A 56581-nucleotide genomic window follows, 5' to 3' on the forward strand; every position below is an offset into this window, starting at 1 on the left:
ACGAGGAGCTGGACATTCAAGCCGAAGACCTGATCCGTCTGGCCAACGGCCACGACAAGATCGTGGCGATCGGCGAAGCCGGGCTCGATTATTTCTACGATACGCAGACACCGGAAGACCAGAAAACCGGTCTGTTGCGCCATATCGAAGCTGCCCGCGTCACGGGACTGCCGCTCGTCATTCACAGCCGCAGCGCCGATGAGGACATGATTTCGATCCTGACGGATGAAAGCGGCAAGGGGGCTTTCCCCTTCATCCTGCATTGCTTCTCGGCCGGGCCCGAACTTGCCCGGGTGGGCGTGGAGCTGGGCGGCTACGTCTCCTTCTCCGGCATTCTGACCTTCCCGAAATCGCAGGATATCCGCGATATCGCCGCGACCGTGCCGCTTGACCGACTGCTGGTGGAAACCGATGCGCCGTACCTTGCGCCGAAGCGCTGGCGCGGCAAGCGCAACGAGCCGTCCTATGTCGTCAACACGGCAGAGGTTCTGGCCGAGGTGCATGGCGTTTCCTATGAGCGCATGGCCGAAATCACCACGGAAAATGCGTTTCGCTGCTTTTCCAAGATGACAAGGGTGTGAGGCGTGGCAGGCTATCGGCGCCGTTTTACCGTGCTCGGATGCGCTTCGTCGCCCGGCGTACCGCGTATCAACGGTGACTGGGGCGCCTGCAACCCCGACAACCCGAAGAACCGCAGAACGCGCGCCGCCTTCATGGTGGAGCAGATTGCCCCCAATGGCGGCAAGACCACTGTTGTCATCGACACCGGACCGGATTTTCGCCAGCAGATGATTGCCGCGAAGGTGGAGGCCGTGGATGCCGTGCTCTACACGCACGCCCATGCCGACCATCTGCACGGCATCGATGACCTGCGCATCTATTTCGCCATGCAGAAGAACCGCATTCCGATCCTGGCCGACCCGGTGACGATGAAGCGCATTCATCAGGGTTTTGCCTATTGCCTGGAAACACCGCCGGGCAGCAACTATCCACCGATCGTCGAGCCACGGCTGATCGAGGACATTGCAAAGCCTGTTGTGGTCAAGGGGGCAGGTGGGCCGATCACCTTCCACGCCCACATGCAGCAGCATGGCGATGTGCATTCGCTGGGGTTTCGCATCGGCAACGTCGCCTATTGCACCGATGTCAGCGATTTTCCGGCTGAATCTCTGCCGAAGCTTGCAGGTCTCGATGTGCTGGTGATCGATGCGCTGCAGTATCGTTATCACCCGAGCCACCTGTCGCTGGAGCAGTCCCTCGACTGGATTGAACGGATCGGCCCGAAAAGAGCCATCCTGACCCACATGCATATTCCGCTCGATTACGATACGGTGATGCGTGAAACGCCTGATCATGTTGAACCGGCTTACGACCAAATGCGTTTCGAGGTCGAGATCGAAGCCCTCTGATACCGCCTGCAAAGGAACATCATGTCGACCAAGCCTTTCCGTGCACCGAGTATGGCAAGCTTTTTCGACAATCTGCGCGCCAGTCGCCTGCGCGCCATGTTCCGGCGCGGCGAACTGGGGCTTGTGGCGCTTGCGGTTGTCATCGGCATTGCTGCCGGTCTTCTGGTGTCACTGATCGGTGCCTTGAGCACGGCGCTGCATGTTCTGGTCTTCGGCGTCGAGCGTTTAAGCAGCAGCGATCTCTCCGGGCGGGTGGTGCTTTTGGGGCCGATGATCGGCGGCGTCATTCTCGGCATCATCCTCTTCATCCTGTCGCGAACCCGCAAGAAACCGATGATCGACCCCATCGAGGCCAATGCGCTGCATGGCGGGCGTCTGTCGCTGACGGACAGCATTCTCGTTTGCGTGCAGAACATCGTGTCCAACGGTTTTGGCGCGTCCGTGGGGCTGGAGGCCGGTTACACGCAGATCGCCAGCGGCGTTGCGTCGAAGCTTGGCATCAAGCTGAAACTGCGGCGAGGGGACATGCGTATTCTCGTCGGCTGCGGGGCGGCGGGTGCGATCGCGTCGGCCTTCAATGCGCCGCTGACCGGGGCGTTCTACGCCATTGAACTCATCATCGGCACCTATACCGTCGTCACACTGGCACCGCTCATCGTGTCCGCGCTGGTTGCCACTGTCGTCACCGGCCTGATCGGCGGGCATGGGCTGACCATCGATGTCTTCGACGCCAACCGGGTGACAGCGCCCGATTACGTGCCAACGATCATTCTCGGCATTCTCTGCGCGGTGATTGGTATCGGCCTCATGCAGGCAGTGTCCTTCATCGAGGAAACGGCGCGCAAAAGCGCCATTCCAAGCTGGCTGCGTCCCGCAATCGGCGGCACGGCGGTCGGTGCGCTGGCGCTGATTTCGCCACAGGTTCTGTCCAGCGGCCACGGCGCGCTGCACCTCAACATCGATGCCGACCTGCCGTTTTACGCGCTGGCGGGCCTGTTCCTGCTGAAAGCCGCAGCCAGCGCCATCTCCATCGGTTCGAACTTCCGTGGCGGCCTGTTCTTCGCATCGCTGTTCATGGGGGCGCTACTGGGCAAGATCTTCGCGATCTGCGCGCCCTATATCGGTTACGGTTCGACATCGCCGATCGTCTACGCCGTGATCGGCATGAGCGCCTTTGCAGCCGCCATCATCGGCGGGCCGCTGACCATGACGTTTCTGGCGCTGGAACTGACCGGAGACTTCCAGATTTCGGTTCTGGTGCTGGCTGCCGTCATCACCACCTCGCTCGTGGTGCGCACCACCTTTGGCTACTCGTTTGCCACATGGCGTTTCCACCTGCGCGGCGAAAGCATTCGCAGCGCCCATGATATCGGCTGGATACGCGACCTGACGGTTGGCAAGATGATGCGTGCCGACATTCGCAAGGCCAATGTCAGCATGGGGCTTCCGGCCTTCAAGGAGAAGTTTCCGCTGGGTTCGACGCAGCGTGTCATCATGACCCACGATGACGGACGTTATGCGGGCATCGTGCTGGTGCCGGAAATCTACGCCGACCCGATGGACCGCGACCCTGAAACCATCAGCCTTGAAACCTATCTGCAATACAAGAACGACGTGCTGCTGCCGACCATGAACGCCCGCCAGGCCGCAGCCGCCTTCGATGCTTCCGAAAGCGAAGCGCTGGTCGTCGTCAACGACAAGATCGAAAACCGGCCCGTTGGCCTGCTGACCGAAAGCCACACGCTGCGCCGCTACAGCGAAGAACTGGAACAGCGACGCCGCGAGGCATCCGGCGAACTCTAGGACCGGTGGCCATTCAACAGCGCATCCAGCGCGATCCTGCCTCCACCATAGACCACCAGCGTCAGCGCCATGGCGGCCCAGGGCAGGTGGAAATTGGCCCAGCCGTCTGGAACGGTAAGCTGGATCACCGCCGTCATGACCAGCAGACCCAAGGCGGCGTAACGGGTGAAAAGGCCGAGAACCAGCAGCACGGGCAGAACGAGTTCGGCAATGCCGGATGCTGCCGCCATGACCAGCGGCATGGGGTAGGGGATAAGGCTGCCGAAGATATGCAACCTGAATTCCTGTTCGAACAGATATCTGGCGCCGGTTGATAACGTCAGAAATCCGTCCCACTTGGTCAGTCCCGATTTGAAGAACGGAACTGCAAGGCCGAGCCGCAGCGCCAATAGCGGCAATGATTGCGGAATGGAGGCAAGCAGGCATTCGGCGTGGCGATGAAGTGCTGTAAGCGCGCCACCGAGGCTGCGTGTGGAGGCAAGGTCTGTGGTCATGGAAGGTCCCCTTCACGGTGTTCAACGGCGCTGAAGGCGCCAAGGCCGATCAGGCCGATCAAGGCCGATCCGAAATCAAACGACGATGTTTCCGCCAAGGCGGTCTCGGCTGCTTCGCCAAGGCTTGCGCCTGCAAGCAGGCGCGCTGCGAAGGCGGCATCTGCCGGTGGCAGGACGCTGATTTCGACCTGCATGGCCGGCCGCACGACAAGCACGGTTTCCGCCCGCCAGTTTTCAACCGGTGTCACCGTTTCGCCCTGGTGGGCGCTCCAGATGCTTCCGGCTGGAAACGGCGACTGCACGAGCTGGGCGGAGGGATGTGGGACAAGCGCCCTGTCGAGCAGGTGTTCGGGCGAAATGACGGCGAGCCGGGCGACCTCGAGCGGCACTCGGTCTGCCGCGTGATAAGCCTTCGTCCACGCCACCTCGATCCGCGCCACATCCGCGAGATAGGCAAGAGACGCCGCAGGCGGAAAGGCCGCGATAAAATCCGGGAAATCATCGCCATAATGCATGATGAGCGGTGAGGGCGGCTTGTGATCGGCAGCATAGGCACGCGCCATGCCGGCAAAAAAGTCAGCGCCGACAAGCCGTTTTGTCACCGGAAAGCGCTGCGCCATCGCCGTTGTCAGCCCGACATAGACATTGTTGCGATAGACGGCAAACCGTGCGGGATCGGCAGCCCCCCGCGCTGTGGTAATGCCGTGCGGAAGCGGCTTTTCCGGATGGAGGAGGGCGGCGGCAAAGGCGTTCTGGCTTTGAAAAAATCCCATGGTCATGCCGCCCGGCTGGCGCGGCGCTTCAGGGCCGCTTCGTTCAACATGGCATCGGCGCGCACCGCTTCTGCCTGAAGCGTGGCAAAGTCCGGCACGTCGTTGTCCCATTCGATCAGGGTCGGCAAGGCGCCGCTGCGAGAGAGCGTATGTCGGTAAAGCTCGACAACGTCGGACCTGACTTCGCTGCCGTGGGCATCGATCAGCAGCCGGTCTCCGACGCCATCGACGGTCTCGTCATAACCGGCAAGGTGGATTTCACCCACCAGCTCGACCGGGAAACGGTCGATATAGGCAACGGGATCGAGGCGGTGGTTCACAGCAGAGACCATCACATTGTTCACATCAAGCAACAGCCCGCATCCGGTTCGGCTGGCGATGGCGGTGAGGAAATCCACCTCGTCGATGGTGCTTTCGGAAAACAGCACGTAGGTCGAAGGATTTTCGAGCAGCAGTTGCCTGCCCAGCCATTGCTGGATCTCATCGACATGGGCGATGACCCGCGACAGCGTTTCGACCGTGTAGGGCAAGGGCAGGAGATCGTTCAGGAAGCCGGTGTCATGGGTCGACCAGGCCAGATGCTCCGAAAAGCTCTGCGGCCGGTAGCGATCAACAAGTCCGCGAAGCCGTTTCAGATGCTCGGTGTCGAGATCGCGGGCCGCACCGATCGACAGGCCGACGCCATGCAGCGACAGCGGATAAAGCGCTGCAACGGCTTCAAGATACCGGTGCGGCGGGCCACCGGCCCCCATGTAGTTTTCGGCGTGGACTTCGAAAAAGCCGATATCCGGCCTCGTCTCCAGAATTGTTTCATAATGCTCCGGCTTGAGGCCGAGGCCGGCGCGAGGTGGCAGGACGGTGGCGCGGTCTGCTGAAACGGTCATTGCTGGTCTCCCGGTTTTGACGGATGAGGGGGAGGCCCGGCAAGCGGGCCTCCAGTGTCGCAGCTCAGCTTTTGGATGGTTCCAGCATGCCCTTGTGGCCATCCACGTTCATCGTGGTGCAGGTGCCGGCGGGAACGGCCTTCCAGGCGTTGCCCTGGTAATCCATGGTGGAGGTTCCGGCGCAGGTGGTGCCGGCGCCGGCAGCGCAATCATTCTGACCCTTGAGGGCAATACCGTAGCATTTCTCGTTTCCGGCCATCTGTTCCGGTGTCAGCGGTGCAGCAAAGGACACGGATGCGACGGCGCTGGCGAGCGAGCCTGCCAAAGCGAGGGTGAGCGTGGAACGGTTCATAAGTGATCTCCTCTTCAACGTCCGCAGGCCGTTCATCGGCTGCGTATGTCTGTATTCGGGTGATCACGGCCAGATGTTTCACCGGTTGCAGACACGAGTTCGTGAAGGCGATGTGTCCTACGCACAGGCGCCACCAGCCGCGGCGCAACGGCGACAACCATGCCGGTTGCAGCCGCACCGGTTTGATGGGTGAGGGCGGTTTACCTATCGCGGAGATTGCACTTCACGGAAAGTTTATGACCGTAAAAACGCCTGTTTGCGCGCAGAAATTATCAATTCCCGCCCCTTCTGCGGTGGCTGAGACGAAAGCCGCTTTTGTTGCCGCCGCAAATCTGCTAGGTCGGCCGACACAAGATTTGACTGATAACGGGATATTTTACCCTTATGCCTGACGAAGGCGACAGTAGTAGCGACAGTAGTCGACACCGAACGAGGCTGGCTTGCGAACCGCTAAGCCAGCCTCGTCCTTTCTTGTTTTTCTCAACACGACGGGTTTTTGCCACGGATGGTTTGTCCGGGGCTTTTTGCGTTTGCACCCGTTCCCATAAAGGCCCCTGAACATGGAATTCCTTGCAGATCCGAACATCTGGATCGGCCTCGTCACGCTTATCGTCCTCGAAGTGGTTCTCGGTATCGACAACCTCGTCTTCATCGCGATCCTTGCCGATAAGCTGCCACCGCATCAACGCCACAGGGCGCGGCTTATCGGCCTGTCGCTGGCGCTGGTCATGCGCGTTCTCCTGCTGTTTTCGATCTCGTGGATCGTGACACTGACCCGTCCGCTGTTCACCATCGCGGATTTCTCCTTCTCCGGCCGGGATATCATTCTTATCCTCGGCGGCGCGTTCCTGCTTGCCAAGGGCACCATTGAACTGCACGAGCGGCTGGAAGGCGCGCACAAGCCCAAGGAGGGAAAGGTCGTCCATGCCGTTTTCTGGCAGGTGATCGTGCAGATCGTCGTGCTCGATGCGGTCTTCTCGCTCGACAGCGTCATTACCGCCGTCGGCATGGTCAACAACCTCTGGGTCATGATTACCGCCGTCTGTGTGGCCATGGCCGTGATGATGGCGGCGTCGAAGCCGCTGATGTCGTTCGTGTCGAAACACCCGACCGTCGTCATTCTGTGCCTTGGCTTCCTGCTGATGATCGGTTTCAGCCTGATTGTCGAAGGTTTCGGTTTCCATCTGCCCAAGGGCTATCTCTATGCCGCCATCGGTTTTTCCGTGCTGATCGAAGCGGCGAACCAGATCGGCAGACGCAATCGTGAAAAGCGCATCACCGCCGGCGACATGCGCGAGCGGACGTCAGACGCCATTCTGCGGCTTCTGGGCGGCCGGGTCGGCGAACAGCCGCTTGGCGAGACCGCCGATGTGATTGCCGAACAGGCAGCGCGCGGCGAGCTGTTCAAATCCGAGGAAAAGGACATGATCCGTGGCGTGCTGACACTGGGCGAACGCCCGGTTGTTTCCATCATGACGCCACGCACCGAACTCGACTGGCTGGATATCGGCGCCGATCCTGAGGTGCTGAGACACCGCCTGCTGGAAGTCGACCGCTCGCGGCTGTTGCTGGCGGATGGCAAGCTCGATGCCTTCCTTGGCGTTGCTGCAACAAAGGATCTGCTGCGCGATCTTCTCCGCGATGGAAAGCTCGATCTCGACCATTCGCTGCGCGAACCGCTTGTCGTGCATGAAAGCGCCACGGCGCTGCAGGTCATGGAACAGATGCGCAAATCGCCGCTGCAGATGGCCGTCATCATAGACGAATACGGTACGCTGCAGGGCATCGCCACACCGACAGACATTCTCGAGGCGATTGCCGGCGAGTTTCCGGAGGAGGGCGAAGAACAGCTCATTTCGGAGCAGGCGGAAGACGGTTCGTGGATCATCGATGCCGCTGTCGACGTCAGACGCGCGTCCTATCTTCTCGATATCGATCTGGTCGACGATGCCGACCGTTATTCGACTGTCGCGGGCTATATACTGTGGCGTCTCAACCGTCTTCCAGACGTTGGCGAACGTGTTTCCGGCGATGAGTTCGAGTTCGAAATCGTCTCCCGTTCGGAACGCAACATCGAAAAGGTCCGGGCCTGGAAGCGCGTTCCGGCCTAAAGGATCGGCGCGGCATGGGAGCCCATTGCCGCGCCAAACCCGTTGCACGCATGTCTGCCGCCCGGTGATTGAGCCCGACGGCGAGCCGCGTTAAAAGCGGCATCCTCTCGCAGAAACATACCCAGGACCAGGGCCGATGACGACTTTACCGCGCATACACATCACCGGAGCGTCCTGCTGTGGCGTCTCGACGCTCGGCGCGGCGCTATCGCAGCGGTTTTCCGTACCGCAGCTTGATGTCGACGATTTTTACTGGATGCCGACCGATCCGCCATTCACCACCAAACGTCCACCACAGGACCGCGTACGGCAGATGCAGGAACAGCAGGCTGCACTGGCTGGCTGGATACTGACCGGTTCATGCATGGTCTGGGGCGACGCCCTGATGGACAGCATCGATCTCATCATCTTCCTGCACACGCCAACGCCAACAAGGCTTCAACGCCTCGACGCACGCGAGAGCGAACGCCACGGCACACGCATCCTGCCAGGCGGCGACATGCACGAGGCCCATCAGGCATTCCGCGACTGGGCATCACGCTACGACGACCCGTCGTTTACGGGACGCAACGTGGCACAGCACGAGCGCTGGCTGAGCAGTCAAACCAGACCCACACTGCGACTTCAGGGCGAACAGCCAACAGAAGACCTCGTGCGCAAAGTGGAAGACGAGCTGTTACGTCACAGCTTACATCAGCACGCTGACTAACGACTGAGGGGCTTAAAACGCCTGAAAAGCCCGTAATCCAGCCAATTCGGCCTGTTCCAGCACCTATAAAAGTTCCATAATCTATCTTATGCGATCTTTGTGTGTAGCCGCAAAGTTAAAGTGTCCTGTTTCTGCAAAGTTGGAATGTCACACTCCCCGGGTCTGATTGGCACCTGGGAGATTGCAGATGGGATTGATAGCGATGAGCGAGCGCGATCTGTAGCGGATCGAGGTTTTGTCGAAGGTGATTGCCGGTCGGACGACAATAGTCTCGGTAGTGGGTTCGAAGACTGCAGGTCAGCGTGCTCGCTCTGGTGTTCGTTGACAATGCGACCGGCAAGCTGACGCACTACGCTTTGTGCGTTCCGAACGTACGCTCAACTATTTCAGTGTCCTGTTTGCGGCTTACTCCTGCCCGATCTGATGACCGCTGGATCGCGCCATGGTTCGCCAAGTACCCCTATTTACCGCCTAGCCACACATCCTTTACCCACGTTGCTATATCCGGCCAAGTCTCGGCTGTTGGACCATTATGATCCCAGAAATGTACTTTGCCATCCGGCGCCATACAGTAATAATCACCGTTATCCTCACATATTGGGAGCCAATCACGCGGCACACCAACTGCTCGACCTTGCTCAATAGCTGAGCTTAGTTCTCCATAGATACCAGCCATATCTTCATTCAAAGTCAGTGGTGACAGGTAACCGACGAAAGCGTTGCTGATATTTTTCAAAAACTTTTTATAATCTTCGGGAAACTCAAGTCCTATTGCGACCTCATATCTTGCTACGAGTGCATCACTAGGGAGTGGTTTCTTGCGTTCGCTTGGGTGATCTAACCGATTCACCTCGTCGATAACCTCGTCCATATCGTCAACCAATAGATATACCTCCTAAAAGTCTCTTGGTTGATTTATTCAATAGGCCGGAATGTGGCTGGGTACATTCCATTTCCATATGCGAAAAGCCTACAGCCCCGTCAGGTCTACTTGCGAGATGGAGCCTTCGACGAATTAGTCGTCTGAATCGTTAGACAATTTGGCCCTGCCCCGCCACCGTTTGCCGGGGGGTGATCTGACGGGCCGATTACGAAAAAACGATAATCAATCAGCACATAATCTTGCGAGGAAATGCAAGTCCATGAGAATGTTTGTCTTCAGGGAAAGCGCCAAAGGATTTCGTTTTCTTCGTAAATATTCTCGATAGATCCTGGTCTGGATGGTACTCCAGAAGCTTTTAAGAACGGAACCAATGTCATAAAAGTACCCTGTTCGGGTAGTTTGAAATTCTCAGTGTAACGTTCAGCTTCAAGCTTCCCAACACCTGCGTACCATACTGCTTCACACTCAAGGCAAAACTGAATTATCTCTCTCGTCTCCACTACTTTTACTGGGACGACCCAACCTTGATCACATCTCGGGCACCATTTCTTTAGCGTCAATTTTGTCCCCTTCTTAGACGGTAGGATCGGCTTTCACGATCTAATACTGACGAAGATAGCGCCGCCTGATCGAAATACCCCGTGTCGCATGCGACAGAACGTAAACTTGCATTCAATAGCCCGACTTTCTAAGCAGAGCGCTATAGCAGTTTGGAAGGAGTTGGTCGAATGGAAAGCATAACCATAGCCTTGGTACTGTTGCTCGCCGTTATCCTGAGCGGGACAATATCGCGCCTTCTGCCCCTTCCCATTCCTCTGCCCTTGATCCAGATCGCCTGTGGAGCGGCGATCACAGGCATTACCGGCGACGGTGTCGACCTGAAGCCCGAGATATTCTTCCTGCTTTTCCTCCCGCCACTTCTGTTTCTGGATGGCTGGAGAATTCCAAAGGAGGGTCTGTTTCGCGACAAAGGCGTTATTCTCGAACTTGCCCTTGGTCTGGTTGTCTTTACGGTCATCGGCATTGGGCTACTTGTCCACTGGATGATCCCCTCAATGCCGCTTGCCGTGGCATTCGCCCTTGCTGCCATCGTCTCCCCGACCGATCCAGTCGCAGTATCGGCAATTGCCGCCCGAGTGCCCATTCCTCAGAGGTTGATGCATATTCTCGAAGGTGAATCCCTGCTCAATGACGCGTCTGGCCTTGTTTGCATGAGATTTGCGGTCGCCGCGGCCATGACAGGAACATTTTCCCTGACCGCCGCTATCGGATCTTTCGTCCAGGTCGCCATCGGCGGAGTAGCGATCGGAATAGGTTCAACTTGGCTGATTGTTAAGGCGAATGAGTTTGTGTCGCGCAAGCTCGGTGAGGAGCCTGGATCACAGATCCTGGTCAGCCTGCTCATCCCATTTGGCGCGTACCTGATTGCTGAGCATCTTCATTTTTCCGGCATTCTGGCGGCTGTCGCGGCTGGCATCACAATGAGTTACACGGAGATGTGGAGCAGGACTCTCGCCAGTACCCGTGTCAGGCGGAATGCTGTTTGGGACACCGTACAGTTCGCCCTAAACGGTATCATGTTTGTTGTCCTTGGAGAGCAACTGCCAGGCATTGTGGCAGGTGCGGCAAGGGTTGTGACTGAAACCGGTCATGTGGATCCGCTCTGGCTCATTGTGTATGTTATTTCGATCAACCTGGCACTCGCCGCGCTGCGTTTCGCTTGGGTATGGGTTTCACTGCACTTTACACTTTCGCGTGCCACCAGACGCGGTCAGCCCATCCGCAAACCACATTGGAAACTGCTTGTTGCGACGTCTCTCGCCGGAGTTCGTGGCGCGATAACGTTGGCGGGCATTCTGACACTGCCACTTTTTCTTGACGATGGGACGCCCTTCCCTGCCCGTGACCTTGCGATCTTCCTGGCTGCCGGCGTTATCATCTTCTCACTTATTGCAGCGAGTGTTGGCCTGCCATTGCTCCTGAAGGATCTGGAGCTGCCTCCTGAACCCGACCATCACCTTGAAGAAGACCGCGCTCGAATTGCCTCCGGTGAGGCGGCAATCCGTGAGATTGAAAAACTGCAGCACAAAATGAGTGAGGGTAGACCAGATGCTGATCTCTACGGTGAGGTCGCAGCAAGATTGATGGAGTTTTACCGACAACGCATTGACGGACGCTCAAAGGTCGGCAGCGAGGCCGAGGAGGTACGGCAAATGGAGGCAATAGAAGTGCGGCTGAGACTGGCTGCACTGAAGGCCGAGCGCGATGAAATATTTAGTCTCATAAGGCGGCGTGAGATTTCAGAGGAAGGTGCACGCAAACTCATTCGAGAAATCGATCTGGCTGAGACGCGCCACGCCGGCTGAGGACTAACCGGTGGATGCCAAAATCCAGGACAGCCTTTAAAGCATCTTCAGTCAGAAGATGTCAGACGTCGACCCGCGACTTGGGCTACGAACCGGGATGCCGATCGATTTGCTTGTGACAATGCCAAAATGATCAGCAGGCATTTTTTAAACCCACCAATGTCAGTGGTTATCATCTGCGCCAAGTTGAACAGATTGGCGATTTTGGCAGACGGTCGGCGTGTGCGTCTCCAAAACAGTTATTTCTGGTGGAGTTTCAGGTCAGAAATCGTTTCAAGGCGGTCTGCGATTTCATCGAGCAGCAGTTCACCTTTCTTGAGGTCAGCTGTGTCGATCCCATTGAAGACTTGAGCGCGCATATCGGACGCAACTTTCCTTACCATTCCGGCCTGCTCCTCGCCATGAGGGGTGAGTATTAGCAGCTTAATTCTCCGGTCAGTTGGATCAGGCTTCCGCTCCACCAGACCAATCTCCTCCATCCGATCAACCAGCCGCACCACCGTGGCTTGCTCGAGTTGCAGCTCAAGGGCAAGTTCGGACTGCGTAAGTTGGCCACGCTTGGCGAGCACAAACAGGCTCCTTGCCCTTGGGTAGGTTAGCCCCACGGCGGTCACTTGCTGATTGAAGACGGTTTGTAGCTTACGGCTGAGTTTCGTGAGCTTCTCAAGGAATTCGGTATCTATGTTTTGCTCTTTCATTATCCCGTCCGGTCAGCGCCATGGTTTTGTTGTTGCACAGATAACGATGGAGTGGTAGGAGAAGATACTTAGTGCACTAACGATAAGCACACGATGCAAGACAATCAAGCTAATTTCGTTGACACGGTGACGACGCTCGCGCGTCGGTTTCGCACCTTGCTGGACCAGGAGCTCGCGCCCGAGGACCTGACCTATGCGAGAGCCAGAATCCTGTTTCATTTAAAAAACGGTCGATCGGCGAACCAGCGTGGACTTTCCGCTGCGCTGGGTCTGGAGCCACCGTCTGTTGTAAGACTTGTCGATGATTTGGAACGTCTCTCACTGATCACACGGCAGGAAGATCCGACAGACCGCCGCGCCAAATTGCTTGTCCTGACAACAGTCGGCGAAGCGAGCGCGCAACGGGCTGACTTGATCGCAAGACGCTTGAGCACGCGCTTGCTTGATGCCCTATCGACCGGCGAGGTCGAGCTTGTGTCGTCACTACTTTCGAGACTTGCCACACGCGCCGCCACGGTTAACGGCGAAGCCCTCCCAAATACTTAGTGCACTAACCATACGCTGCGAAGGGATTTTGGATTGTCCAATTCCGCTGTACTGGATTTCAAAGAAGAAGCGGCGAAGCGAGGCCTGCCGGGCTCTGCTGCAAAGGACCATGACGGTCACGATGACGATAAAGTTTCGGCCGAACCCGAACCACCCAAACAGGCAGCACCATCGTTCCAACAGAAACCTGTTTGGGCCGTTGCTGCTTACATCACTGCCGGTTTTCTGATCGGCATCACGCAGGGTCTCGGCATAAGCTTCATAACCACCAACATTCAGCAGATCGCAGGGCCTATGGGACTGACGCAAGTCGAGGCAACTTGGCTCAGCGCGGTTTATTTCATCCCCAATGTCAGTCTCACGCTTCTCCTGTTCAAGGTAAGAGCACAGTACGGCATCCGGAACTTCGCTGAGATTGCAATAATACTCTACGTTTGCGTTTCACTGGCCAATCTCTTGGCAGATTCCTATGAAAGCGCACTGGTGTTGCGGTTTGTTGCAGGTATCGCCGCGGCACCAATGTCCTCACTAAGTTTCCTTTACATTCTCGAACCCTTTCCACCGACAAAGAAAATGTCGGTAGGGCTTTGCGCTGCCCTGACGGCCTTTGCTGTTCCAACTTCCCTTTCTGGAATCCTCTCCCCCTATCTTCTAGAGTTAGGTGATTTTTACAGGCTTCACGTTGTCGAGCTTGGTCTTGCGATGGTTTCTCTTGGGCTTGTTTTCCTGTTGCCCCTCTCCTCACCGCCACGAACCAAGGTCATTCATCCGCTTGATATCCTGAGTTACTTCTGTCTGGCCGTAGCGCTCGCCTGCTTTGCCGTCGTTTTGACGATGGGAAAGCTATACTGGTGGTTTGAGGCTGGATGGATTGGCTGGACGGTTGCCGCAGGAATAGTGGCTTCATCCGTGTTTGCGGTCATAGAGCTCAATCGAAAAAACCATCTCGTGGACGTCCGGTGGCTTACGTCACGAGAAATCCTGCATTTTGCCGGCGCGCTAATGATATCCAGGTTGCTCTTTGCCGAGCAAACCAGCGGTGCGATCAATTTTCTTCGCAATAGCGGAATGCTCACAGAGCAGCTCTCAACGCTCTACTGGGTTATCCTTTTCGGTTCGTTGGCTTCCGGTGTGGTTTGTGCGGCAGTCATCAAGCCTGGACGAGAACCGGCGATCCATGGCGTTTCGTTGCTAATGGTTGCTATCGGTAGCTTTATTGATAGTCAGTCAACCATCGTGACCCGCCCGGAACAGATGTACCTGAGCCAGTTTCTGGTTAGCTTTGCGTCTGGCCTTTTTCTTCCGCCCGCATTGACGGTGGGCATGGGAGCCGCGCTGAAGCGCGGACCAAATTACATCCTCTCTTTCATCGTGGTATTTCTCGCGACACAGAAAATTGGCGGTTACCTCGCAAGTGCCATCTACGGAACCTTCGTTCAGTGGCGCGAGTACTTCCACTCTGCAAATCTTGTTTCCCGCCTCACGCCGACCGATCCGCTTGTCGCAGCGCGTCTCAAACAGTTGAGTTCTGCGTATGGCCGGGTGCTCACCGACCCCGGCCAGCAGTCGGCACAAGGCACATCACTTTTCTCAAAACAGGTACAGCAACAGGCATTCGCTCTCGCCTACAACGATGCTTTTCTTTTGACTGCATGGTTATCGCTGATCGCATTCGCCTGCCTCCTCGTCCACATCGGGTGGCGGCACAAAGAGCGATTATTTTCGCCTCGTCCCCTCGCTACCAACCGCTAAATCAAAGAAGCCAGATCATGTCCAACTTCCTTCGCTCGCTCGCAACCTACGTCGCCGCCATGATCGGCATAGTCGGTACACTCGTCGTCATTTATGCGTGGAACCTTCCTCCATTCAAAAGTTCGGTCGAAATGACAAACGATGCCTATGTCCGAGGGCAGATCACTTTGCTCAGCCCGCAGCTTGCCGGATACATCATCGACGTGCCAGTCCAGGACTACCAAATCGTTCGTCGAGGTGATCTGATTGCGCAGATCGACGATCGCATTTTCGCGCAAAAGCTGGAACAGGCGAGAGCAACGCTAACCACTGCAGAAGCGTCGTTGGCCAATTCTGAGCAGAGCAAAAAGTCAGCGGAAGCGAAGATTTTATCGGCCAAGGCTTCGGTTGAAAGTGCGAATGCCGGACTTGAGGCATCCCGCGCAGCTTTCGGACGGTCTTCGGAATTGAGAGCAAAGAACATCGCAAGCCAGAGTGAGGTTGAACGCGATCGCGCCGCCTTCGATCAGGCCCAGGCCGCGGTCCATCAAGCACAGGCCCAGGCGCTTATCGCCGAACAGGATCTGAGCACAATCATCGTCGGACGCAAGTCGCTTGAGGCAAATGTCCAAAGTGCGAAGGCATCGATACGGCTCGCCGAGATCGATCTGGCAAACACGCGAATAGTGGCGCCCCGCGACGGTCAGCTTGGTGAAGTGACAGGCCGTGTGGGTCAGTACGTTTCGGCTGGAACCCAGATCGCGCTCGTGGTTCCTGATCATGTATGGGTCGTGGCGAACTTCAAGGAAACGCAGGTCGCTGACATGCACGCCGGACAAGCTGTTTCCTTTACTGTTGATGCTCTGAAAAACCAAAAATTCATCGGTAGGCTTGAGCGCTTTGCGCCCGCAACAGGCTCCGAATTCTCAGTGCTAAAGGCCGACAACGCTACGGGTAACTTCACCAAAATCGCTCAACGCATTCCCGTGCGGTTGGCCATCGATCCCGGCCAGGCGATGTTGGAAAAACTGGTACCAGGGATGTCCGTGGTCGCCACCATCGACGTGTCTCAAACCGCCGCAGGAACAACCAAAGCGGGAGGCTGACGCTTCGCCGTCAAGCGCAAGAAAAATCAGGTCATATCGATGTTGGCCCGAAAAGCTTGAACAGCTGACGGTGTCATCTGGTGAAACCTTGCCAAAAACTTCTTGATTTGAGTGCGGCATAAGCGTCTTCGAGCGAGTGATTTCGATTATGCCAGCTGGACGCGGTCTGACTTTTTATGTTGCTTGACCATGATCGCAGCGGTCCTGCTGCGCAGATCCCATGCGACAATCGTCGGGATCACGAGAGACTTACAACCTCAAAGCCAAGCGGTACCGCGGATCTCAAACCCCATTCGCGCCAAGCCCTGCATCGCTTTATTTGACATTGACATTGGTGCTTGCGGCAGGACGCTGCGCTGCGCAACGGATTTGATGCATCGCAGCGTCAAATGCGCGTTGACGCGCAGGACAATTCACATCAACATAAAAATGAAATGGCGTTTCATTATTTGAAACGGTTGAACAGGTCTCAGGAGCGTAATTTTGTCGATTGAAAAAGCAGGCACCGGAACTCTCGATATGGCGCTGAAGGTTGTCGACTATCTTGCCGGCCAGAGCCAACCCGTTGCCCTTGCCCAGATCGCCAAGGCTTTTTCAGCGTCCAAGGCCACGATCTATCGCCATCTTGTAACGCTTGAACGTCACGGCTTCGTCCGCCAGGACAAGGAGACAAGCCGATACGAACCAGGCGTCAAGCTGCTGGTTCTCGGCGAGGCCGTTCGCAACCGGTTCGATGTCGCCACGGCGGCCCGGCAAGAGGTTTCGCTTTTGGGAGAACGGACGGGACAGGCCGTCACGATTTGCAGGATGATCGATGAGCGTCTTGTCGTTCTTGACCTGATCCACGGACGCACGGTTATCGAATTCGGCACGCGTCCTGGCACCGAGTTGTCGGTGCACGCGACGGCACACGGCAAGGTGTGGCTTGCCTACGGAGACGAGGAGCTTTTTGGCAGGATCACGTCTGACGCGTTGAAGGCATGGACACCGCAGACCATCGTTGATCCGACAGCGTTGCGAACGGAGATGGAGCTGGTACGCCGCCGCGGCTTTGCCATCGCGCCCGACGAATTGATCACGGCGGTCAACGCGCTTGCCGCACCGATATTCGATCATAGCAACGCAATTGTCGGTTCTGTGGCGATCGTAGGGGCCACGCAATTCATCCCCGCTGTCCCAAAGCCGGAACAAATCGAGGAGGTCGTCGCAACTGCGCGACGGATATCAGAACGCATTGGATGGAGGAGCAATCAATGACGTATTCACTGGCGGTCGACATCGGGGGAACCTTCACCGATATCGTCTTGCGCAATTCCGATGGCAGGCTGACCGTCGACAAGACCCTGACGACGCATGACGATCTGCTCGAGGGCTTCTTCGGCGGCGTCAATTCTGTGCTATCGAAGACCGGCATCTCATCGGAGGCGGTTGACGGGGTCGTGGTGCACGCCACGACCGTCGTGACCAACGCGCTGATCGAGCGCAAGGGTCCGCCGACCGCACTGGTAGTGACCGAAGGGTTCCGCGATGTTTTGTCGATCCGCAATGAACATCGCTACGACATGTACGACCCGCAGATCGAGTTTCCCGAGCCGCTGGTTCCCGAGCATCTGACTTTTGGCATCGCCGAGCGAACCCTGGCCGATGGCACTGTGTTGGAAACGCCGTCGGAGGAGCAGATTGACAATCTTGCCCGCACAATCCGCGAAAGCGGGGCAAAGTCGGTGGCCGTGTGTTTCCTGAACAGCTTCGTCAATGCACACAACGAGACGCTCGTCGCTGGCCGTCTGGCTCGGGTGTTGAATGACGTCTTTATCTGCACCTCATCCGATGTCGCGCCGCAGATCCGTGAATATCCCCGTGCGTCCACGGCTGCGGTCAACGCCTATACCATGCCAATCTCGCAGCCTTACCTTAGACGTCTAAGCGACAGGCTTCGCAGCGAAGGCTTTTCAAACACACCGTTGATCATGCTGAGCTCCGGAGGAGTGGTCGGAGCCGAAACCGCCGGCCGCAATCCGGTCCGCATGATCGAGAGTGGCCCTGCCGCCGGCGCACTCGCCGCATGCCATTATGCTGAAGTGCTCGGCATTGATCGGCTGATGTCGTTCGATATGGGGGGCACGACTGCCAAGGCCTGCCTGATCGAAAACTGCACACCGCTTATCACGGGTCTGTTCGAAGTTGACCGTCGTTACCGTTTCAAGGAAGGGAGCGGCCTTCCGGTCACTGTCCCCTCCATTGATCTCATCGAGATCGGCGCGGGCGGCGGTTCGATTGCCCACGTGGATGATCTCGGCCTCTTAAAGGTTGGGCCTGAAAGCGCAGGCTCAAATCCCGGTCCCGCCTGCTACGGCCGAGGTGGAGACAATGCCACTGTCACCGATGCTGACCTGATGCTCGGTCTGATAGATGCGGATAACTTCCTTGGCGGCGACATGCATCTCGACAAGCCGGCAACAGAGGCTGCATTCGCTCGATTGGCTCATTCACTCGGCACCACGCCAGTTCTGTCGGCCCGCGGAATTTACCGGGTTGTCACAGAAGCCATGGCGTCGGCCGCTCGCGCGCATGCCACGGACCGCGGCGTCGACTACCGCGGCCTGCCGCTCTTTGCCTTCGGTGGCGCCGGCCCGTTGCATGCCTGCGGTGTTGCCGATCTCTTGCAGAGTTCGTCGGTCATTGTGCCGCCGCGCTCCAGCGTTCTGTCTGCCTTCGGCACATTGGTAACGCCACTGCGCCTTGACCTCGTCCGCAGCGATCTCGTCCGTCTCGACAATGTCGACTGGACGCGGACAGAAGCAGTGATCGGCGATCTGGAGAAGGAAGGCCGTGCGGCGCTGATGGAGGCAGGGTGCGCAGCCTCCGATATCGAAATCCATATCGGTGCCGACATGCGCTACTTCGGCCAGCAACATGAAGTTTCGGTCGTCTTTCCGGAAGATCCGCGCAAGACACATGACACGGCGAGCCTTTCCGCGCTGTTTTCTGACGCCTACCGTACCCTTTACGGCGTCAATCCAGACCATGTCCCGGTTGAGATCGTTTCTTGGCGCATCACCGTCAATGGACCTGCGATCCGCTTCCATGCCGCCGGTCAGCCTGCCTCGGAGCATGGTGTGCCCAAGGCACATCGCCCTGTGCATGCGTGGCAGGACAACGAGATGGTGCCGGTCTACGACCGGAAGGACCTTGCCGTTGGTCAGTCGGTACAGGGACCGCTGATTATTGAGGAACGCGAAACCACGACCGCGATCCCACCGGACTGGATTGCAACGATCGACAGCCTTGGCTGCATCGTCGCAACCAAGAAAAACCAGAACTGAGGAGGATCGGACATGGACGGCGTGGAACTCGAAATTCTCTGGTCCAACATCATCGGCATCGTGACCGAACGGGCAAAGGCCTTGCAGCGCATCGCCTTTTCGCCAATCGTGCGTGAAGCGGGCGACCTTGCCTGTGCTCTCTTTGATCAGCGCGGTCGCATGGTGGCGCAGGCCAATACCGGCACGCCGGGGCACATCAATTCGCTGGCATTCGCCGGTGGCCATCTTGTGAAGGAATTCGCTGGCCGTTGCGAGCCTGGCGACGTCTTGATCACCAACGATCCATGGCTGTCTGCCGGCCACTTCTTCGACATTACCATCCTGACGCCGATCTTCGATGGCGACCATCTGATCGCTTATATCGGCTCGACCATCCATCACACCGATATCGGCGGCTACGGCATCGGTGCCGGTGCTCGAGACGTGCACGAGGAAGGGTTGTGGATCCCGCCACTGAAATTCTACGAGCGTGGGGTGATGAACCCGGTTTTAGGCGCCATGATCCGTCGTAACGTCCGAACCCCGGATGCCGTGTTCGGTGATCTCTCGGCGCAGGTATCGTCTGGTCAGGCAGCAGCAGAACACCTGATCGCTCTGTGCAAACGCCAGGGCGTGAAAGACATCGAGGTGCTTTCAGACGAGATCATCGCCCGTTCTGAGGAGGCGACGAGGGCGGCTATCCGCAAGCTGACGCCCGGCACCTACCACGGTGAATCCCAATTCGACGTTCCCGGTGGCGAGATCATAACCCTGAAGACAGCTGTAACCGTCGACGCGCAGGCCGGTAGCATTACCGTCGATTTCGACGGGTCTTCAAAACAAACGACCACCGGCATCAATGTGGTGCTCAACTATACCCACGCCTACTCGACATTTGCGATCCGATCCTGCCTTAACCCGGACCTTCCGAACAATTATGGCAGCCTCGCACCGATCGAGATCAAGGCTCCCAAGGGCTCGATCGTCAATTGCGAATATCCGGCACCAGTGAATGCCCGCCACGTCGTCGGCATGTACGTCCCGATGCCAATTCTGAAAGCGCTGCATCAGGTTATCCCGAGCCAGGTCCTGGCGGAGGGCTCTGGCGCTGTCTGGACCATCCAGATCCAGGGCAAGAAGGCCGACGGTCAGGCGTTTACCTCTTCGATGTTCAACTATTCGGGCGGCATGGGCGCGCGCGCCGAGAAGACCGGCCCGAGTGCCACCTGCTATCCGACCGGCGTCGCCGCTGTTCCGATCGAGATCCTCGAGGCAGCCATGCCGATTGTTTTCGATCGCAAGGAACTGCGGCGTGGTTCCGGCGGAGAGGGTCGGGTTCGGGGCGGCGATGGCCAGTCGATTGCCTTCCATATGCGCACCAGCGACCAGTGGTTACTCAATGCTGTGCCGAGCCGGCTGAACCACGGCCCGGATGGGATCGGCGGCGGCAAGCCAGGTGCGGCGGGACGCTTCCTCGTCAACGGCAAGAATGTCAGCGAGGCCCGAAAACTTACAATGCAGGCCAATGATCAGGTCTTGCTCGAGACACCTGGCGGCGGAGGGTTCGGGGCGCCGGTCTAAGACGGCGTCCGCAAGGCTATCCATCAATTCAAACAGAACGTGGGAGGATGTTCATGTTTAATGCGAGAGTTAAGTGCCTTTACATGACGGTTGCGGCAATCGCGGTGGCCGGGACGGCACAGGCGGAGGATGTTTATAAGATCGGTATATCGGCAGGCCTGACGGGCTACGCCGCAACAGTCGACCGGGCGTGGAGCGACGGTGTTCAGGTGGCCGTCGATGTGTTGAATGCCAAGGGCGGCGTCATGGGCCGCAAGCTGCAGGTGGTGATCGAGGACAACCGCTCCAACCCGCAGGAAGCCGTCACAGTATATCGCAAGATGATGAGCTCGGACGGCGTCAATCTGTTTTCGTCTGGTTGCGTTTCCGCCGGCAACGCGGCGGCAGCACCGATGGTCGCCAAGTCGGAAATCCCGATGGTGCTCTGCTCGATCCTGCCGAAGGATGTCGGTTGGGCTTTCACCACCCTGCCCCCAGCCGGTTTCGAGGTCGAGACGCGGCTAGCCTACCTGAAAGACAAAACCCCAATCCGGAAGGTCGGCGTTCTGCATGACCCGACGCCTTACGCACTCGTCCAGAAGGATGCGGCCCAGAAGCTTGCAGCAAAATACGGTCTCGAGGTCGTCGGTGTCGAAGCTTACAAGCAGGAAGATGCCGACCTCAGCGTGCAGCTTTCCAAGATGCAGGCTGCCGGCGCTGGCGCGGTCATCAAGATCGGCCTTGGCGGCACGACGCTGACGGCAGCCAAGAACCTGAAGCAGCTCGGCTCGCCTATGCTGTTGCTCACCAGCCTCGAGGACCTCGCCGTCTTCAAGCCGGTGGCCGAGGTGCTGGGCGACAAGTTCTTTTTCGTCGCCTCGCCGTCGCAGGTCTATGACGCCTATCCGGATGGTCCGCTAAAGCAGGCGATGGGCCAGTTTCTCGAGCCATGGCGTGCGAAATTTTCCGACCGCGATCCGAACTGGGCCTCCCGCGGCTGGGACAGCGTGATGTTGGCAGCTGCAGCGATTGAGAAGGGCAAATCGTTCGAGGGCAAGTCGGTGCGCGACAACCTGGAAAAGATCACGGGCTTCCAGGGCACGACCGGCAGCTACGACTTCTCTGCCGAGCAGCACCAGGGTGTTTCCACCAACCCCTTCGTACTTGGCCAGATCATCGACGGCAAGGTCAAGGTTGCACAATGACCGGTGCCAAAGCTGCAGGTGAAGGCTCTCAGGTTCTCGAAGTCCAGGGCATCAGCGCCCGTTACGGACATGTTGAGGCTTTGAAAAGTGCCGATCTTTCGGTCTCCAGAGGTGAACTCGTTGCCGTCCTCGGCCCAAACGGCGCCGGCAAGTCGACCCTGCTGCGGGCAATAGTCGGACTGATCCCAAATCAGGGAGAAGTCAGATTTCTTGGTGAAGGACTGCCGCGTCGCGATCCCGTCGGCGCGGCATCCCGAGGAGTTGTGCTGGTGCCAGAAGGGCGCGGTATCTTCGGGCCTATGACGGTGCTCGAAAACCTCGAACTCGGCGCCTACAAGGCTGGCCGCGACAGGCACGAATTGGAGAGGCGCTACTCTCGTGTATTCGAATTGTTTCCGCGGCTTAAAGAACGGCTGAAACAGGTTGCCGGCTCAATGTCTGGCGGCGAACAGCAGATGGTGGCGATCGGTCGCGCGATGATGGCTGACCCCAAGGTGCTTCTGCTCGACGAACCCTCGCTTGGCCTTGCTCCTCGCATCACAGGCGAGATCATGGAAACGCTTGGGCGCCTTTCGCAAGGCGGCCTGCCAATCGTCCTCGTAGAGCAAAAGGCGCCTTTGGCGTTAAAGCTTGCCTGCCGGGCCTATCTTCTGTCTCTGGGTCGGATCGTCGCGACAATCGATCCGCGCGAGGTGAAATCTCATGACGAACTTGCACAGTATTACTTTGCCTGACCCCATCATGAACAAGCAAACCATAGATAAAGAGCATCCTGCACCTCGGCGCTTCGCCTCTATCGGTCTGTGGGTCCTGATTTCGCTAGTGGTCGGTTATGCGCTGATATTTGGCGGTTACATCGCAACTGTCGTCGCGTTTGCGCTGATCTACGGTGTCTTCGTTTCTGGCCTGAACGTATTCATGGGGCTGACTGCGCAAGTTTCCTTCGGCCAGAGCGCCTTTGCGGCCATTGGAGGTTATGCCTCGGCGGTGCTGACCACCACTTACGAGTGGCCAGTGGTCCCGGCAATGCTGGCAGGGCTTGTCCTATCTCTTCTCGCCGCACTCATCGTCGGTCAGCCGACGCTGAAACTCAAGGGCCATTATCTTTCGATGGCGACCTTGGCGATCGGCCTGATCGTCTATGAGATCGCCGTCGAATGGGAGAATGTCACCCAGGGATATCTTGGTATTTCCGGGATCCCATCCTTGGGCGTTGGCCCATTTGAAGCCTCGAGCGACCGGCAAATCCTCCTGACGCTTTTTGCCATCGTCATTATCGTTGCCTTCGCCGTTTCCCGCATTCGGCGCTCTCGGATAGGCCGTGCCTTTGCGGCGGTTGCGGGTAGCGAAGAGGCGGCCGGAGCCCTCGGCATCAATGTGGCGCGCTACAAGCTCGTCTCTTTCCTGATCGCCGCGGGCCTTGCCTCTATCTCAGGCTCGCTGTTCGTGCATGTCGTCGGTTATGTCAGCCCGGAGGTTTTCGGCCTGCACATGGTTATTCTGGGTTTTACGATGATCTATATCGGTGGATTGGGCACCGTTGCCGGCCCTGTGCTTGGCGCCCTGGTTGTCAGCCTTTTGCCGGAAGTATTCCGCAGCCTGAAGGAAAGCCAGGACCTCGCTTATGCCGTGACGCTTATCCTGATCCTCATTTATGCACCGCGCGGCCTTGCAGGTCTTGCCGAAGCTTTTGACGGACGGAGAACAAGATGAGCGCCATCCTCGAAATCCGTAATGCGACCCGTCGATTTGGTGGGCTGACCGCAGTCGACAATGTCAGTTTTTCGGTGCCATCCCAAGGGGTTACCGCCGTAATTGGTCCCAACGGCGCCGGCAAGACAACGCTCTTCAACATTATCGCTGGCACCTTTGCGCCGAGCGAAGGCGCCATTTTGCTCGCCGGGACGGATGTGACGGCGCTGAAGCCGGAAGAAAAGGCAAAGCACGGTCTGGTCCGCACCTTTCAACTGGTGAAGCTCTTCCAATCTCTGACGGCGCTCGAAAACGTCAAAGTCGGGTTCCACCTGCGCACCACCGGGGGACTGCTGGCAGCCCTCCTCCGGCCGGGCTGGTTCCGCACAGCGGAGGCCGATGTGGAAGAGAGAGCGCTAGCCCTGCTTGATCTCGTCGGACTTTCCGCAGTTGCCCGCAAGCCGGCCTCGATCCTGCCCTACGGGCAGCAGCGGTTGCTGGAGATTGCCCGTGCGCTTGCGACCGAACCACGGATCCTCTTGCTTGATGAACCGGCGGCCGGGCTCAATGCCGAGGAAAGTGAGAAGCTCGCGCATACCATCCGCCGCATTGCGGCGCAGGGCAAAGCGATCTTGCTGATTGAACACGACATGAAACTGGTCATGGACATCGCCGATGAGGTGGTGGTGCTGGATTACGGCCGCAAGATCGCACAAGGCACTCCGGAGGCGGTCAAACTGGACCGCGCCGTGATCGACGCCTATCTCGGATAAGGATGACATTGATGGAGAACATGAACCTCGTCCTGCAGAGCCTTGTCAGCGGCATATCGATCGGTTGCGTTTATGGACTGATCGGAATTGGCTTTTGCGTTATCTATAATGCCAGCGGCATTGTAAACTTTGCACAAGGTGCCTTCGTGATGCTCGGTGGCATGGCCACCTATGTGTTCATGAACACGTTTGAGATGCCGTACTTCATGGCCGGTATTTGTGCGATCGCGCTCACCGCCTTTGTCGGTGCAGGCATTGAACGTCTGGTTGTACGCCCATTGTGGAAGCGCTCCGCACCGATGTTCGTGATGATCCTCGCGACGCTTGCGGCACAGATTATCATCGAGCGGCTAACCTACCTGGCTGTCGACGACCAGCCTAAGACTTTGCCCGCTTTCAGTGACGCGGCACCGATCATGATTGGCGGGGTGGCGATCAACATCCAGTCGCTGTTTATCATGGCAGGGTCGGTCGTGATCGTTGCGGCTCTCGCATTGTTCTTTAAGTCGACGCGCACGGGCAAGGCGATGCGGGCCGTCTCGATTGATGCCCAGGCCGCGGCGTTACAGGGCATTCCGGTGTCACTGATGCTGACGCTTTCCTTTGTGCTCAGCGCCGTGCTCGGCGCGCTGGCGGGCATCCTGCTGACCCCAACGCAATACACTGCGTTCAACATGGGCGTACCGTTTGCGATTTCGGGTTTCATCGCTGCGATCATCGGCGGGTTCGGGCGGCCATTCGGGGCGTTTCTCGGAGGCATCGCGCTCGGACTGATCCAGTCGATGGCAATCCTTCAGCTTGGCGCCGGGTTCAAGAATGTGGCTGCGCTGTCGCTGCTGCTGCTCTTCCTGTTCGTGCGACCATCCGGCCTGCTGGGCAGTTCCAAGTAACAAAGGAGGCACGACCATGGATATCAAGTCGATCGACTGGAACTCTACGCCCTGGCTCAATGTGCGGCCAGGTGTGGACCGCAAGGCCTTCACCGGGGAAGGCGCCACTGTGACGCTTCATCGTTTGCAGCCCGGCCATGAGCCGAAACCGCATTCCCATGAGAACGAACAGATCGCCTATATTCTGAAAGGTACGATCCGCTTTTTCGTCGCCGATGAACAGCATGTGGTCAAGGCTGGAGGCCTGCTGCTCATCCCGCCGAATGTTCGTCACTGGGGCGAGGTGATCGGCGACGAGGAAGTGCTGAATCTCGACGTCTTCACGCCGCGCCGGCCGGAATATGCCTGATCTGAGGAGATGAGCTTTGAATATCGCGCTCTGGCTTGCAAGAACCGCAAAATCACATCCTGATCTATCTGCCGTCGCTTGTGGCCGGACGACGACGGAAACCTACGGCGGTCTTGCCAGGCGCGCATCGCAACTAGCGGGATCGCTCACCAAGACCTTCGGCGTCCGGCCCGGAGATCGAGTTGCAATCGTTGCTAAGAACCATCCAGATTATGTCACGGCATTTTATGCGATCTGGTTCGCGGGCGCTGTCGCAGTTCCGCTTAACGCCAAACTACATGCACAGGAGTTCGCATACGCGCTGGAACATTCCGGCGCACGTATAGCCTTTGCTTCAAAGGATCTGGAGGGCGCATTGGCCGGCGCCAAGAATGTCGTGGTGTTAGGCAGTGCAGAGTTTTCCAAGCTCTGCGAAGGCGATGCCCTTTTGCCCGTCTCGCGACACGGTGACGATCTCGCCTGGCTGTTTTATACGAGCGGCACGACCGGGCGTCCTAAAGGTGCCTGCCTGTCGCATCGCAATCTGGCTTCCATGTCACTTAGCTATCTCGCCGAGGTCGATCCGGCATGCCCTGGCGACAGCCTCGTGCACGCAGCGCCGATGAGCCACGGTTCGGGCCTCTACATGATGGCGCATGTGTTGCGTGGCGCGGTCAACGTCGTGCCGGAATCGGCGGGTTTCGAGGCCGATGAGATCTTTGACCTGGCCCGGCACTGGCGCAACATGTCACTGTTTGCAGCGCCTACAATGGTCAAGCGAATGGTGACGAACGCCTCCAATGCCGATCCGACCGGGTTTCGCACCATCGTCTACGGCGGCGGCCCAATGTATGTCGAGGATGCGATCGCCGCGGTCGATGTCTTCGGTTCGCGGCTGGCGCAGATTTATGGCCAGGGAGAGACACCGATGACGATCACCACGCTGGATCGTTCGGTCATCGCCGACCGCGGGCGGGCGAACTGGAGAACGCAGCTGGGCAGCGTCGGGCGGCCATTCGCTTCGGTCGAAGTGATTGCAGCTGATGAGGATGGAAATGCCTTGCCCGCCGGAGAGACGGGCGAGATCCTGGTGCGGGGCGATACAGTTATGCTCCGCTACTGGGACGACGAGGTTGCAAGTTCAAAAGTGCTCAAGAATGGCTGGCTGCATACCGGCGATGTCGGTGTCTTCGACGAGGACGGGAACCTGACGCTCAAGGACCGGTCGAAGGATGTAATCATATCCGGCGGCACCAATATCTATCCGCGCGAGGTAGAGGAAGTGCTTCTCACCCATCCGGCCGTCAGCGAAGTTTCGGTAATCGGACGGCCAGACGCGGAATGGGGAGAGGTAATTGTCGCGTATGTGGTCGGGGATGCGCCGGCCGGCGAACTTGACCGGCTATGCCTGTCGAACATCGCCCGCTTTAAGCGACCGAAGGATTATGTCTATGTCGACGCTTTGCCTAAGAACAATTACGGCAAGGTCGTGAAGAACGAGCTGCGCGAGCAGGATGCACAAGCCAAGAAGCACACCGCCTGAACGAGGCCAGCGAGGAAAGACAGATGGATCCGATCATTGTGGGCTGGGCCCATACGCCCTTCGGCAAGCATGAAATGAAGGATGCTGAAGCGTTGATCGCCGAGGTGGCGTTGCCGGCGATTGAAAATGCTGGGTTGGCACCGGAGGAGATCGACGCGGTATTTGTTGGCATGTTCAACAGCGGTATGTCGCGGCAGGATTTTCCGTCAAGCTTGGTCATGCAATCGGTACCAGCTTTGCGTTTTAAGCCGATGAGCCGGACAGAAAATGCCTGTGCGTCGGGCAGTGCTGCCATCCATGCTGGCCGTAATTTCCTGAAATCCGGTCAGGGTCGGAACGTACTTGTGATCGGCGTGGAGAAAATGACCGCGAAGACGACCGCGGAAGTGGGCGACGCACTGCTCGGAGCGAGTTACCGGAAAGAGGAGGACGATATCCCGGCCGGGTTCGCGGGCGTCTTTGCGCGTATCGGACAGGCTTATTTCCAGAAATTTGGCGATCAATCGGATGCGTTGGCGTTGATTGCCGCGAAGAACCACCGCAATGGCGTGGACAATCCGTATGCACAGATGCGCAAAGACCTTGGCTTCGAATTTTGTCGCGCAGTCAGCGACAAAAACCCGATCGTCGCAGCACCGCTGAAAAGGACCGACTGCTCACCGATCTCGGATGGTGCGGCGGCCCTTGTCCTGTCGGTGGAGGACAAGCCAGCCCGGTTTTCCCGAGCGGTGCGGTTCCGGGCGGCGGCGCATGTCAACGACCATCTGCCACTGTCGAAACGCGATATATGGCGGCTCGATGGAGCGGGCGAGGCTTGGCGGCAAGCCCTTTCAGATGCAGGCGTAACGCTCTCAGATCTTTCCTTTGTGGAAGTGCATGATTGCTTCACGATCGCCGAGTTGATGTCATATGAGGCGATGGGGTTGACGGCCGTCGGCCAAGGAGCACGGGCAATCACCGGCGGCTGGACGGAGAGGGATGGCCTACTGCCAGTCAACAGATCCGGCGGATTGAAAGCCAAGGGGCACCCGGTTGGGGCCACCGGGGTCTCCATGCATGTGATCTCCGCCATGCAGCTCACCGGCGAGGCTGGCGATATGCAACTACCGAAGGCAAATCTCGCTGGAGTCTTCAATATGGGCGGCAGCGGCGTTGCCAATTATGTTTCCATTCTCGAGGCGGTCTGATCATGGCAAGCGAGTTTGAGCCACTGTCGCAGTTCCGGAAGAAATGCCTGGGAGGAGCGATCGTCACCGGTACATTTCAGAAGACACCTTCGCGGCAGGTTGCGGAAGTCCTGTCGCGCAGCGGGCTCGATTTTGTCGTTTTAGACAGTGAACACGCACCTTTCAGTATCGACGTGATCGACGATATTCTCGCGTCCACGAGGTCGCGTGGTTTTCCTATCCTGGTAAGGGTCGGCGAACCAAAGGCGTCGTTCATCGGCGCCTGCCTCGATGCAGGTGCGGCGGGCATCGTGGTCCCCCACGTCACCTCCGCAGACGTGGCACGGGAGGCAGTTTCATCGTTGCGCTTCGTCGGGGGTGGACGCGGCTTATCGGCATCAGGCCGGGCTGGTGATTATGGTGCGATGACGCTCGGCACCTACATGGAGCAGAGCGACCAGGCCGTCAGCCTCTGGTGCCAGATAGAGGATGTTGAAGCAGTCGATGCGATCGACGAGATCTGCAGCGTAAATGGGGTCGACGCACTTTTCGTCGGCCGCGCCGATCTGATGCGTTCGCTCGGTGCTGTGTCGGTTACCGACCCTTCCGTGGTCGACGCCGTGCAAAGAATAGCTGAGGCCGGCGTCAAGGCGGGAAGAAGACTGGCGATCTTCATTGTTGACGTTAGCGAAGCGGCAGAGCTCCGAAAAATAGGTTTTTCGATCTTCGTCTGTGGCAGCGATCAATCAATGCTAAAATCGGTGGCGCATTCTACGGCGACGGCCGTGGGGGCTATACGTTGAGATCGGGCGTCTAACCGATTTTATCTTCGGCTGCCCCCGATGACGAGCTCCCAGCAGCGTCATGCCTCCACCCCCCAACATGCCTCCCGTTCGAAGTGCTTACTCAGTCTTTAAGCAAGCATTTTCGAACGAGGCACATCGATCTTTTACGGTGTGATGGTCAAGGTTCACCTTCTTTCCCTGTGGCCGCGGAAACGGGCACCGTGCGTCAAGGCTGAGAGAGCGAATGCTTGAGACCATGCACCGACCTTGAACGCTGCTACACGACCAAAAAGATTAAATTGCCGTGACCTGTCGTGGTTTGGCCGATTGCCGTCGCATTCCGTGTAGGTTGCATGTGAGCGTCAAGCCATCATCGCCATAACTTTGCAAAAGACAAAGACAGGGGCAGATCTAAGCGGCAGGCCTGCTTCTTTATAACCGTCGCCAATAAAGGGAACAGTAATGAAGAAACTGCTTGCATCGACCTGTCTGATCTTCAGTGTGCTTGGTGGCGCGTCTGCGTCAAACGCAGCAGACTGTGGTAGCCCCACTATCGCCAGCATGAACTGGCAAAGTGCCGAAGTCCTCTCGGCAATTGACAAGATCATACTCAACGAAGGCTATGGTTGCAGCGCCGATATTACGATCGGCGACACCGTTCCGACCATCACGTCCATGGTCGAAAAAGGCCAACCGGATATCGCGCCGGAAGCATGGGCCGATACGCTGCCCGAAGTGGTCAAGCGCGGTGTAGATGAAGGCAAACTCGTCGTGGCTGCAACGGCATTGCCGGATGGCGGCATTCAGGGCTGGTGGATACCGAAATACGTGGCCGATGCCCACCCGGACATCAAGACGATCGGCGACCTCATGAAGAACCCGAAGCTCTTCCCCGACGCCGAAAACCCTGACAAAGGCGCCATCGTCAACGGCCCGCAGGGTTGGGGTGGAACAGTCGTTACGGCTCAGCTTTTCAAAGCATTTGGCGCGGAAAAGGCCGGTTTCACACTCGTCGATAGCGGCTCTTCTGCAGGTCTCGACGGATCGATTGCCAAGGCTTACGAGCGCAAGCAGCCATGGGTAGGCTATTATTGGTCACCGACGGCACTTCTCGGAAAATATGAAATGGTCAAACTTGAACCTGGTGTTGCTGCTGATGCGGCCGAATGGAAGCGCTGCAACACTGTTGCCGATTGCCCGGACCCGAAGCCTAACGCTTGGCCGGTCGACAAGGTCGTGACACTGGTTGCCAAACCTTTTTCGGAAAAGGCTGGCCCTGAGATCATGGACTACCTCAATAAGCGGTCGTGGAGCAACGATACCGTCAACAAACTGATGGCCTGGATGACGGACAACCAGGCAACGGGCGAGGATAGCGCCAAGCACTTCCTCAAAGAAAGCCCCGACATCTGGACAAAATGGGTCTCTGCTGAAGCTGCGGAGAAGATCAAGGCGTCACTTTGACCAGCCTCCCTTCCGCCTGACCTGCGTCGGGCAGCCACGCAAAAGGACATGCGACTGGTTTTACCGGTCGCATGTCCCCGTGATCATAGGGGAATCGTATGGACTGGTTTTTCACGTTTCCGCACATGAACGACGATACGCTTCGTAATCTCAAAAAGATGATCGACGACGGCTTTCGCGAGTTCACGCGCGCCTGGGGTGGTAGCATCGAGAGCTTCTTTTCACCGCTGCAACAGTTTTTGATCTGGGCAGAGCGGTTCATGACACAAACGCCTTGGCCGATCATCATTCTGATCATTCTAGGGATTGCGTGGGCTGCAAGCCGCAGCACAAAGATCGTCTTTGCGTGCCTGTTCACGCTTCTGGCTATCGGCTACTTCGATATGTGGACCGATACGATGCGGACGATTTCGATGATTTTCGTCTGCACGGTTCTGTCTATCGCCATAGGCCTGCCCATCGGCATCGTCATGTCGCGCTCTGATCGCTTTCAGCGAGTGGTCAATCCGATCCTCGACGTCATGCAGACCATGCCAAGCTTCGTTTACCTGATACCGGTCGTCATGCTGCTGGGTATCGGCAGGGTCCCGGGGCTCATCGCAGTCGTGATCTATGCCATTCCACCGATGATCCGCCTCACCAATCTCGGTATCCGCCTGGTGGACCGGGATGTGTTGGAGGCGGCTGATGCCTTCGGCTCATCCAACTGGCAGAAGCTTTTCAAAGTGCAATTGCCGCTGGCTCTTCCGACCATCATGGCCGGCATAAACCAGACAATCATGATGGCGCTTGCCATGGTTGTCATTGCATCCATGATTGGTGTTCAGGGACTGGGCCAACCGGTTCTCAAGGCTATCGCCAACCAGTATTTCACACTTGGCATTTTCAACGGCCTTGCCATCGTCGGCATTGCCATCATCTTCGATCGCATCAGTCAGGCCTATGGCAAAAGGCTGCAGAAACATCAGGAGATGGCCCATGGCTGACAGCGCTTTCGGCGGGATCAAGATCAGCAATCTCTACAAGGTCTTCGGCGTAAATCCGCTCGCCCATATAGATGCAGTCAGGCACGGGCTGACGAAAACGGAACTGATCGAGAAACACGGGCAGGTTCTCGGTTTAAGGGATATCAATATCGACATACCTTCGGGCTGTATTCAGGTCATCATGGGCCTGTCAGGCTCAGGCAAATCTACCCTTATAAGGCACATCAATCGCCTGATAGACCCGACAGCAGGTGAAGTGCTGGTGGACGGGGTAGACGTCATGAAGATGAACGCGAAAGAATTACGAGACTTTCGCCGCCACGAGACCGCCATGGTCTTCCAGAAGTTCGCGCTTCTGCCGCACCGCAACGTGCTGGACAACACAATCTATGGTCTTGAAGTACAAGGCATGGCAAAGGCCAAGAGCGTGGACATTGCCATGCGCTGGCTGGAGCGCGTTGGGCTGAAAGGCTTCGAAAAGCGGTTTCCAAATCAGCTGTCCGGCGGCATGCAACAGCGCGTCGGTCTGGCGCGAGCGCTTTCCAACGATGCGCCGGTATTATTGATGGACGAGGCCTACTCAGCGCTCGACCCGTTGATCCGCATGGACATGCAGACCGTGCTTCTCGATATCCAGAAGGAAATCAAAAAAACCATAGTCTTCATCACCCATGATCTCGATGAGGCACTACGACTAGGTGACCAAATCGCTATTCTGTGTGATGGAGAGATCATTCAGCAGGGCACAAGTCAGGAAATCGTGCTGCGCCCGGCGAATGATTATATCGCCAACTTCGTCAAGGAAGTGAACCGCGGCCGCGTCATTAATGTTGAGGCGGTCATGTCGCCGGTCAGACCAGGCCAATCGCCTTGTGGTCCTCAGGTCAAAGAAGGAACCACTGTCGAAGAGGCCATGCGCCGGCTCTCGCTTAGCGGACACGACGACAGCGCCGTCACCAATTCATCCGGGGAGGTTCTGGGTATGGTGACTTTCCGGCAGCTCGCCAGCGCCATCGTGAATGCGCAGGTGCCAGAAGGAACCCCGAGCCATCCCGCCGGCAGCACTATTTTTGCGAAGGCCTGAAAAACCGAGCACAATCCCGCGTGCAGGTTGATTGTCTTCCAGAAGCCTTGTCGGCTCTGAACGGCCGTATAAGCTTTCTGATGATAGCGATATGCGAGGCTTCTTTTACCAATTCTCGCGACGGGTCACCCTGCCGTAACACATGCGAAGGGTACTGAATACTTTGCGGCAAGTAGCCAGTTCTCCAAGAGTAGAAAACTCTAATTATGCGCGACACTTAATCACCCCTGCGGCTAGGACCCTTAGGCAGGCAGATTGGAGGTACTGGAAGCGCATGCTGCATGATCTCGGATCAATTGCGCAAATTCGATGTTCACCTTATGGAGATAAGCTAATGAAATATAAAAATAAATACAGATACGACCGCGTGATGTAGACACCTGCTCCGTTTTTCCCATAACCTAAACCAGTCAGAGGCCTTCTGTCGTCACTTCCTCTCGCGCGGTAAAATAGTAAGTCGTGGCGACGGCAATTCGATTTTGTCCTGCGATTTCACAAAGGCTCGCAGGAATAGTTATGGAAGCCGCCATATTACCCTCATAAAAGGGAAGGCCGATATCCAGATTTGCGAATTGAATGACGCCCGTATCGACAAGCGCGGAAACACGCTGTGCGACTGTGCGAACGGCTTCGATTACAGCCATCTTCAGGAGTCATATCGATCTGGGCTGACTGAAAGCCATCTTGGCTTTTTCGTCCCCAATCAACTGGACAACCTAATTCCTCTTCAAGCGTGCACTGCTGACCGACCACGACGTGGAATCGCAACACAATACCCATTGTCTCTAACATGAACGACTATTCCATCTGGATTCTAGGACTACAGATCGTATGCGGTTCTTTGCCACTGAGAAAACTAAAGCCGAAGGGGTGCGTCTCACCTGGCCCCTCCCTACCCTTGCAGCCCGGCCCATCCGGACCGGTCGGGAGCTGATTGCTTTCCGAAATCGGACTTTGGGGAAGTTCGCGTGGTATTCGCCTCCCCCAGCTCCTCGATCATGCGACCAATTAAACCCGGAGCTCCCACCGTTTGGCATCGATCTTTTTTGGCTCGGAGGTCGCGGATGAAAGTATACAATTCTCGACGTCATCCACCCCAATCGTCTCGATTAAAGCGAGCATGTCAGCAAAGTCGTCCTCTGAAATCTGCGAGAACAGATTTGCGTGGTTTTCGTTCATCCACTTCTGCATGTGAGCTTGTCCGTCTTTGGACTGTCCCGAATTTCGGTACTCAACTGCCTCAATATAAAACGGTGTGATGAAGGTCTTGGTGTAACGCTTTCCGAGAGCGCCTTCGGCACTTTGCGGGGCGCACTCAAAGATCGCGGCCGCCACTCGTTCCAGCATTGCTGCCGGTTCCGCCCGGTACATTTCCAATAGCTGTTTCGACTGCCGCACATTGGGAACCTTTATTGTGGCGAGCAAGCCGCCTGCGATAGCAATTACTCCCGCGATAATCACCAGCCCACGCATTTCACCTCCAATGTTTTCGCGGAAGGTAGTGAGAAGTCATAAAGCAACCTTGAGTTGGGCCTATGCAATTTTATCGAATCGTCTTTATCAGACGAGCATAGCCTGTTGATCGGCATGTCCTCCGATCAGGTGATGCCGAACTCTAGAAGATGCGAATGCTCGGGACATGAGGTGGGCTGTAATAAGCGGCTGTCTCGCGCAGACGATAAGCGAGGAATGAAAGGCTGCGAGTTGAGATGATAGTGCGGATACTGACGGCGGTTCTCATGGGATACCTGACACTGACTTTAGCCCAGCCAGCGGCTGCCTGCATGACTTACAAGGGGAGAAGCGCAAAGGATCTAAGTGAGGCCAAGGTCCTCGTCAGAGCAACGCTCACTAAATACGAAATCTTGGAACCGCGCCTCAAGGCTCGTTTGACCCTGGAGATCGTGGAAAGCGTTTTTGGAGCGCGCCGTGAGGGTGAACTGGTTGCAATCTGGGAAAATCCGATGGGCTCCTTGGAGGATGTCTGGAACGGATCGAGCGATCTGCTTGTGGCGTTGAAATCTCTAAAGCCCCGGAAAGACGGCGCAATGTATGAAATCATCCACCCACTGTGCAGCCCACCAAGCATCATGGAATTCAATGCCGTAAACACGTGGATCCTATCGCAGCATTTTTACGACAGGTAACCGCCAATGTCCGTAATGGATAACTGCACTCAGACATTCATTCCGCTCGCTCTGACACTAACCGCACATGGACTGATCAATGGAAATTGAACACATGATGCTCCGCCGAGCCGGGCAATTCACCATCTTTTTGCTCATCGTCATGGCAATCGTTTTCCTGAACTTCGCCTTGAGGCAATCGTCGCCCAGAAAACGCAAACTCGGGATCCTCGGCACATACGTCGCGTGCGTTGCATTTGCGATCACTTCGGCACAATCAGTCAGCTGGTACATCGAAGAGCGCATCAAGAGTTACAACCCAGGTGACTTGTGGTGGATGAACTCCAAGGTTCCGTCGGGATATGAGTACCTTCTCACTGAATGGACACGGGATACCGGTCGCGCAATGGTCTTTATAACGGCGCCAATCTTAACGCCGGCCGTCATGGTCTTCGCTTATGGGTTGATCGTCCTGCACCGACAATTTGGACGGCGGCCTTGATCTCTTCCAAAACCGACGCGGGCCATCAGAGATCATGTTAGTTCAGCGGCTGGTCATACTCGGAGGAGATCGTACATTTCACTCCAGCGCCCCACTTGTGAGGCTCATGGGAGATGCCGCTCCAGAATTCATCGGACGCCATATAATAGTGAAACTTGCCAAGTTCTGTCCGCCAGAGGTGCCTGCCCAACACGCTTTGTCGACGTAGAGTGCAAGGGCCTCCAGAATCTAGTGGAAGTCCACCACCGCCAATACCGCCTACCCCTCTTTCCCAGCCGAGGCGAAGACCATTGACGACAGGACCTCACGACAGCGAGACCGGAGGCCCTGTAGTCAAAAGCGATGAATACGCAGCCCAAGCACCTTTTCCGAAACGACGACCACGATCAGCGTCAGAACGATGGAAACAGTGGAAACCGCCGCTGCCTCCGGCGTGAAATTGGTGCGCAGATAGTCATAAAGCTGGATCGGCAACGTGGCGGTTCCCACAGGCTTCAGCATGAAGGATATGGTGAAGATATCGAACGAGATAATGAAGGAGAACAGGCAGCCGCCGATAACACCGGGCTTTATCAATGGCAGCATGATCCGGCGAAAGCGCGTGAATGGCCCTGCCCCCAGACTGCGCGCGGCAAGGCTCCAGGACGGCTCGTAGGATTCCATGGCAGCCGAGACGTTGATGAACACGAAGGGAATGGTAATCAGCACATGGCCGATAATCATGGCCACAATGGTCGTCGTGCCGATGCCAATGGAATAGACGAAGAACAGCAGCGAGATCGCCGTCAGCACTTCCGGTAAAAGCAGCGGTAGCATCATGCCCAGCCGTACACTTTCCTTCCATCGACCGGAATGCTGGACATAGAAAATCGCCGCCATGGTGCCGATAACACCGGAAATGAGCGTCGAAACGGCAGCCACCCACAATGACGTTCTGATGGCACGCATGAACACTTCGTTCTGGAAAAACACCCCATACCAGCGCAGCGATAGCCCCTGCGGGGGGAATGTGAGGAAAGCTCCAGCATTGAACGATGCACCAACGACCACAAGGATCGGCAATAGAAGGAATGCATAGATAATAAGGCAATAGCCGTTCAGAAAATGCCTGTTCATCTGTCGACCTTCCATTTCATGCGTGTCATGCGGGCAAAAATGGTCACCACGAGGCCACCGGTCAGCGAGAGCAGAAGCGCCATGGCCGAACCGAACGGCCACTGGAACGTATCGATCAGCGCATCCACGACGCTGACCGCCATGGTCTTGACGCGTAAGCCGCCGATCAGTGCGGGCGTAACATAGGCGCTCAGCGACAGCACGAAGACGAGAATGCACCCCGCCTGAATGCCCGGCATGGCAAGCGGCAGAACGATGCGCCGGAATGCGGTGATGCGCCCTGCTCCCAGCGAACGTGCCGCCGCCTCGATCGACGGATCGATGCCCTGAAGCGCGCTCATCAGCGGCAGGATCATGAAAGGCAGGAAGACATGCACCAGTGCAATGACGATGCCGAGCGAATTATACATGAGCGCCAGCGGGCTATCGATGATACCCGCATTCATCAGCGTTCGGTTGATGATGCCATTGTTGCCCAGCAGGATCGTCCAGCCGTAACTGCGGATAACGATGCCCACCAGCAGCGGGGAAAGCACAAGGCCATAGGCCAGTCCGCGAAAGCGCATGTTGCGCTTTGCAAGTTGCCATGCAACCGGAAAGCCAAGCAAAAGGCAAAGCGCTGTTGTCACGAAGCCGATCGCCAACGTATTAGCGACCTGCGAAAGATAGAAGCTGTCGGAAAACAGGCGCAGATAGTTGGCCGCAGTAAAGCCGGGAGCATAGGGTGCACCGTTGCCGGGATTGCGAAAGCTCATCAGAACGATGTTCATATAGGGCAGCACGAGAAAAATGCCCAGAAGCACAATAGCTGGCGCAATGAGCAAAAACGGTTTGGTGGATTTCAGCGAACCGCTCATGCCACCGCTCCGAGCGGCCAGAAACTCTCCTCGCTGACGTGCACCGACACCGCATCACCCGGCGCAAAGCGATGGCGCGGGAATGTCTGCACGCTGATGGTTTCGCCGCTTGCGAGCGTCAACCGGTAGTCGACGAGGCTACCGGAGTAATAACAGGCCGCAACGGTCGCGGGAATACCGCCCTGCCCCGAGGCTGACAGCTCGATCGCTTCCGGCCGCAAGACAAGCATCACCTCACCATTCGAACCGGCCTTTGCGTCAGAGACAGAGAGTTCGCCGAGCGCTGTGGCAATACGCGCCTGTCCGTTTCCTTCAGTGGAAACGAGCTTGCCCGGAACAATATTCACCTGCCCCACGAACTGTGCCACTTCGAGGCTGGCCGGACGCTCATAGATGTCGGCGGGAGAACCATACTGGGCAATGCGTCCGCCGAACATAACCACCACGCGGTCTGACATGGTCATGGCCTCGGCCTGGTCATGGGTAACATACACGGTGGTGATACCGACCCGCTTCTGAAGGTCGCGAATGAAAACGCGCATTTCTTCGCGCAGCTTGGCATCAAGGTTGGCGAGCGGCTCATCGAGAAGCAATATCTTCGGTTCGATCACCAGTGCGCGCGCCAGCGCCACGCGCTGCTGCTGTCCGCCCGAGAGTTGGCGTGGATAGCGGTCTGCATAGCCGGAGAGTTGCACCATATCCAGCACGCGCGCGGTACGCGACGCAATTTCGGGTTTCGGCACCTTGCGCATCTCAAGCCCGAAGGCGAGATTTTGCGCCACGGTCATGTGCGGAAAGAGCGCGTAATTCTGAAAAACCATACCGATATCGCGCTTTTCGGCGGGTACATTGATGACATCCCGGCCATCAAAACGGATAGCGCCTGACGTCGCATCCTCGAACCCGGCTATCATCTTCAATGTCGTGGTCTTGCCGCATCCCGAAGGGCCGAGCAGGGAAATGAACTCGCCATCGGCAATCCTGACGGAAATTCCGTTGACTGCGAGCGATGAGCCATAGTCCTTGGTCAGCTTTTCGATGCTCACCTCTGTCATGATCGTTCTTCCACCTTCTGAACGCTGCGATATCTGCTGGCCGGAAACCGGCGGTATGCGGGGCCACGTTTTGCGCCCCCGCTTCTGGCACTGCGATTACTTCAGCACCTTCGCCCAGGTTTCTGCGAAACCGGCCTGCTTTTCGTTCATGAAGTTCCAGTCCCAGGTCAGAATCCTGTCCATCATGTCACCCGAAATCGGCACGTCTTTCTTGAGGTCATCCGGCACCACCACCTTCGAATTGGTGGGTGATACGAAGAACTGCTTCATCAGCGGAACCTGTCCTTCGGGCGAGAGAAGGAAATTGGCATATTCATAAGCCAGCTCCTTTTCCGGGCCGTTCGCCAGAATGTTCAGAGTCTGATCGAACATCAGAAGCCCTTCCTCCGGCACGACGATATCAATGGGCAAGCCTTGCGCACGCAGGCGCGCCACTTCGCCAAAGTCGAAAGGCGCGACCACGAACTCGCCCGATGCGATGCCAGTCGAGAGGTTGAAATCCGCCTGAATGACCGGGCCGAGCCTTTCGAACGCCTTGAACCCGGCATCGATATCGTACTGATCCTTGCCGAAGATTTTCGAAGCCAGCATCAGTTCCATCTTACCGGCCGTGTTGGCGAAGTTGTAAAGACCGATGCGCCCCTTGAACTCCGGGTTTTCCCACAGATCCTTCCAGCCCTTCGGCGGCGTCTTGACCATATCGGTGCGATAGGCAAGGCCGATGGGGGACACCATGGCAACCGCGCCCCAGCCATCGGTCTTTTTCGCCAGCGGGTAGAGATCGTTGTAGTTTGACAGTTTCGTCAGATCGAGCTTCTCGAAAAAGCCTTCCTTGCGCAGGCTCGATGCAAAAGCCTCATTGGTCATCAGGATAGAATAAGGCGGCTTCTGAGCACCGGCAGCGCGCAGATTGGCACTCCACACACGACCGTTCCCGGCATCGAGCGTGACGGCGGCTCCGCTTTGTTTGGTGAATGCCGGCGCAAGCTCCGAGCGCCAGAACTGCTCCCACGCGCCGCCAAGTGTCGGCACGATCAATGTTTTTTCCTGAGCGCGGACAGGAAGTCCGGCCACGCCGGCTGCTGCCATTCCACCCATGGCCGCCAGAAGCTGCCGTCTGTTGAAATTCATCATGGTTGTTCCCCTTGTTCTCAAGTGACATCGGTTCGCGGCATTGGTCGTGGCGGGCGATATTTCGCTTCCTGCCATCAACCCTTGCTGAACGCCTGGCTGGTTTTCAGTGCAATGTAGTCGCCGTAGCTTATCGGCTCGTATTTCGCGGCCCCTCTCGCGGCAAAGGGTGGCAGGCATTCAATAACCGTGTCTCGCGACGGATTGAGGAAAAACGGAATGGACTGACGACGCGTCGTGCCTTTGAAAGCACCTGGTGGATTGGCGACCCGGTGCGGGGTGGAAACCCACTCGTCATTCGACCAGCGCATGAATGCATCGCCGATATTGACCACATAGGCACCCTCGACATTCGGCGCATCCAGCCATTCTCCGGCGCGGGTCTGCACCTGCAATCCGCCGGGCGAAGCTTCCGAACGAAGGATGGTCATGAAACCGTAGTCAGTGTGAACCCCGGCGCGAAGCTGACCAGGCAGCGGTGTCTCAGTCTGTTCGGGATAATTGATAACCCTGAGCGCCGAAAGGTGATTGTCGAAAGCTCTTTCGAAATAGTCCGCCTCAAGTCCGATCGCCTGACAAAACGCGCGGCGCAGATGTTTCGCCAGCGTTTCCATCTCCGCGAAATAGGCACGGAAGGCCGCCTCAAGCCCCTCCGGTTTCGATACCCATGCATCGCCCGGCAGGCGCAGGCCAAAGTTGAGGCTTTCCTTGTAGTCTCCGGGTGTCTTGATGCCGAGCGTTGCGCTAAGCGCTTCATCGGCAATCGGCGAGAACGCCATACCACCTTCGACACCGGTACCCCTGCCCTGATGCTTTTTCCAATCCTGCGGCTCATCGAAAAAATCGCGGGCGAGATTGTAAAGCCGCGATGTGATCTCCTTCGAAACACCATGGCCGGTAACGAGGAAAAAACCGGTTTCGCGGCATGCCTTTTCAATAGCGCGCACAACATCGTCAGCGCCTTCGGTACCATTGATGAAGGGGGCAACATCGATAACCGGAATGGCCGGAGCATTCTCTGCCTGTGAAGGGGCGGTCTGCATCAGAAACCTCTGTCAGATGAAAAAGGACGTGGCGGATGGCGGACTGGCTCAGTCCAGTCCCTTGAACGGCGCATCGCGGAATTCGAGATATTCCTTCAGCGTCATTTTTTGGAGATTGCGCATCCATTCGCGGCCGTCCTTGCTGACATGCAGCGCGGCAATGGCATGGATGTTGTAGTCGAACGAAGTCATCAGCCCCGCCGCCATCTGCTGGTTGTTGATGGACGCCTTGGCGAACTTGATGGCCGGAACCGGCATGCGCGCCAACTTGCGGGCCAGGTTTTCGGTCTTTTCCTTGAGCTGATCGGCAGGCACGATGCGGTTGATAAGGTGCATGCGCAACGCCTCGTCCGCATCCACCACATCGCCCGTATACATCAGCCAGCGCACGTCGCGCGTCGCCAGAAGCCAGGGCATGAACAGCGCGGGCGGGCCGGAATTGTGTCGCACTTCCGGCTCGCCGAATTTCGCATTGTCGGCGGCAATCGCCAGATCGCAGGCCATGACCAGTTCCAGCGCGCCCGCCAGCGCATAACCGTTCACCGAGGCGATGACCGGGATCGGCGCTTTCCAGATATTCAGCAGCGACTGGGCGTTTTCCGCCATATCGGCGTGCCAGTCCTCGATATCGACATCGTAATCCGCACCCTGCAAATCGTAACCGGAAGAGAAGGCACGGCCCGCGCCAGTCAGAACCAGCGCGTTGACATCGGGATCAGCCACCGCCATCGCCACGGCGCGATCGATCTCACGCACAGTGGTCTTGTTCATGGCATTGAGCTTTTCCGGACGGTTGATCGTGATCGTCGCAAACTTGTCCTGGGCGTCCTTTTCATAAAGGATCGTCTCGAAATCGCCGGTCGTGCTCATACGCTTTTCCTTGTTGCAATCGTCTCTTCGGTACCCGCAGCAGGCGCCGCAGGCGCAGGCGACAGCAAAGCCGCCCTCGTCATTTCATAACGCTCGATGGCCGCCCTCTTGACCGGGCCGAAGCCCTTGATCTCTTCAGGCAAACCTGCAAGCGACACCGCGCTTTCCAGATTTTCTGCCGAAAGGGAGGCCGACAAGTCGCGCACCAGCGCGTCATAGTCGCGGATCAAGCGGCGCTCTTCACGTCGCTCATGGGTGTAGCCGAAAGGATCAAACGGCGTACCGCGCAGGAACTTCAGCTTCTCCAGCACACCGAAGGCCGGCGTCATGATCTTCTCGCCAATGGCGATCTTGGCCGGATTTCCAGTCCGCTTGTCGAGCTTGCGTGAGAGCATGGGCGGCGCAAGGTGATGCCTGATGGTGAAATCACCCTCAAACTGCGCGGCAATCCTGTCGCGAAAACTGGTATCGCGGTGCAGGCGTGCCACTTCGTACTCATCCTTGTAGGCCATGAGCTTGAAGGCGTTGCGGGCAACAGCAGTGGCGAAAGCATCGCCGCCAACGGCGGTTTCTGCATTGCGGGCAATCTCCACCAACTTACGGTATCGGCGAGCATATGCTGCGCTCTGGTATCCGGTCAGGAAGTCGGCACGGCGCTCAATGATGCTGTCGAGTGTTTCCGTAACCTCCTCCTTCGCCTTACCCAGACCCGCCGCGTCGAGGACAGTTTCCGGTTCGACAACCGAACGACGACCCCAGCCAAAAGCGGCGCGGTTCATGCCGACACCCGTGCCATTCAGCTCGATTGCCTTATCGATTGCGGCAAGGCTGATCGGCACAAGGCCGCGCTGCCAGGCATGGCCGAGCAGGAACATGTTGGCGGCAATCGCATCGCCCATCAGGGCAGCGCCAAGTTTCGTGGCCGCGACAAGGTTCACGGCATCTTCGCCTGCCGCTTTTCGCAGTGCCTTGAGCGTTGCGCCCTGGCGGAAATCGAGCGTCGTATTCTGCACGAAGGATGCGGTAGGCGCGAAATGATCGTCCAGCACCGCCTTCGTGCGCCCTTCAGAGAAGGTGGAAAGCGCGTTCTTGCCAGCAGAAACAACGATATCGAAGCCCAGTACCAGATCGCTTTCGCCGGGACCGATACGCACCGAGTTGAGATCGGCGGCTTCCTTCGCCACCCGCAAATGCGAGACGACTGCACCATTTTTCTGGGCCAGTCCGGTCTGGTCGAGCGTCTGGACGGCCAGCCCTTCAAGATGCGCCGCCATGGAGAGAATGGCGCTGACGGTGATGACACCCGTGCCTCCGATACCGGCCAGAAGCATATTATAAGGCTGACCGGAAAGTGTTTTCAGCACAGGTAGCGGCAGATCATCGAACGACACCTTGCCCGCCTTCGCCGCAGGCTTGCGCAGCGTACCACCTTCGATGGTCACGAAACTCGGACAAAAGCCCTTGAGACAGGAAAGGTCGGTGTTGCAACTCGATTGGTTGATGCGGCGCTTGCGGCCAAATTCCGTTTCCTGCGGCTCCACCGAAATGCAGTTGGACACGGCGGAACAGTCGCCGCAGCCTTCGCACACCAACTCGTTAATGAAGGCGCGTTTGTCGGAAACCGCGAGCTTGCCACGCTTCCGGCGGCGGCGCTTTTCAGCCGCACAGACCTGATCATAGACAAGTACCGTCACGCCTTCCATATCACGCAGTTCGCGTTGCACCGCATCCAGTTCATCGCGATGGTTGACGGTGACGGATTTTGGCAGGTTGCCCTGCCAGACTTCCGGCCTTTCAGCGACGACTGCTACCCGTGCGACACCTTCCGCCAGCATCTGGCCAACGATGCCCGGAACAGTCACTTCGCCATCATGTTTCTGGCCACCGGTCATGGCCACGGCATCATTGTAAAGGATCTTGTAGGTGGCGTTGACTTTGGCAGCTATGGCGGCACGGATGGCCAGCACGCCCGAATGAAAATAGGTGCCGTCGCCCATATTGACGAAAATATGCTTCTCGTCGGTGAATTGCGAAAGCCCGATCCAGGAACCGCCCTCACCGCCCATCTGCGTGAAGGTGGAGGTGTTGCGTTCCTCAAGCCCGATGACCATCATGTGGCAACCGATGCCGGTGGAGGCGCGGCTACCTTCCGGCAGGCGGGTTGAAACACTGTGCGGACAGCCGGAACAGAAATAGGGATCGCGCTTCAAAGCCGGTGTCTCAACAGCGCTGGCGGCAACGATGGCCTCAACACCGATAGCCCGAGCCTGAAGCTGCGTATCCCCAGTGCCGAAGATCGCCATGATGGCTGCCGCTACGGAAACGTCATTGATTTCGCCCGTCACCGGCAGGAGCGGTGCGCCATTGGTGCCGCTTTTACCAAACACGCGGGGGCGCCTGTCAGCATCCATGTTGAAGAGCAGCGATTTGATCTGGTCTTCTATGATCGGGCGCTTTTCCTCGACCACCAGAAGGTTTTCCACCTCGCTGGCGAAACGCGAAATGCGCTCCGGCTCTATCGGCCAGACAAGACCGAGTTTGTAGAGGCGAATGCCAAGTTCAGCGGCACGGCGCTCGTCTATGCCGAGACGGTTCAGTGCCCCCATCAGGTCAAGCCAGGATTTGCCGGTGGAAACGATGCCGAGGCGCGCCTTGCCGGAGGCTGGCGACCAGACAGCGCGGTCGATGCCGTTGGCCCGCGCAAAATCATGGATCGCCGCCATCTTGTTTTCTAACCGCAGTTCCATGGCGTGCGGGCCGTCCGGCCAACGCAAGGAGTATTCACCCGCCTTGCCGGGATAAACGAGTTGGGGCTTGAGTGGATCAAGCTCGATGGTCGCCGTGCACTCGACGATTTCCGTCTGACACTTGAAGCCAACCCATGCGCCTGAATAGCGGCTCATCGCCCAACCCAGCAGGCCGTAATCGATATACTCCTGCACGCCAGCAGGCGAGAGCAGCGGCACCATGGCTGAGATCAGATTATGCTCGCTCTGGTGCGGCAGTGTCGAAGACACCGCCCCGTGATCGTCACCCACCAGCAGCAAAACGCCGCCATTCGGGTTGGTGCCGACAGCATTGGCATGGCGAATGACATCCATGGTCCGGTCAACGCCCGGCCCCTTGCCATACCACATGGAAAAAACGCCGTCGTAACGCGCACCGGGGAACATGGCTGTTTGCTGCGTACCCCACACCGCCGTTGCTGCCATGTCTTCATTCAGACCAGGGCGGAAACGGATATGATGCTCATCCAGATATTTCTGTGCCCGCGCCATTTCGCGGTCAAAGCTCGCAAGCGGCGAGCCCCTGTAACCGGAGACATATCCGGCGGTGTTCAGCCCCTTCGCCAGATCGCGCTGGCGCTGCACCATCGGCAAACGCACCAGGGCCTGCGTGCCGGAAACGAGAATCTTTCCACTTTCCAGCGTATAGCGATCATCAAGAGCTGGAGCTTTTGCGGTGGCGTGGGGTGTTTCGACAGTCATGGTCATGCACCCTCCGGCGCGATTACAGCAGGGAACGCGTCAAAAACACGGCCGGGATTGAGAATATTCTCGGGATCGAGTGCTGCTTTGAGGCGGCGCATTACCGCCATATCGCCTGATGTGCGCACCAGCGGCAGCCATTTTTTCTTGTCCTGCCCAATGCCATGTTCGGCTGAAACCGCGCCGCCGAACTGTGCGACGGCGGCAAACACTGCATCAGCAATCGCATCGTGATACGTCGAACGAACGAGATAGTGCAGATTGCCATCACCCAGATGGCCGAAAATATAAAGCTGTGCGTTCGGGTCGCAAGCGCTGACTAAGGCCGCCGCACTGTCGAGAAACTCCTGCATGGATGAGAGCGGCAGACTCACGTCGAAACCAGATACATTATCCATGCTGAAAATGAACTCGCTTGCCCCTTCGCGCAGAGCCCAGATGGCAGCATATTCGCGACCGGACGAAGAAACGGCGACATCCGAGATCGTTCCGCCTTCATAAAGCTCCATCAGTAACGCTTTGAAACGATCCTCGTCCTCTGCCTCGTTCTGGCCGTGAATCTCAACCAGGGCATAAACACCAGCACCCGCTGCAACAGGCGCGGTCACACCGGAATGCGCCAGCACACCCTCATAAACAGGCGGAAAAATCACCTCGAACGCCGAAAGCAGCGAGCCGAGACGCGCACGCAGCGTCTGCAACAACTCTATGGCCGCACCAAGCGACGGCAAGGCACAAAATGCATTGGCCTGCACCAAAGGGCGCGGATGCAGCCTGAGACACGCGCGGGTAACGACACCCAGCGTACCTTCGGTACCGATCAGCATCTGGCCGAGATCGTAACCGGAATTGTCCTTGGGAAGCCCCTTGAGGCTGGAAATAACTGTTCCATCCGCCAGGACCGCTTCAAGCCCAAGAACCTGGGCGCGAAACATGCCGTAGCGCAGAACCCGGATACCGCCGGCGTTTGTGGCAATATTGCCCCCGATGGTCGCACTACCACGTGCGCCGATATCGACGCCGAACATCATACCAGCCGAGTCAGCTGCTTCCTGAACGGCCTGCAAGGTCGCGCCCGCCTCGACAACGACACTGCCGGACATCCGATCAACCACGCCAACGGCACGCATCCGCTCGAGAGACAGCGACACCTCATCCGCCATGGGGCGGGCGCCACCGGAGAGGCCAGTACGACCGCCCTGGACGACGACAGGCTGTCCGCTTCCATGGCAGGCTGTGAGAACGGCAGCTACACCCGCCGTATCGACAGGCCGGAACACAACCAAAGGTGCAGAACCCTTCTCATCCGTTGAGTCACCGCAATAGCCGGCGCCGATATCCGGGCCGGTGAGAATGCCTTTTGCGTCTAGTCCGCTCTCGAGTTGGCGCGCAATTTTCATTGCCCGTTCAGCCGGATTATTCCGGCCATCAGGGCTTTCACTTGCAGGCACCAGCCTTGCATCCGCCAAGGCATGATGTTGCAAAAAATCACGGTTTTCGGGCGTATTTTGCCCTTTAGTAGCGATCCCCACCAATTTTTGTTCCCCTGGTTATATGGATCTGCGAGGCAGGTTATCGCCAATCCGATATTTGTCAAACCTATATTTAAATAGCTATGGCGTTTTTCTGAAAGCCGTGCCATCAATGGTTTCAAGGGAAGGATGCGCGCCATGAATCTGAGATATGACGAGGTTGTAAGATCCGGCATCGCCAAGCAGGTGGCAGAGAATATTCGTTCCGCCATCATGGACGGACGGCTGAAGATCGATGAGCGATTGCCTACAGAAGACGACCTTGCCCGCAGCTTCGGCATATCGCGCCCCACCGTGCGCGAAGCACTGAAAAGACTTGCTGCCCAGAACCTCATTCATTCCCGCCGTGGCCCGCAAGGCGGCAACTTCGTAAAACGTCCCGATCCGGAGGGGCTTTCCAAAGCTATCACCGGGGCTGCAACACTGCTGGTCGGCATCGGCGCCTTCGATATTGACGAAATCATCACCGCACGCCTCGAAACGGAGAAGATCTGTTGCCGCCTCGCCTGCGAGAACCGTCATGACGACCAGCTAAAGGCCATGGCAGCCGAAATTCTCGTTCAGCAGAATGCCGATCTCAGTGACGAAGACTTCTGTGCATCGGATGTGCGGTTTCATCGTGCGCTGGTGGATTCCACCGCCAACGGCCCGCTTAAACTGATGATGTACACGGTCATCGAATCCTTCATTCCGGTGACGAACATGATCGTGTTCCGGGTTCGCGAGCGCCGGCAGGTTTCGGCGTTTCACCAGCGCATTCTCGATGCGGTGACCGCCCGTGACGCGACCGCGGCGACAGATGCGCTGACATCGCTGCTGGACTACATCCGCAACAGCTACAACGCGGCGCTTGATGCCCGCGCAACGCGTGAGCAGGAAAAAACCGCAAAGACGGAAAACACATAAAAGGGAACGTAATGACTGACACATTCACCGCGATGGTTATTGACGCCGTGGACGGCAAGCCGAAAAGCGGCTTCAGGGAAATTTCACTTGCGGACCTGCCCGATCACGACGTGCTGGTCGAGGTGGCTTACTCCACAGTCAATTACAAGGACGGTCTGGCGATTTCCGGCAAGGGACGCATCGCGCGCCGCACTCCGATGGTTGGCGGTATTGATCTTGCCGGAACGGTGGTGGAATCGCGTTCTCCGCAATGGAAAGCTGGCGACCGCGTTATCGTGAACGGTTACGGCTTGTCCGAAACAGAATGGGGTGGTTACACACGCTATCAGCGCGTCAAGGCCGAATGGCTGATCGCCCTGCCTGACGCCTTCTCATTGGAACAGGCGATGGCCATCGGCACGGCAGGTTATACCGCTGCGCTGTGCGTCAATGCGCTTGAAGATTGGGGCATTTCCACCACAGCAGGCAAACCTGTACTGGTTACGGGTGCGGCTGGTGGTGTCGGCTCCGTCGCGATCAGCCTTCTAGCAAAGAAGGGCTACACGATTACCGCTTCGACGGGACGCGCCGAAACACATGAGTATCTCGCGCGACTTGGCGCCAGCGCCTTCATCGATCGTGCGACGCTCACCGAAAAGGGCGGCCCGCTGCAAAAGGAACTTTGGGTGGGTGCAGTGGATTCCGTTGGTTCCACGACGCTTGCCAACGTCCTTTCCCAAACCGTTTATGGCGGCGCTGTTGCGGCCTGCGGCCTTGCGGGCGGCGCCGATCTTCCCAGCACCGTACTCCCACATATTTTGCGCAGTGTGGCGCTGCTCGGGATCGATTCAGTCATGGCACCGCATGCAAGGCGTGAGCGCGCTTGGCAGACGCTGGCGCAAACGCTCGATGCCGCTCATCTCGCGGAAATGACACGTCTGGAGCCGATGTCGGCGCTGCCAACACTAGCCGATGACATTCTCGCAGGTAAAATCCGTGGCCGCGTGGTTGTAGATGTCACCACCTGAGACGCAGGCTCAATGAACAATGGTCTGACGTTGGCGGCGCATCGAACTATCCGCTTGTCTGGCATCAAGACACGAGAGTGGGGAATCTGTCAGATATCTGAGCATGCAGCGAGAATAGAGGGTTCCCGCCCCCGCGGTGTAGGATAAATGCTATACTTCGGGGTCCAGATGTAGTCTCCGGTCAGGCTGATATGCTGCCAACCCGAATGGAGTGATCTGTTTGACTATATCCGGAGGCGTAGCGATGCCTTCGTGATCGTGTTCGGCGAATGCCGGTTCGAGAAAGAGGTGCTCCAGTAGACGATGGCGTTTATTAACAGGTTCGACCCGGACGCCATATATAACTGGCTTTCGAAGGTTCGATCCCGCAGCTCTGCGAGACGGTAGAAAACCAGCGCTCGGGCGCATTTCCGGGTTCCGTCACCACTACGGCATGCAGATTCCCTATTCCTTCAGCATAATCAGCTTTGCCTCTCCCGATCAACACAGTGCCTAAATACACCTACTGACACGGCGGCGCTACCGGCTCACCCCGTTGAGGATTTGCGCGCGATCTGGTTTTACTTGCCTACCAACCAAGCCGGGCCGAGATTTTGCTGGATGCGTCTTTAAGCAGGACGATAAAACGGTCTACATCGCTTCTTTGGGTGCGAAATGCCGGCGCTCCGACATTGACGGCGGCAATCACCGACCCGTCGAACGCGAGGACAGGCACCGATACCGAAACGAGCTGTTCACTGACCTCCCCGAAACTGACGCAGAATCCCTGGCGCTTGATCTTTTCCAGTTCGGAAATCAGCTTTTTGCGGTCAGTGATCGTCCTTTTGGTCAATTTCGGCAAAACCTCAGGTATCATCTGTTGCTGAACCTGGGGGTGAAGATAAGCAAGAAGCACCTTGTAGGATCCCGCCGTAAGCGGCCTTCGACGCCCGATCATTGCCTGCACGCGCAGATCACGCATCGGTTCGAATTTGGCGATGCACAACGATTCCCCATTATCAATGATGCGCAACTGGGTGGTCTCATTCGCCTTCTGGCCCAGTTCTTCAAGAATGGGGTTGGCGATGCGCACCAGATCGACCTGCGTCGATGCGGCAGTTCCAAGCACGATTGCTGTCGTGCCAAGCCGATAAGTGCCATTGTCGCTTTTCCGAACCAGTCCACGCCGTTCCATTGTGCGTAACATTCGCAAAATTCTCGGCTTGGTCTCCTCGATGTTACGGGCAATCTCCGTCAGTCTGATGTCCGGGTTTTTCGCCACGTTGAGAAGCACGTCAATACAGACATCAACAGACTGTATTATATTGTTTTTTTCACTTTGATCGTCATCCATTTTTCGAAATAACCCTACCCTTTGGACGCTTGATAAACAGCGTCAAAAATTGTTACGACAGCCGTAACACACTTGTTTTCTGTTTGACACACTCGTTTGCCACGCTTTACCAATTCTGCTCACGAGTGGACGGGAACCCACTCGCTCTGGCCTTGCGAAGGTCGGCTTTGGAACGCAAAACTGGGATTGAACACAATGGTCGCAACGACTTTGAAGCGGGCAGCGTTTGCGCTGCTCGGCACAATTGCTATTCCCGCAATGGTAGCGGCGCAGGAAGCACCACTGACAATCGGCATGTCGACAACACCGACAACGCTCGATCCGCATGAGGACAGTTCCGCACCGAACAACGCGACCTCGCGACATATCTGGGACAGTCTTATCAATCTGACCGGCACATCGTCCAACGCACCAGAACTTGCGACGGAATGGAAAGCTGTCGACCCGACCCATTGGGAATTCAAGCTTCGTGACAGCGTAAAATTTCACGATGGCAGCGAGTTTAATGCCGACGACGTCGTCGCCTCTCTTTTGCGGGCGCGAGACAAGCCGAGCCAGGGCTTTGCGTCCTACACCCGCAATATTGCCAATGTCACAGCCAAGGATCCGTTGACTGTCGTCATTGAAACGAAGGTTCCGGACCCACTGCTTCTCAATTCCGTCAGCCGCATTCGCATCATCAGTGCTGACTGTAAGGATGCGCCGGTGACAGATTTCGACAACGGCAAATGCGCAATTGGCACTGGCGCCTATTCTTTCGTTTCCTACCAGCCGGGCAGCAATCTGACCGTCAAGCGCAACGATAGTTACTTTGCCGGTCCCTCGCACTGGTCGAATGTCACACTGCGCTTCCTTCCCGACGATGGCGCACGTCTGGCGTCTCTCCTGTCCAACGAGATCGACATCATCGAAACCCTGCCGGCCGACGGCATGGCCCGTGTCGAATCCAGCGAAAAGCTTCAGATCGTCAATGGTCAGTCGTCGCGTTTCGTCTACATGGGTATTGACGTCAGCCGCGAGGCCTCGCCCTTCGTCAAGGCGTCCAACGGCTCCGACCTCGACAAGAATCCCTTAAAGGACATACGTGTTCGCAAGGCCATGCTGATGTCGATCAATCGGCCGGCAATTGTCGATCGCGTCATGCAGAAGAACGGTACGGTTGCCGATCAGTTCGTGGCTGATGGCTATGCCGGTCACTCGAGCAAGGTTGAAGCGATCAAATACGATCCGGCGGCAGCCAAGGCGCTTCTGGCCGAGGCAGGATATCCTGATGGTTTCAGCCTCACACTGCATGGCCCGTCTGGTCGCTACGTGAAGGATGCAGAAGTCTTGCAGGCCGTTGGGCAGATGTTTACCCGTATCGGCATCAAGACCAAGGTAGAGGTCATGCCCTGGTCGATGTACTCCGAAGCCTATTCCAAGGGTACCTACAGCGTCTATCTCGGCTCCTGGGGTGTCAACACGGGTGAGACTACCAACCCGACCGTTGCCCTCGTCGCAAGCCGTGACGAAAAGAAGGGGACGGGCCGCTACAACGGTGGAGGCGTATCGGACGCTAAGATCGACGACGTGCTCGCCAAGGCAAGCTCTACCCTCGATGAGGCAGAGCGCAAGCCGCTCCTCGAAGAACTGTCAGTACAGACGTTCGATAACCTCTGGCTTCTGCCCATGCATTACGAAAATGTCGTGCTCGGCGCCAAGAAGACGGTTTCCTATAAGCCGCGCGGCGACAAATACACGCTCGCCTACGAAGTACAGCCGGCGAACTGACCCGACAAAAAAAGGGGTCGTCTTCTAGCGGCCCCGCCATCATATCCCCAGGAGACATTCATGCAGGAACTTGGAACGGGCGAAGCCATCGCTCGGGCGAAGGCTATCTATGACTTCGGCTCAACGGCAATCTTTGCCTCAAAGGTCGACCCCCGCCTTCATATGGTTCTTTACGTCCCGCCGACGGCTGCTGATGGGCGAAAGCTCGATCTGCTCGTTGCAATCCATGGAACCGGCCGCACCTCGGCCCTCGATTTCCGTGACGGATTTGCCGAATTTGGCCTTTACAACGACTGCGCCATCCTATGTCCGATCTTTCCTGTCGGCGTGTTTGGAGACGGGGCCCGCTCGGGCTACAAATTCCTGGAAGAAGGCGACATCCGCTACGACCAGGTGGTCATCGCCATGGTCGAGGAGATGGCCGAAAAGTATCGGCAGGACTGGTCGAAATTTGCAATTTTCGGGTTTTCCGGCGGCGGCCATTTCACCCACCGCTTTGCGATCCTGCACCCGGAAAAACTCTGGGCAGCCTCAATCGGCGCACCGGGTTCCGTAACGCTTCTTGATCCGAACCGCGACTGGTGGGTCGGCATCCGCGATCTTGAAACGCGGTTTGGCAAAGCTTTCCAGCCGAAAGAACTGGCAAGGGTGCCAGTACAGATGGTGGTCGGCGACGCCGATCTGGAAACCTGGGAAATTACCCACAAACCGGGCGGCAAATATTACATGGAAGGCGCAAATGATGCGGGCAGCACTCGCCCGGAGCGGCTCGCCTCGCTTGCCACATCGTTTCGCGACGCGGGCGTTGATGTGACCTTCGACACCGTCAAGGGCGTATCCCATGACCGCATTAAGGTGCTCGGCCACGTCAAGGCCTTCCTGGCCAGGGTTTTGAAGGATCGCCGCGCAAAATGAGAAACGCAACCATCGTAGCGCCCCAGCCAGAAGCAGTTGAAGCAGGCGCAGAAGTCCTCGAACGCGGAGGCAATGCAATAGACGCAGCGCTTGCCTGTGCCTTCGTGCAAGGTGTCGTAGACCCGCAAATGGCCGGCATCGGCGGCTTCGGGTCGATGCATGTCTACATGCCGAAAAAAGGCGTGCACGAGATTCTCGAATTTTATGCACGGGCATCGCTCAAGGCGACGCCCGACATGTGGCTGGACAAGATCCTGCATCAGAGCCGAGACGGTTTCGGCTATGTACTCGAGGGTAATATCTCCGACATCGGTTATCATGCCGTCTGCACGCCGGGGTCCCTCAAAGGATACGAGACGGCCCTTCGCGACTATGGCACCTTTGACTGGGCAGACCTGATCAAGCCCGCCGTCAAGCTCGCCCGCGATGGCTTCATGATCCGAAGCCACATGCACTGGTACTGGTCGAAGGACCAGTCGGGCGACGGTTTTGCCAACACGCTCGACAAGTTACGATTTTCCAAGACGGGTCGGAGGGTGTATTTCAACGAGGACGGCTCGCTGAAAAATGTGGGCGAAATGCTCGTCAACCGCGATATGGGGGATACGCTCGAGAGGATTGCCAAAAGTGGCGGCTCCGACATTTTCTATCACGGCGAATTGGCCGAGCAGATCGCAGCCGATTTCGAGGCAAATGGCGGCCTGATAGACAAGGAGGATCTCGCCCGATACGAACTTTCGCGTGTCGCACCCGTCTGGGGTTCCTATCGTGGCAACCGCATCGCTACATCGCCTCCCCCAGGCTCCGGCTTCCCGATGCTTGAACTCCTCCACATCATGGAACAGTTCGACGTCGCAAAGATGCAGCATAGCAGCGCAGAACACGTCCGTATCCTGTTCGAAGCCATGAAACGCATGACAATCGACAAGGATGCGCATATGGGCGACCCGCTCTATGTGGACGTCCCTTACGAAAATCTTCTTTCCGAAAACCATGCACAGGCGCTGGCTTGTTCGATCAAAGCGGGTGACGTTGCCAATGTCGACCGGCTTGACCGCTCACAGCGTGATACAACGCATATTTCGGTTATCGACAAGGATGGCAACGCGGTCGCGATGACCCACACGCTTGGCAGTCCCTCCGGCGCCATCACCGACGGACTGGGCTTCATGTATAATGGCACGATGAGCCGCTTCAACCCGGTTCCCGGAAAGCCCGGCTCGATTGCGCCCGGCAAACGCCGCCCAAGCTCAGCGGCACCCACCATCGTTTTCAAGGATGGGAAACCGAACATCGTCATCGGCGCGCCAGGCGGCAGCTATATAGCGCCTGCCGTGGCGCAGTGCCTCATGAACATGATCGATTTCGACATGACCGTTCTCGAAGCCGTCTCAGCCCCGCGGATCGTCGGCGTATCGAACACGATCGACATCAGCAACCGCATCCGCCACTCTGTCGAGGACGAACTGAAAGCGCAGGGCTACAATGTGGCAAGGTCTCCACAGACCTATGCCTTCGCCGCAGTTCACGCAATCAAGGTTGAAGATGGCACGTCGAAAGGCGCTGCCGATCCACAGCGGGACGGCATGGCGATCTCCGTCGCGTAGGGAAAGGTTCCATGATCACTTCCATCATCAGACGACTAATACAGGCGCTATTCGTTATCGTGGCGATGACAGTCATCGTCTTCATCGGCGTCAACGTAATCGGCAATCCGGTCGATATCCTGATCAATCCGGATGCCAATCAGGTAGAGCGTGCGCGGGTTATCGCACATTACGGGCTCGATCAGCCGCTGTGGAAGCAATATCTGGTTTTTCTGCAGGGATTGCTGCACGGAGATTTCGGCGACAGCTTCGTTTACGGTCGCCCTGCTCTCGGCCTCATCCTCGAGAGACTGCCAGCGACGCTGGAGCTCGCGGTCACCGCATTGAGCATTGCGATCATCGTCGGTTTGCCACTTGGTCTTTATGCGGGCCTTTACCCGAACAGAGTGTCCTCCAAACTGATTATGACCGGGTCGATCCTCGGCTTCTCCCTGCCAACGTTCTGGGTCGGACTGATGCTGATCATGGTCTTTTCCGTCGAGCTTGGTTGGCTTCCGACAAACGGGCGCGGCCCAACCGTGGAGCTTTTAGGAGGGCAATGGTCGTTCCTGACCAGCGAGGGGCTCCGCCATCTGCTTTTGCCCGCATTTAACCTCGCCCTATTCAAGACATCGCTGATCATGCGTCTTACCCGTGCCGGCGTTCAGGAGGTCCTACCCCAGGATTACGTGAAGTTTGCACGTGCCAAGGGGCTTCGCGAACGCCGCGTTATTGCTGTCCATGTGCTGAAAAATCTGATGATCCCCGTCGTTACCATTATCGGACTGGAATTCGGATCGCTCATCGCCTTTTCAGTTGTCACCGAAAGCATCTTCGCATGGCCCGGCATGGGCAAGCTGATCATCGATTCCATCAACCTTCTCGATCGTCCCGTCATTGTCGCCTACCTGATGATGATGGTCCTGCTTTTCGTCGTGCTGAACTTCATCATCGACGTCTGTTACACCATTCTGGACCCACGGATCCGGTTGGACGCAAAGGCTTGATCCATGTCACAACAAAATACTCAGGACAGCACCACCCTGGATGCGGGTCCAAGCCGCCTTGCCAAAGGGGTTTCGGATTTCTTCCGGTCGCCGGCAGCTGCTGTCGGCTTCGTAACGCTCGTTATCATCTGTTGCCTGGCGCTGCTTGCGCCCTGGATTTCCCCGCAAAACCCCTACGACCTCATGCAACTCGACATCATGGACGGACGCCTGCCGCCGGGATCCGAGGCGATGAGCGGGCTCGTTTATCACCTCGGTACAGACAGCCAGGGTCGCGACATTCTGTCAGGCATACTCTACGGTCTTCGCACCTCGTTACTGGTCGGTGTCTTATCGGCCTTTGCCGCTGCGATCATCGGCACCACTGCGGGTCTGCTTGCTGCCTACATGGGCAAGCGCACTGAAACGGTCATCATGCGCCTGGTTGACCTCCAACTGTCCTTTCCAACAATCCTGATGGCACTCATGATGCTGGCAATCCTCGGCAAGGGTGTTACCAACGTCGTTATCGCTCTTATCATTGCCGAATGGGCGACCTACGCCCGCACCGTGCGTGGCACGGCTCTTGTCGAACGCGAGAAAGAATACATCGAGGCGGCGCGCATGCTACGTCTGCCCGGCTGGCGTATCCTGTTTAGACATTTGCTGCCCAACTGTCTCGCACCCGTCATCGTCATTGCGACCATGCAGGTGGCACGTGCGATAGGGCTCGAAGCTACGCTGTCCTTCCTTGGTCTCGGCGCATCCGTGACTGAGCCATCGCTGGGTATGCTGATCTCCACGGGTTATCAGTATCTTTTGACAGGCCTCTACTGGATCAGCTTTTTCCCAGGCATCGCACTGCTTGTAACCATCGTGGCGATCAATCTCGTCGGCGACCGGCTCCGCGATGTCCTCAACCCGAGGAACGTGTCATGACCGCCTTGCTCAAAGTCGAAAACCTTATCACCGAATTTGGTGGTGGCAGAGGAATGCCCGGGCTGCGCGCTGTCAACGACGTGTCCTTTAGTCTGGAACGAGGAAGAGTGCTCGGTCTGGTCGGAGAGTCCGGTTCGGGCAAGTCTGTGACCGGCTTCTCAATCATGCGGCTTCTTGAAAAGCCGGGTCGTGTCGCGGGCGGGCGCATCATCTTTGATGGCAGGGATATCGCCAACTGTTCGGATGAAGAAATGCGCCAGTTGCGCGGCAAGCGTATCGCCATGGTTTTTCAGGACCCGATGATGACGCTGAACCCGGTTTTGACTGTCGGCACACAGATGGTAGAAGCTGTTCGGGCGCACGACAGGGTGTCAAAGGACGAGGCACGCCAGCGATCACGCGATGCACTCGCACTCGTCGGAATTCCAAGCCCGGAGGAACGCCTCAGCGCCTACCCGCACCAATTCTCCGGCGGCATGCGTCAGCGCGTTGCCATTGCAATCGCATTGTTGCACAAACCGGATCTCATCATCGCAGACGAGCCGACAACTGCTCTCGACGTGACGATCCAGAGCCAGATCATTTCGGAATTCCAGCGGCTGACCGAGGAAGCCAACACCGCCGTGATATGGATTACCCATGATCTGGCGATAGTTTCCCGGCTCGCCGATGACATAGCGGTCATGTATGCGGGCCGCCTCGTCGAGACCGGCCCGGTCACCAAGGTCCTGACAGACCCGCATCACCCTTACACCGCCGGGCTGATCGCATCG

52 protein-coding genes and 1 pseudogene (2 of these 53 running past the window's edge) are annotated in these 56581 nt (G+C 57.3%); 34 read left to right on the forward strand and 19 right to left on the reverse strand.

Annotated features, from left to right (window positions below; all coding sequences use genetic code 11):
* The 3 genes in view from ACIQT8_RS03940 to ACIQT8_RS03950 are tightly spaced (at most 21 nt apart) and all read left to right on the forward strand, a layout consistent with a single transcriptional unit that may run on beyond the window.
* A protein-coding gene (locus tag ACIQT8_RS03940) for a TatD family hydrolase (protein ID WP_400963704.1) crosses the window boundary here: on the forward strand, positions 1-581 show its 3' portion. It extends 202 nt beyond the left edge of the window; only the last 581 of its 783 coding nucleotides appear in the window; the start codon falls outside the window, past its left edge; the stop codon is at positions 579-581.
* A gap of 3 nt (positions 582-584) precedes the next feature.
* Positions 585-1409 (forward strand): MBL fold metallo-hydrolase, encoded by an 825-nt coding sequence (locus ACIQT8_RS03945; RefSeq protein ID WP_400963707.1) that lies wholly within the window; start codon positions 585-587, stop codon positions 1407-1409.
* A gap of 21 nt (positions 1410-1430) precedes the next feature.
* Positions 1431-3212, forward strand: a complete 1782-nt coding sequence (locus ACIQT8_RS03950; RefSeq protein ID WP_400963710.1) for a chloride channel protein — start codon at positions 1431-1433, stop codon at positions 3210-3212.
* On the opposite strand, the gene ACIQT8_RS03955 is transcribed toward ACIQT8_RS03950, so the two are convergent.
* The 4 genes from ACIQT8_RS03955 to ACIQT8_RS03970 all read right to left on the reverse strand — a co-directional run bounded on the left by ACIQT8_RS03955 (position 3209) and on the right by ACIQT8_RS03970 (position 5715).
* Positions 3209-3706, reverse strand: coding sequence for a DoxX family protein (locus ACIQT8_RS03955; RefSeq protein WP_400963713.1), 498 nt, complete (start codon positions 3704-3706; stop codon positions 3209-3211). The two genes, ACIQT8_RS03950 and ACIQT8_RS03955, sit on opposite strands and share 4 nt — an antisense overlap.
* Positions 3703-4485 carry a DUF2063 domain-containing protein gene (locus ACIQT8_RS03960; protein WP_400963716.1) on the reverse strand — a complete coding sequence of 261 codons (783 nt, stop codon included), beginning with the start codon at positions 4483-4485 and terminating at the stop codon, positions 3703-3705. The genes ACIQT8_RS03955 and ACIQT8_RS03960 overlap by 4 nt, the downstream gene beginning before the upstream one ends.
* Complete coding sequence (locus ACIQT8_RS03965) at positions 4482-5363, reverse strand: DUF692 domain-containing protein (RefSeq protein WP_400963719.1); 882 nt, start codon at positions 5361-5363, stop codon at positions 4482-4484. The genes ACIQT8_RS03960 and ACIQT8_RS03965 overlap by 4 nt, the downstream gene beginning before the upstream one ends.
* A gap of 64 nt (positions 5364-5427) precedes the next feature.
* A complete protein-coding gene (locus ACIQT8_RS03970; protein WP_138795071.1) occupies positions 5428-5715 on the reverse strand; it encodes a DUF2282 domain-containing protein in 288 nt (95 codons plus the stop codon).
* Positions 5716-6275: 560 nt separating this feature from the next.
* On the opposite strand from ACIQT8_RS03970, the gene ACIQT8_RS03975 reads away from it, so the two are divergent.
* Both ACIQT8_RS03975 and ACIQT8_RS03980 read left to right on the forward strand, forming a co-directional pair.
* Positions 6276-7826 carry a TerC family protein gene (locus tag ACIQT8_RS03975; RefSeq protein ID WP_400963722.1) on the forward strand — a complete coding sequence of 517 codons (1551 nt, stop codon included), beginning with the start codon at positions 6276-6278 and terminating at the stop codon, positions 7824-7826.
* 136 nt (positions 7827-7962) lie between these two features.
* Positions 7963-8535 carry an AAA family ATPase gene (locus ACIQT8_RS03980; RefSeq protein ID WP_400963725.1) on the forward strand — a complete coding sequence of 191 codons (573 nt, stop codon included), beginning with the start codon at positions 7963-7965 and terminating at the stop codon, positions 8533-8535.
* A 460-nt stretch (positions 8536-8995) separates the two neighbouring features.
* Here ACIQT8_RS03980 and ACIQT8_RS03985 read toward each other — a convergent pair whose 3' ends face one another.
* On the reverse strand, positions 8996-9418 hold the full coding sequence (locus ACIQT8_RS03985) for an SMI1/KNR4 family protein (protein ID WP_400963727.1): 423 nt from the start codon (positions 9416-9418) through the stop codon (positions 8996-8998).
* A 728-nt stretch (positions 9419-10146) separates the two neighbouring features.
* Here ACIQT8_RS03985 and ACIQT8_RS03990 point away from each other — a divergent pair.
* Entirely contained in the window at positions 10147-11784 is a 1638-nt protein-coding gene (locus ACIQT8_RS03990) for a Na+/H+ antiporter (RefSeq protein ID WP_400963730.1), read from the forward strand.
* A 239-nt stretch (positions 11785-12023) separates the two neighbouring features.
* On the opposite strand, the gene ACIQT8_RS03995 is transcribed toward ACIQT8_RS03990, so the two are convergent.
* Positions 12024-12482: a MarR family winged helix-turn-helix transcriptional regulator gene (locus ACIQT8_RS03995; protein WP_400963732.1), complete on the reverse strand. Its 459-nt coding sequence runs from the start codon at positions 12480-12482 to the stop codon at positions 12024-12026.
* 93 nt (positions 12483-12575) lie between these two features.
* Here ACIQT8_RS03995 and ACIQT8_RS04000 point away from each other — a divergent pair, with 93 nt between their 5' ends.
* The 18 genes from ACIQT8_RS04000 to ACIQT8_RS04085 all read left to right on the forward strand — a co-directional run bounded on the left by ACIQT8_RS04000 (position 12576) and on the right by ACIQT8_RS04085 (position 32646).
* Positions 12576-13028, forward strand: a complete 453-nt coding sequence (locus tag ACIQT8_RS04000) for a MarR family winged helix-turn-helix transcriptional regulator (protein ID WP_400963735.1) — start codon at positions 12576-12578, stop codon at positions 13026-13028.
* Positions 13029-13061: 33 nt separating this feature from the next.
* Positions 13062-14780 (forward strand): MFS transporter, encoded by a 1719-nt coding sequence (locus ACIQT8_RS04005; protein ID WP_400963738.1) that lies wholly within the window; start codon positions 13062-13064, stop codon positions 14778-14780.
* Between the two features lie 17 nt (positions 14781-14797).
* On the forward strand, positions 14798-15865 hold the full coding sequence (locus ACIQT8_RS04010) for an HlyD family secretion protein (protein ID WP_400963740.1): 1068 nt from the start codon (positions 14798-14800) through the stop codon (positions 15863-15865).
* A 483-nt stretch (positions 15866-16348) separates the two neighbouring features.
* Positions 16349-17122 (forward strand): IclR family transcriptional regulator, encoded by a 774-nt coding sequence (locus ACIQT8_RS04015; protein ID WP_400963742.1) that lies wholly within the window; start codon positions 16349-16351, stop codon positions 17120-17122.
* A complete protein-coding gene (locus ACIQT8_RS04020) occupies positions 17119-19191 on the forward strand; it encodes a hydantoinase/oxoprolinase family protein (protein WP_400963745.1) in 2073 nt (690 codons plus the stop codon). Before ACIQT8_RS04015 ends, ACIQT8_RS04020 begins: the two co-directional genes overlap by 4 nt.
* Before the next feature lie 12 nt (positions 19192-19203).
* The gene (locus ACIQT8_RS04025) at positions 19204-20751 is read left to right on the forward strand and encodes a hydantoinase B/oxoprolinase family protein (RefSeq protein WP_400963747.1); all 1548 of its coding nucleotides are present in this window, start codon (positions 19204-19206) and stop codon (positions 20749-20751) included.
* A gap of 53 nt (positions 20752-20804) precedes the next feature.
* Positions 20805-21935: an ABC transporter substrate-binding protein gene (locus ACIQT8_RS04030; RefSeq protein WP_400963750.1), complete on the forward strand. Its 1131-nt coding sequence runs from the start codon at positions 20805-20807 to the stop codon at positions 21933-21935.
* Complete coding sequence (locus ACIQT8_RS04035; RefSeq protein WP_400963753.1) at positions 21932-22669, forward strand: ABC transporter ATP-binding protein; 738 nt, start codon at positions 21932-21934, stop codon at positions 22667-22669. The genes ACIQT8_RS04030 and ACIQT8_RS04035 overlap by 4 nt, the downstream gene beginning before the upstream one ends.
* Complete coding sequence (locus ACIQT8_RS04040) at positions 22638-23648, forward strand: branched-chain amino acid ABC transporter permease (RefSeq protein ID WP_400963756.1); 1011 nt, start codon at positions 22638-22640, stop codon at positions 23646-23648. Before ACIQT8_RS04035 ends, ACIQT8_RS04040 begins: the two co-directional genes overlap by 32 nt.
* Positions 23645-24400, forward strand: a complete 756-nt coding sequence (locus ACIQT8_RS04045; protein WP_400963759.1) for an ABC transporter ATP-binding protein — start codon at positions 23645-23647, stop codon at positions 24398-24400. Before ACIQT8_RS04040 ends, ACIQT8_RS04045 begins: the two co-directional genes overlap by 4 nt.
* A gap of 11 nt (positions 24401-24411) precedes the next feature.
* On the forward strand, positions 24412-25290 hold the full coding sequence (locus ACIQT8_RS04050) for a branched-chain amino acid ABC transporter permease (protein ID WP_400963762.1): 879 nt from the start codon (positions 24412-24414) through the stop codon (positions 25288-25290).
* 16 nt (positions 25291-25306) lie between these two features.
* The gene (locus ACIQT8_RS04055; protein WP_400963765.1) at positions 25307-25639 is read left to right on the forward strand and encodes a cupin domain-containing protein; all 333 of its coding nucleotides are present in this window, start codon (positions 25307-25309) and stop codon (positions 25637-25639) included.
* A 16-nt stretch (positions 25640-25655) separates the two neighbouring features.
* Positions 25656-27161 carry an AMP-binding protein gene (locus tag ACIQT8_RS04060; RefSeq protein ID WP_400963768.1) on the forward strand — a complete coding sequence of 502 codons (1506 nt, stop codon included), beginning with the start codon at positions 25656-25658 and terminating at the stop codon, positions 27159-27161.
* Positions 27162-27184: 23 nt separating this feature from the next.
* Complete coding sequence (locus tag ACIQT8_RS04065; RefSeq protein ID WP_400963771.1) at positions 27185-28348, forward strand: acetyl-CoA acetyltransferase; 1164 nt, start codon at positions 27185-27187, stop codon at positions 28346-28348.
* Positions 28349-28350: 2 nt separating this feature from the next.
* On the forward strand, positions 28351-29130 hold the full coding sequence (locus ACIQT8_RS04070) for an HpcH/HpaI aldolase/citrate lyase family protein (RefSeq protein WP_400963774.1): 780 nt from the start codon (positions 28351-28353) through the stop codon (positions 29128-29130).
* A 444-nt stretch (positions 29131-29574) separates the two neighbouring features.
* The gene (locus ACIQT8_RS04075) at positions 29575-30576 is read left to right on the forward strand and encodes an ABC transporter substrate-binding protein (protein ID WP_400963777.1); all 1002 of its coding nucleotides are present in this window, start codon (positions 29575-29577) and stop codon (positions 30574-30576) included.
* A gap of 98 nt (positions 30577-30674) precedes the next feature.
* Positions 30675-31562, forward strand: coding sequence for an ABC transporter permease (locus tag ACIQT8_RS04080; RefSeq protein ID WP_400963780.1), 888 nt, complete (start codon positions 30675-30677; stop codon positions 31560-31562).
* Positions 31555-32646 (forward strand): glycine betaine/L-proline ABC transporter ATP-binding protein, encoded by a 1092-nt coding sequence (locus ACIQT8_RS04085; protein ID WP_400963783.1) that lies wholly within the window; start codon positions 31555-31557, stop codon positions 32644-32646. Before ACIQT8_RS04080 ends, ACIQT8_RS04085 begins: the two co-directional genes overlap by 8 nt.
* A 410-nt stretch (positions 32647-33056) precedes the next feature.
* Here ACIQT8_RS04085 and ACIQT8_RS04090 read toward each other — a convergent pair whose 3' ends face one another.
* Positions 33057-33290 carry a hypothetical protein gene (locus tag ACIQT8_RS04090; RefSeq protein ID WP_400963786.1) on the reverse strand — a complete coding sequence of 78 codons (234 nt, stop codon included), beginning with the start codon at positions 33288-33290 and terminating at the stop codon, positions 33057-33059.
* A 364-nt stretch (positions 33291-33654) separates the two neighbouring features.
* A complete protein-coding gene (locus ACIQT8_RS04095) occupies positions 33655-34119 on the reverse strand; it encodes a hypothetical protein (protein WP_400963789.1) in 465 nt (154 codons plus the stop codon).
* A gap of 266 nt (positions 34120-34385) precedes the next feature.
* Here ACIQT8_RS04095 and ACIQT8_RS04100 point away from each other — a divergent pair, with 266 nt between their 5' ends.
* Together ACIQT8_RS04100 and ACIQT8_RS04105 are read left to right on the forward strand one after the other, a co-directional pair.
* Entirely contained in the window at positions 34386-34793 is a 408-nt protein-coding gene (locus tag ACIQT8_RS04100; protein WP_400963792.1) for a hypothetical protein, read from the forward strand.
* A 94-nt stretch (positions 34794-34887) separates the two neighbouring features.
* Positions 34888-35274: a hypothetical protein gene (locus ACIQT8_RS04105; RefSeq protein WP_400963795.1), complete on the forward strand. Its 387-nt coding sequence runs from the start codon at positions 34888-34890 to the stop codon at positions 35272-35274.
* A gap of 333 nt (positions 35275-35607) precedes the next feature.
* Here the strand turns inward: ACIQT8_RS04105 and ACIQT8_RS04110 are convergent, their stop codons facing one another.
* The 9 genes from ACIQT8_RS04110 to ACIQT8_RS04150 form a co-directional block, all read right to left on the reverse strand.
* Positions 35608-36405: an ABC transporter permease gene (locus ACIQT8_RS04110; protein WP_400963798.1), complete on the reverse strand. Its 798-nt coding sequence runs from the start codon at positions 36403-36405 to the stop codon at positions 35608-35610.
* Positions 36387-37247 (reverse strand): ABC transporter permease, encoded by an 861-nt coding sequence (locus ACIQT8_RS04115; protein WP_400963800.1) that lies wholly within the window; start codon positions 37245-37247, stop codon positions 36387-36389. The genes ACIQT8_RS04110 and ACIQT8_RS04115 overlap by 19 nt, the downstream gene beginning before the upstream one ends.
* A complete protein-coding gene (locus ACIQT8_RS04120) occupies positions 37244-38302 on the reverse strand; it encodes an ABC transporter ATP-binding protein (protein ID WP_400963803.1) in 1059 nt (352 codons plus the stop codon). The genes ACIQT8_RS04115 and ACIQT8_RS04120 overlap by 4 nt, the downstream gene beginning before the upstream one ends.
* A gap of 96 nt (positions 38303-38398) precedes the next feature.
* Entirely contained in the window at positions 38399-39436 is a 1038-nt protein-coding gene (locus ACIQT8_RS04125; protein ID WP_400963806.1) for an ABC transporter substrate-binding protein, read from the reverse strand.
* Positions 39437-39510: 74 nt separating this feature from the next.
* Positions 39511-40476 carry an isopenicillin N synthase family dioxygenase gene (locus tag ACIQT8_RS04130; protein ID WP_400963809.1) on the reverse strand — a complete coding sequence of 322 codons (966 nt, stop codon included), beginning with the start codon at positions 40474-40476 and terminating at the stop codon, positions 39511-39513.
* A 48-nt stretch (positions 40477-40524) separates the two neighbouring features.
* The gene (locus tag ACIQT8_RS04135) at positions 40525-41346 is read right to left on the reverse strand and encodes an enoyl-CoA hydratase/isomerase family protein (RefSeq protein WP_400963812.1); all 822 of its coding nucleotides are present in this window, start codon (positions 41344-41346) and stop codon (positions 40525-40527) included.
* Positions 41343-44834, reverse strand: a complete 3492-nt coding sequence (locus tag ACIQT8_RS04140) for an indolepyruvate ferredoxin oxidoreductase family protein (protein WP_400964375.1) — start codon at positions 44832-44834, stop codon at positions 41343-41345. Before ACIQT8_RS04140 ends, ACIQT8_RS04135 begins: the two co-directional genes overlap by 4 nt.
* 2 nt (positions 44835-44836) lie before the next feature.
* Positions 44837-46234, reverse strand: coding sequence for an FAD-binding oxidoreductase (locus ACIQT8_RS04145; protein ID WP_400963815.1), 1398 nt, complete (start codon positions 46232-46234; stop codon positions 44837-44839).
* Positions 46231-46476, reverse strand: a complete 246-nt coding sequence (locus ACIQT8_RS04150) for a hypothetical protein (RefSeq protein ID WP_400963818.1) — start codon at positions 46474-46476, stop codon at positions 46231-46233. Before ACIQT8_RS04150 ends, ACIQT8_RS04145 begins: the two co-directional genes overlap by 4 nt.
* A 28-nt stretch (positions 46477-46504) precedes the next feature.
* Between ACIQT8_RS04150 and ACIQT8_RS04155 the strand changes: the two genes are divergently transcribed.
* Together ACIQT8_RS04155 and ACIQT8_RS04160 are read left to right on the forward strand one after the other, a co-directional pair.
* Positions 46505-47272 carry a FadR/GntR family transcriptional regulator gene (locus ACIQT8_RS04155; RefSeq protein WP_400963821.1) on the forward strand — a complete coding sequence of 256 codons (768 nt, stop codon included), beginning with the start codon at positions 46505-46507 and terminating at the stop codon, positions 47270-47272.
* A gap of 11 nt (positions 47273-47283) precedes the next feature.
* A complete protein-coding gene (locus ACIQT8_RS04160) occupies positions 47284-48279 on the forward strand; it encodes an MDR family oxidoreductase (protein ID WP_400963824.1) in 996 nt (331 codons plus the stop codon).
* Positions 48280-48368: 89 nt separating this feature from the next.
* Here ACIQT8_RS04160 and ACIQT8_RS04165 read toward each other — a convergent pair.
* Together ACIQT8_RS04165 and ACIQT8_RS04170 are read right to left on the reverse strand one after the other, a co-directional pair.
* Positions 48369-48686, reverse strand: a pseudogene (locus ACIQT8_RS04165) (Tn3 family transposase); the annotation flags it as partial.
* A 161-nt stretch (positions 48687-48847) separates the two neighbouring features.
* Entirely contained in the window at positions 48848-49612 is a 765-nt protein-coding gene (locus ACIQT8_RS04170) for an IclR family transcriptional regulator (protein WP_400963827.1), read from the reverse strand.
* A 195-nt stretch (positions 49613-49807) separates the two neighbouring features.
* Between ACIQT8_RS04170 and ACIQT8_RS04175 the strand changes: the two genes are divergently transcribed.
* The 6 genes in view from ACIQT8_RS04175 to ACIQT8_RS04200 are tightly spaced (at most 60 nt apart) and all read left to right on the forward strand, a layout consistent with a single transcriptional unit that may run on beyond the window.
* Positions 49808-51382, forward strand: a complete 1575-nt coding sequence (locus ACIQT8_RS04175) for an ABC transporter substrate-binding protein (RefSeq protein ID WP_400963830.1) — start codon at positions 49808-49810, stop codon at positions 51380-51382.
* 60 nt (positions 51383-51442) lie between these two features.
* Complete coding sequence (locus tag ACIQT8_RS04180) at positions 51443-52297, forward strand: alpha/beta hydrolase (RefSeq protein WP_400963833.1); 855 nt, start codon at positions 51443-51445, stop codon at positions 52295-52297.
* Positions 52294-53904: a gamma-glutamyltransferase gene (ggt, locus tag ACIQT8_RS04185; RefSeq protein ID WP_400963836.1), complete on the forward strand. Its 1611-nt coding sequence runs from the start codon at positions 52294-52296 to the stop codon at positions 53902-53904. The genes ACIQT8_RS04180 and ggt overlap by 4 nt, the downstream gene beginning before the upstream one ends.
* A gap of 11 nt (positions 53905-53915) precedes the next feature.
* Positions 53916-54890, forward strand: a complete 975-nt coding sequence (locus ACIQT8_RS04190; protein ID WP_072495268.1) for an ABC transporter permease — start codon at positions 53916-53918, stop codon at positions 54888-54890.
* A 3-nt stretch (positions 54891-54893) separates the two neighbouring features.
* Complete coding sequence (locus ACIQT8_RS04195) at positions 54894-55808, forward strand: ABC transporter permease (RefSeq protein ID WP_400963840.1); 915 nt, start codon at positions 54894-54896, stop codon at positions 55806-55808.
* On the forward strand, positions 55805-56581 hold the 5' portion of the coding sequence (locus tag ACIQT8_RS04200) for an ABC transporter ATP-binding protein (protein WP_400963843.1). 201 nt of this gene lie beyond the right edge of the window; 777 of the gene's 978 nt are visible here — the first part of the coding sequence; its start codon is at positions 55805-55807; its stop codon lies off the right edge, out of view. Before ACIQT8_RS04195 ends, ACIQT8_RS04200 begins: the two co-directional genes overlap by 4 nt.

The organism is Agrobacterium sp. NPDC090273, from assembly GCF_044772305.1.
Lineage (GTDB): Bacteria > Pseudomonadota > Alphaproteobacteria > Rhizobiales > Rhizobiaceae > Agrobacterium.

What these genes read in the sequence shown, in the direction of transcription:
- ACIQT8_RS03950 (WP_400963710.1), top strand. Translation starts at nt 1,431, where the DNA reads ATGTCGACCAAGCCTTTCCGTGCACCGAGTATGGCAAGCTTTTTCGAC.
- ACIQT8_RS03955 (WP_400963713.1), bottom strand. Translation starts at nt 3,706, where the DNA reads ATGACCACAGACCTTGCCTCCACACGCAGCCTCGGTGGCGCGCTTACA.
- ACIQT8_RS03960 (WP_400963716.1), bottom strand. Translation starts at nt 4,485, where the DNA reads ATGACCATGGGATTTTTTCAAAGCCAGAACGCCTTTGCCGCCGCCCTC.
- ACIQT8_RS03965 (WP_400963719.1), bottom strand. Translation starts at nt 5,363, where the DNA reads ATGACCGTTTCAGCAGACCGCGCCACCGTCCTGCCACCTCGCGCCGGC.
- ACIQT8_RS03970 (WP_138795071.1), bottom strand. Translation starts at nt 5,715, where the DNA reads ATGAACCGTTCCACGCTCACCCTCGCTTTGGCAGGCTCGCTCGCCAGC.
- ACIQT8_RS03975 (WP_400963722.1), top strand. Translation starts at nt 6,276, where the DNA reads ATGGAATTCCTTGCAGATCCGAACATCTGGATCGGCCTCGTCACGCTT.
- ACIQT8_RS03980 (WP_400963725.1), top strand. Translation starts at nt 7,963, where the DNA reads ATGACGACTTTACCGCGCATACACATCACCGGAGCGTCCTGCTGTGGC.
- ACIQT8_RS03990 (WP_400963730.1), top strand. Translation starts at nt 10,147, where the DNA reads ATGGAAAGCATAACCATAGCCTTGGTACTGTTGCTCGCCGTTATCCTG.
- ACIQT8_RS03995 (WP_400963732.1), bottom strand. Translation starts at nt 12,482, where the DNA reads ATGAAAGAGCAAAACATAGATACCGAATTCCTTGAGAAGCTCACGAAA.
- ACIQT8_RS04000 (WP_400963735.1), top strand. Translation starts at nt 12,576, where the DNA reads ATGCAAGACAATCAAGCTAATTTCGTTGACACGGTGACGACGCTCGCG.
- ACIQT8_RS04010 (WP_400963740.1), top strand. Translation starts at nt 14,798, where the DNA reads ATGTCCAACTTCCTTCGCTCGCTCGCAACCTACGTCGCCGCCATGATC.
- ACIQT8_RS04020 (WP_400963745.1), top strand. Translation starts at nt 17,119, where the DNA reads ATGACGTATTCACTGGCGGTCGACATCGGGGGAACCTTCACCGATATC.
- ACIQT8_RS04025 (WP_400963747.1), top strand. Translation starts at nt 19,204, where the DNA reads ATGGACGGCGTGGAACTCGAAATTCTCTGGTCCAACATCATCGGCATC.
- ACIQT8_RS04030 (WP_400963750.1), top strand. Translation starts at nt 20,805, where the DNA reads ATGTTTAATGCGAGAGTTAAGTGCCTTTACATGACGGTTGCGGCAATC.
- ACIQT8_RS04035 (WP_400963753.1), top strand. Translation starts at nt 21,932, where the DNA reads ATGACCGGTGCCAAAGCTGCAGGTGAAGGCTCTCAGGTTCTCGAAGTC.
- ACIQT8_RS04040 (WP_400963756.1), top strand. Translation starts at nt 22,638, where the DNA reads ATGACGAACTTGCACAGTATTACTTTGCCTGACCCCATCATGAACAAG.
- ACIQT8_RS04045 (WP_400963759.1), top strand. Translation starts at nt 23,645, where the DNA reads ATGAGCGCCATCCTCGAAATCCGTAATGCGACCCGTCGATTTGGTGGG.
- ACIQT8_RS04050 (WP_400963762.1), top strand. Translation starts at nt 24,412, where the DNA reads ATGGAGAACATGAACCTCGTCCTGCAGAGCCTTGTCAGCGGCATATCG.
- ACIQT8_RS04055 (WP_400963765.1), top strand. Translation starts at nt 25,307, where the DNA reads ATGGATATCAAGTCGATCGACTGGAACTCTACGCCCTGGCTCAATGTG.
- ACIQT8_RS04065 (WP_400963771.1), top strand. Translation starts at nt 27,185, where the DNA reads ATGGATCCGATCATTGTGGGCTGGGCCCATACGCCCTTCGGCAAGCAT.
- ACIQT8_RS04070 (WP_400963774.1), top strand. Translation starts at nt 28,351, where the DNA reads ATGGCAAGCGAGTTTGAGCCACTGTCGCAGTTCCGGAAGAAATGCCTG.
- ACIQT8_RS04075 (WP_400963777.1), top strand. Translation starts at nt 29,575, where the DNA reads ATGAAGAAACTGCTTGCATCGACCTGTCTGATCTTCAGTGTGCTTGGT.
- ACIQT8_RS04080 (WP_400963780.1), top strand. Translation starts at nt 30,675, where the DNA reads ATGGACTGGTTTTTCACGTTTCCGCACATGAACGACGATACGCTTCGT.
- ACIQT8_RS04085 (WP_400963783.1), top strand. Translation starts at nt 31,555, where the DNA reads ATGGCTGACAGCGCTTTCGGCGGGATCAAGATCAGCAATCTCTACAAG.
- ACIQT8_RS04090 (WP_400963786.1), bottom strand. Translation starts at nt 33,290, where the DNA reads ATGGCTGTAATCGAAGCCGTTCGCACAGTCGCACAGCGTGTTTCCGCG.
- ACIQT8_RS04095 (WP_400963789.1), bottom strand. Translation starts at nt 34,119, where the DNA reads ATGCGTGGGCTGGTGATTATCGCGGGAGTAATTGCTATCGCAGGCGGC.
- ACIQT8_RS04100 (WP_400963792.1), top strand. Translation starts at nt 34,386, where the DNA reads ATGGGATACCTGACACTGACTTTAGCCCAGCCAGCGGCTGCCTGCATG.
- ACIQT8_RS04105 (WP_400963795.1), top strand. Translation starts at nt 34,888, where the DNA reads ATGATGCTCCGCCGAGCCGGGCAATTCACCATCTTTTTGCTCATCGTC.
- ACIQT8_RS04110 (WP_400963798.1), bottom strand. Translation starts at nt 36,405, where the DNA reads ATGGAAGGTCGACAGATGAACAGGCATTTTCTGAACGGCTATTGCCTT.
- ACIQT8_RS04115 (WP_400963800.1), bottom strand. Translation starts at nt 37,247, where the DNA reads ATGAGCGGTTCGCTGAAATCCACCAAACCGTTTTTGCTCATTGCGCCA.
- ACIQT8_RS04120 (WP_400963803.1), bottom strand. Translation starts at nt 38,302, where the DNA reads ATGACAGAGGTGAGCATCGAAAAGCTGACCAAGGACTATGGCTCATCG.
- ACIQT8_RS04125 (WP_400963806.1), bottom strand. Translation starts at nt 39,436, where the DNA reads ATGATGAATTTCAACAGACGGCAGCTTCTGGCGGCCATGGGTGGAATG.
- ACIQT8_RS04130 (WP_400963809.1), bottom strand. Translation starts at nt 40,476, where the DNA reads ATGCAGACCGCCCCTTCACAGGCAGAGAATGCTCCGGCCATTCCGGTT.
- ACIQT8_RS04135 (WP_400963812.1), bottom strand. Translation starts at nt 41,346, where the DNA reads ATGAGCACGACCGGCGATTTCGAGACGATCCTTTATGAAAAGGACGCC.
- ACIQT8_RS04140 (WP_400964375.1), bottom strand. Translation starts at nt 44,834, where the DNA reads ATGACTGTCGAAACACCCCACGCCACCGCAAAAGCTCCAGCTCTTGAT.
- ACIQT8_RS04145 (WP_400963815.1), bottom strand. Translation starts at nt 46,234, where the DNA reads ATGAAAATTGCGCGCCAACTCGAGAGCGGACTAGACGCAAAAGGCATT.
- ACIQT8_RS04150 (WP_400963818.1), bottom strand. Translation starts at nt 46,476, where the DNA reads ATGGCACGGCTTTCAGAAAAACGCCATAGCTATTTAAATATAGGTTTG.
- ACIQT8_RS04155 (WP_400963821.1), top strand. Translation starts at nt 46,505, where the DNA reads ATGAATCTGAGATATGACGAGGTTGTAAGATCCGGCATCGCCAAGCAG.
- ACIQT8_RS04160 (WP_400963824.1), top strand. Translation starts at nt 47,284, where the DNA reads ATGACTGACACATTCACCGCGATGGTTATTGACGCCGTGGACGGCAAG.
- ACIQT8_RS04170 (WP_400963827.1), bottom strand. Translation starts at nt 49,612, where the DNA reads ATGGATGACGATCAAAGTGAAAAAAACAATATAATACAGTCTGTTGAT.
- ACIQT8_RS04175 (WP_400963830.1), top strand. Translation starts at nt 49,808, where the DNA reads ATGGTCGCAACGACTTTGAAGCGGGCAGCGTTTGCGCTGCTCGGCACA.
- ACIQT8_RS04180 (WP_400963833.1), top strand. Translation starts at nt 51,443, where the DNA reads ATGCAGGAACTTGGAACGGGCGAAGCCATCGCTCGGGCGAAGGCTATC.
- ggt (WP_400963836.1), top strand. Translation starts at nt 52,294, where the DNA reads ATGAGAAACGCAACCATCGTAGCGCCCCAGCCAGAAGCAGTTGAAGCA.
- ACIQT8_RS04190 (WP_072495268.1), top strand. Translation starts at nt 53,916, where the DNA reads ATGATCACTTCCATCATCAGACGACTAATACAGGCGCTATTCGTTATC.
- ACIQT8_RS04195 (WP_400963840.1), top strand. Translation starts at nt 54,894, where the DNA reads ATGTCACAACAAAATACTCAGGACAGCACCACCCTGGATGCGGGTCCA.